Genomic DNA, 56,881 nt, shown 5'->3' with positions numbered 1-56,881 from the left:
CCCACCCCGGCGTCGGCGATGTCCACGTCACCGATCTGCTCCCCGAGCGGGCGGACGAACTGGCGGCCGCCGAAGGGCTGTCGGGCACCTTCCCCTCGTACGAGGCGATGCTGGAGTCGAAGGCGGTGGACGCCGTCGCGATCTTCACCCAGCGCTGGACCCATGGGCCGCTGGTGCTCCAGGGGCTCCGGGCGGGCAAGCATGTGTACTCCGCGGTGCCGATGGCCATCACCCGGGACGAGATCGCGGCGATCATCGACGCGGTACGGGCGACCGGACTGACGTACATGATGGGCGAGACCAGCCAGTACAACCCGGCGACGGTGCACGCCCGCAACCAGATCGCCGAGGGCGCCTTCGGGCGGCTGTTCTACGCCGAGGGCGACTACGTCCATGACATGGATCTCGGGTTCTACGAGGCCTACCGGTACAGCGGCGGCGAGAACTGGAAGGCGACCGCCAGCTATCCCCCGCTCCTGTACCCGACGCACTCGGTGGGCGGGGTGCTCGGCGCCTGGCGGACGCACGCGGTGAGCGTGTCGGCGATCGGGGTGCGCGACGAGCGCGGGGACGGGGTGTTCGACAAGGAGGTCAGCCAGTTCGGCAATGACTTCTCCAACGCGACCGCGCTGTTCGAGGTGGCGGGCGGCGGCTCGTTCCGTACGAACGAGTTCCGGCGGGTCGGCTATCCCTCGCACATCCGGGAGTCGCGTTTCCGGTTCTTCGGGACCGACGCCAGCATGGAACAGCTCGCGACGGTGAGCTTCTGGCAGGACAAGAAGGGGGTGCGGGACATCACGGAGCTCCTCGAGCCCAAGCCGACGCTGGCGCCGGACGATCCCTCGCTCCAGCACATCGCGCCGGCGCTGCGGGCCGCGTTCACGTCGGGGTCGGCGCCCGTGCACGACCGGGCGCGGCTCCCCCGGGAGTTCGAGCACCTGCACAACGGTCACGAGGGCAGCCACCACTTCCTGGTGGACGACTTCGTGACCGCGGTCAACACCCGGACGCTGCCGTCGGTGAACGCGTGGGTCGCGGCCCGCTACACCCTGCCGGGCATCGTCGCGCACGAGTCAGCGCGGCAGGGTGGGGTCAGGCTGGAGATCCCGGACTTCGGGGACGCGCCCGAGGCGTGATGACGTCCCCGGGCGCGGCCGGGTGCCGTCAGGTGCCCGGCTTGCGGCCGTAGACGAAGACGTCGTCGCCGTTCTTCAGCAGCGACCAGTACTTCTTGGCGGTGGTCGTGGTCATGTTGACACAACCGTGTGAGCCGGGCGGGTTCCACATGCTCAGGCCGACCGAGTGGAAGGCCTGGCCGCCGTCGAAGAACTGGCTGTAGGGCATGGGCACGTTGTAGATGGTCGAGACGTGGTCGATGTCCCGCCAGTAGATCTTCTTCAGACCGGTGCGGGTCTCATAGCCGTCGCGTCCCGTGCGGACCGGCACCGGACCGTAGACGAGCCTGCTGCCGTCCTGGATCCAGCTGAGCTGGAGGGTCAGGTTGACGCAGGCGATGCGGCCCTTGTTGACGGGGCACTTGCCGTCCTTGTTGGGCTTGTTGCCGACGGCCTTCTGCTTGTTCATCAGGTCCATCACGCCCCAGGTGACGGACCCGGCGTAGCCCGCGTTCGGGGTGATGCCGTGCTTGGTCTGGAAGGCCTGGATCGCCTTGCAGTCGGCGGTGGACTGCCGGCCGTCGACCGGTCGGCCAAGGAACTTCTCCACCTGCTTCTGGTACGGGCCGGTCTGTGTCGTACAGCTCGCGGCCTGCGCGGGCGCCGTGCCCAGCGCGAGCGTCAGCGGCGCGACCAGTCCGGCGATGCCCAGAGCGACGGCTCCCCGTCTGCGTATGTGCCCCATGTCAGGCCCTTCTGTCTGCGTGTTCACCGGTGTTTCCCTCGTTGTCCGCCTGCTAGACCCGCGTCGGGGCACAGGCGTTGTACGGCTGTCCGGTCTGCGACGAAACGGTGACATTGGGGGCAGTCCACTTACCCCGAATTGGACCAGGCTCCGGGTGCGCCGCCCGACCTAGGCTGCCGCCATGCATCGCACACTCGCCGACGATCTCTCCCGGCTTCCCGAGCTCCTGCAGTCCGCCCGTGACTTCGCCGCCGGGGAGGTGGGCGGACTCGACGGGCGTCCTGTCGCCGACCCCGGCAAGGTGCCCGACCCCGAGCCGCTGCCGGCCGAAGGGCGCGGCGCGCAGGGCGCGCTGAGCCGGTTCACCGAGCGCTGGGCGCCCGGGTTCTCCGGCTCCGCGGGCCCGCGCTACCTCGGTTTCGTCACCGGCGGCGCGACGCCCGCCTCGCTCACCGGGGACTGGCTGACCGGCGCGTACGACCAGAACGTGTCCGGCGGCGACGGGTCGTCGGCGAGCGCGCTGGAGCGGGAGACGGTGGGCTGGCTGCGCGAGCTGTTCGGACTGGGCGAGGCGCACAGCGGGGCGTTCGTGACCGGCGCGACCGTCTCGAACACGGTCGGTCTGGCGATCGCGCGGGAGTGGCTGGGCGAGCGGCTGGGCGTGTCCGTGTCACGAGAAGGTGCCGCCGCGCTCGGACCGGTCGACGTGCTGTCCGGCTCCCCGCACTCCAGCGTCACCAAGGCGCTGTCCGTGCTGGGCATCGGCCGGGACCGGCTGCGTACGGTGCCGGTGCTGTCCGGGAACCGCGAGGCCGTCGACGTCGAACGCCTGGCCGCCGCCCTCGACGGGCTCGACGGGCGTCCGGCGGTCGTCGTGGCGAACGCCGGAACCGTGAACACCGTCGACTTCGACGATCTGCGGGCCATCGCCGCGCTCAAGGAGCGGTATGACTTCTGGTTGCACGTGGACGCGGCGTTCGGCGGCTTCGCCGCGCTGTCACCGTCGTACGCGCATCTCGTCGACGGGCTCGACGCGGCCGACTCCGTCTGTGTCGACCTGCACAAGTGGCTCAACGTCCCCTACGACGCTGCCGTGCAGTTCACGCGCCGCCAGGACCTCCAGGTCCGGGTCTTCCACAACGAGTCCCCGTACCTGGGCCTGCCGGCCGGCGACCCCGACTTCCTGCACCTCACGCCGGAGAACTCGCGCCGGTTGCGGGCGCTCCCGGCGTGGTTCTCCCTGATGGCGTACGGACGCGAGGGGCATCGCGAGATCGTCGAGCGGAACATCGCGCTCGCCCGGTTGCTGGGCGAACACATCACGGACGTACCGGAGTTGCGGCTCCTGGCGCCCGTCCGGCTCAACGTCGTCTGCTTCACCCTCGCGGACGAGCCCACGCGGGAGCGGGTGCACGCGCTGGCGGCGGCGGTCGCGGCCTCGGGCGAGGCCTACGTGACGCCGACCGTGTACGCGGGGACTCAGGGGCTGCGGGCCGCCTTCAGCAACTGGCGTACGACCAAGGCCGACACCGAGAGGGTGTTCTCCGTCCTGCGGTCGGCCGCCCTCACGGCCTCACCGCGCTCCGGAAACCCGTGTTGACCGCGGTGAGGCCTCCGTCCACGCACAGCGTGGTCCCGGTGATCCACGCCGCGTCCCGGGAGGCGAGGAAGGCGACGGCGGCCGCGATGTCGTCCGGCTCACCGACCCGTCCGAGCGGATAGATCCCCGACGCCTGGGCGAGATCGTCGTCGCGGCCCTCCCACGCCGGGGTGCGGACCGTGCCCGGCGCGACCAGGTTGACCCGTACCCCACGGGGTGCCGCGTGCCCGGCAAGGGTGCGCGTGAGGGACATGAGGCCCGCCTTGGCCGCGCTGTAGGCATGGTTGCCGAAGTCCTGGAGGCCGTTCACCGAGCCGATGTTGACGATGGCGCCCCGGCCCGAGGCCACCAGGTGCGGGAGGGCCGCGCGGCAGCAGCGGTACGCGCCGGTCAGGGTGAGGTCGAGGTCGCGGTCCCACACCTCGTCCGGCTCGTCCTCGAAGAGCGGGGCGTCGGGAGAGCACCCGTACGCGTTGTTGACCAGGACGTCGAGCGAGCCGAAGGAGTCCACGGCGTGCGCGACGGCCGCCTCCACCATCGCCCTGTCCCCCACGTCACACACCAACTCCTCGGCGCGCGCCCCCAGTTCACGGATCGAGGCGGCCGTCTTCGCCGCCTCGGCCGGATCCACGTCCGTGACGAGCACCTGAGCGCCCTCCTCGGCCAGCCGACGGGCGGTGGCCGCGCCGATGCCGCGGGCCGCGCCCGTGATCAGAACTCCGTATCCCTCGAATCGCCTCATGACGGATACCGTGCGCTCATGTCCGCGTTCATACAACAACTTCCGGCGCTGATCGGCGTGGTCATCGGTGCCCTCGGCTCGTATCTGGCGATCGTGCGGGGCGATCGGGCCCGCTTCCAACGGGAGCGGACGGCCCGGTGGGAGGAACGGCGGCTCGCGGTGTACGCCGACTACGCGCGGTCGCTGAAGAAGAGCGTCACTCTGACTTACCGGGTGGCGTCATACCTGGGCAATGACCCGCACCCTCACCCCTTGTCCCCGGAGGAGGCCGTGCCGCTGCTGGCCGAGGCCACCGTCGCGCGGGATCCGTCCGGGGAGGCGCTGATCCTCCTGGGCAGTCCGCAGGTGGTCGAGCGGGCCCGGACGTGGGTGGTCGGGGTGATGGAGATGGAGCAGTTCCTGCGCGAGGGGACGCGTGACCCGCAGGCGTGGCAGGCCCTGTTGGAGCGGCAGCGCGCCGGACGCGAGGGCTACTACGCGGCCGTGCGGGACGATCTGGCGCTGCCCCCGGGCCACTCCGCGCGCTGGCCGCTGCAACCGGTGAGTCCCACCTGAGCTCACCGGTACCCCGTCACATCCGCCGGCCTGCCCGCGTCCTGGACCTCGACGAGATAGCGCCAGGCATCCGGCCTGCTGCCGTCGCGGTCGGTGAAGCCGTACTCCTGGGCGAGTTGCCCGCTGGAGAGGGACCGGCCGTTCCAGCGCGCGACGTCCGGGTCGGCGGCCAGCGCGGCCACGGCACGGCCGACGTAGGAGGGCGTCTCGGAGATGGCGAAGTGCGGGACGCGCTCGAGGGCGTCCCGCCAGTTCTCCTCGCTCACGTCGAAGGTGTCGAGCATCATCTCCGAGCGCAGCCAGCCGGGGGTGAGCGCGAGCGCGGTGGCGCCGCGCGGGCCGAGTTCGTGGCCCAGGGAGAACGCCATGCGCAGGACGGACGCCTTGGCGAGGTCGTAGAAGAAGGAGACGCGGTAGGTGTCGTGGTTGTACTCGGCGGTGCCGTCGGTCATCTCGACGACGAGGCCGCCGGGGGTGCGCAGCAGCAGGGGCAGTGCGTGATGGCTGGTGATCGCGTGCGTCTCGACGGCCCGGCGCAGCAGCGCGAGGCCCTGGTCGAGGTCGGTGTCCCAGAGCGGGGTGTCCCACTCGAAGTCCTTCTCGCCGCCCCAGATGTCATTGACGAGGAGGTCGAGGCGGCCCTGTTCGTCCGCGATGCGGGCGACCAGGGCCTCGACCTCGGCGGGGACCAGATGGTCGGTGCGCACCGCGATGCCGACGCCTCCGGCCGCGGTGACCAGGTCCGCCGTGTCCTCGATCGTCTCGGGGCGGTCGTACTCCGAACGTCGCTCGCGCGTGCTGCGTCCGGTGACGTACACGGTGGCACCGGCCGCGCCGAGTTCCACCGCGATGCCCCGGCCCGCTCCGCGGGTCGCGCCCGCGACCAGCGCGACCCTGCCGTCCAACGGCCCTGCCATGTCCGACCTCCGTGCTCGTGGCGTTCACGGGCCGCCTTCGCCCGTGTGTCCCCACGAGAGTCCCGCGGAAGCCGGACATCTCCTGTCGTGATTCGCCGGTGTGTCGCGGTGGTCCCGCTTCCCGCTCAGTGGCCGCGCGCGATCCACTCCTCCAGGTGCGGGGCCTCGGCACCGATCGTGGTCGAGTCCCCGTGCCCGGTGCGGACGACCGTGTCGGCCGGGAGGGTGAGCAGACGCTCGCGGATCGACTCGACGATCGTCGGGAAGTGGGAGAAGGAGCGCCCGGTCGCTCCGGGCCCGCCCTGGAAGAGCGTGTCGCCGGTGAAGACGGTGCCCAGCCCCGGGTCGTAGAGGCAGACCGCGCCCGGGGCGTGGCCGGGCGTGTGCAGGACGGTCAGGTCGGCGCCGGCCGCCTCGATCACCTGTCCGTCCTGCAGCCAGGCGTCGGGGAGCCGGTCGGGGTGGGTCTGCTTCCACAGCTGCAGATCGTCGGGGTGGAGCCAGATCGTGGCGCCGGTCCGCTCGGCGAGGGCGGGCGCGGCGTCGATGTGGTCGTTGTGCGCGTGGGTGCACACGATGGCCAGCAGCCGCCGGTCGCCCACCGCCTCGGCGATGGCGTCGGCGTCGTGCGCGGCGTCGATGACGATCGCCTCGTGATCGTCACCGACGATCCACACGTTGTTCTCGACGTCCCAGGTGCCGCCGTCGAGCGAGAACGTGCCCGAGGTGACGAGGTGTTCGACCCTGGCTCCCATCACAGCACCACCACCGAACGCAGCACGTCACCGTGGTGCATCCGCTCGAAGGCGGCCTCGATCCCGTCCAGGGCGATCGTCTCGGTCACGAACGCGCCCAGGTCCAGTCGCCCCTGGAGGTGCAGGTCGATGAGCATCGGGAAGTCGCGGGACGGCAGGCAGTCGCCGTACCAGGACGACTTGAGGGCGCCGCCGCGTCCGAAGACGTCGATCAGGGGCAGTTCGAGCTTCATCTCGGGGGTGGGTACGCCGACGAGGACGACCGTGCCGGCGAGGTCGCGGGCGTAGAAGGCCTGCTTGTACGTCTCCGGGCGGCCGACCGCGTCGATGACGACGTCGGCCCCGAAGCCGCCGGTGAGTTCCTGGATCGCCTCGACGGGGTCGGTCGAGCTGGAGTTGACGGTGTGGGTCGCGCCGAGCTTCGACGCGGTGGTGAGCTTCCGGTCGTCGATGTCGACGGCGATGATCTTCGCCGCTCCGGCCAGCCGGGCTCCGGCGATCGCCGCGTTGCCGACGCCACCGCAGCCGATGACGGCGACGGAGTCCCCGCGGCCGACGTTGCCTGTGTTGATGGCGGCACCGATGCCGGCCATCACGCCGCAGCCGAGCAGCCCGGCGACCGCCGGGGAGACCGCGGGGTCGACCTTGGTGCACTGTCCGGCGGCGACCAGGGTCTTCTCCGCGAAGGCTCCGATGCCCAGGGCCGGGGACAGTTCGGTGCCGTCCTTGAGCGTCATCTTCTGCTTGGCGTTGTGCGTGTTGAAGCAGTACCAGGGCCGCCCGCGCAGACAGGCGCGGCACTGCCCGCACACCGCACGCCAGTTGAGGATCACGAAGTCGCCGGGAGCCACGTCCGTGACACCGTCGCCGACCGACTCCACGATCCCGGACGCCTCGTGGCCGAGCAGGAAGGGGAAGTCGTCGTTGATGCCGCCCTGCTTGTAGTGCAGGTCGGTGTGGCAGACCCCGCACGCCTGGATCTTCACGACGGCCTCTCCAGGCCCCGGATCCGGCACGACGATGGTCTCGACGCGCACCGGTTCGTTCTTGCCCGGGGCGATCACGCCACGTACTTCCTGCGCCATGGTGGTGAACCCTTCCGTAGATCGACGTTCGTCAACCGACCCTACGGTGTGACCCGCCGGTAACCGACCGGTAGAACGCCAGGTGGCGTGCGGGCGCCTCGGTCCAGGTGCGCCTGAGGAAGTCGGATGGCAGGGCTCGGGCGGTCAGGACCAGGGTGAGAGGTCCGGAGGCGGGACGGAGACCGCGCACAGCGGGGAGACGCTCGGGGATGCCGTACCGAGCAGGCGGTCACGGGCCGGCCGCCGGCCCGCCTCTGCGGCCGGCGTCCGATCGTGGTCTCGAGGCCCGAATAATTGGCGTAGGGTAAAGGCATCCGACGCGGGGTGGAGCAGCTCGGTAGCTCGCTGGGCTCATAACCCAGAGGTCGCAGGTTCAAATCCTGTCCCCGCTACTGATGTGTGAGGGGTCGGCACCATGGTGCCGACCCCTCTTTTCGACCCGCTCGGCCGGAGTCAGCGGCGTGTCGGCGAGACGGGTGAGACACGCGCGCAGCGAGAGCCCCTCCGCGGCAACTACGGCGGCTAGTGCCGCGACAGACAACGTTCGCCCCGTCGCGACGCCCGGCACGCCCTCTCGCCGCACCGGCCGAAAGCCCAAGTACGTCCAGTACGAGGACTTCCGGCCGGCACGCCGAGAGCACGCACCGGACGCCGCTCCTTGCCGGGCAAACGTTGCCTGCCACGGCACTAGGACCTGTCGTCGTCGAATCCACCCGGGTCACGTGCGACGCGTAGGACCAGTCGGCTGGAGGTGTGCCGACGGAAGGCGCCTCCCAGTTGAAACCCCTGCTGCTGCACGGTGGCCGCCAGCCCTGGCGTGAATCCGAAGTCCTTGGTCGACTCCAGGACTGCCGAGGCCTGCGCCATCGTGTCGTCCACCAGCGTCCTCACCATGTCGCGAATCACCGGCTCGGTCGCCAGGAGGGGGTGCGCCAACGGATCGGCTTCCTCGTCCCGCTGCACCGGGCCGACACTCTGCCACCGATACGTGGCATGAGCATGCGTCTTCCAGGAAAGGGCGGTCTCCGCCGTTCCCTGACCAAGGGGAATGCCCGTATCCGTCACAAGGGGCAGTCCCAACGCCAGGCGTAGCTCATGCTCGCTGACAGCGTCCGCGGCTTCGATCTCGATGAAACCGGCACCGGCCGACCGAAGGAGGACCGTCAGCTCCTCCACCCGGGCGCGGAGCAGATGACTATGGACATCGTGCAGAGGGTAGTAGCTGTCGTGTTGGTGCGGATGGGCCGCGTAGACCGCTCCGCTCACCGGGTGTCCGACTGGGAACGTGAAGACCCTCGCCGCCTGCACCGTGACCAGGGTGATACCGAGAGCTCGTCTGCGACGCCATTGCCAGCCGGCGATGGTAAAGCCGACGACCGGCACCAGTGCCGAGACGCCGGCAACCGCCCAGTCCGTTCCGGTCATGTCCTTCAAGGAACTGCCCGCGTCAACGGCCAACAACGTGCGGCGCTCGTACGGGACTTCATCCAGGTTCATCTGATCCCCCTCGGGTGGGGGTCTCAGCGCGCCGGCTGGTGACGTCTCTCCCCGCCCTGTCCGAACATAGCGGGGTCGTCGGCCGATTGGCACGAGCGCATGAGAGAGGCTTCACGCCCTGGGCGCACGCCGTCGGAGCACGCCGGTGGCGGCCGCGGCGTACATGTGGACGGCGCAGCGGCTCCCTTGCCGCGATGCCGCCTGGTGGGCGAAAGACATGGTGCGCCCACGTATCCGCCCCTCCAGGGGCCGCATCCGGAGCGGATCGCGCCGCATGCGCCCGAGGTCCTGCCCACCTGGTGTGGCTCGACGGCCGACGCGTGCCCGGGAGGGCACACCGCGCGACGACGCCCGCCGGCACGACGTGCTCGCCTCCCGCTCCGGCGGACGCCAACCCGTTCGGATCTATGCCCCACCCGGCCATCGAGTTCATCACGACCGAGGGCCTCACCGAACAGTAGAGCCGCCGGATGACGGGGGCTCTACTCGTACCGTTCCGCCGGTGTCGTACGGCTACTTGAGCTCGGCGTCGGTGTAGTAGCCGGTCGCGACCAGAACGCTGTCGTAGTTGGTCTTGTCGACGCTGATGGGCTGCAGCAGGTAGGCGGGCACGACCTTGGCACCGTTGTCATAGGTCCTGGTGTCGTTGAGCTGCGGCTTCCTGCCGTTGAGCACGTCGTCGACCATGCTCGCGGCGACCTCGGCGAGCTGGCGGCTGTCCTTGTAGACGGTCTGCGACTGCTGACCCGCGATGATCGACTTCACCGAGGCCAGTTCGGCGTCCTGCCCCGTGATGACCGGAAGGGGCTTGCTGACGGACCCGTAGTTGTACGCCCTAAGCGCTGCCAGGACGCCGATGGAGATGCCGTCGTACGGCGACAGGACCGCGTCGACCGTCCTGCTCTTGTACGTCGTGGCGAGGATGGAGTTCATGCGCTTCTGCGCGGTGGCGCCGTCCCAGCGCAGGGTCGTGATCTGCTTGAGCGCGGTCTGACCGGACTGGACGACCAGCTGCTTGCTGTCCAGGAACGGCTGCAGGAGGTGCAACGCGCCGCTGAAGAAGTACTTGGTGTTGTTGTCGTCGGCGGAGCCGGCGAACAGCTCGATGTTGAACGGGCCCTTGCCCTTCTCCAGGCCGAGCTGGTCGATGATGTAGCGGGCCTGGAGCCGGCCGACCTGCTCGTTGTCGAAGGAGGCGTAGTAGGTCACGTTCTTGGTGCCGAGGATGAGCCGGTCGTAGGAGATCACCGGGATCTTGGCGTCGGCCGCCTGCTGGAGCACTTTGGTCAGCGACGTGTTGTCGATGGCCGCGATGATCAGTGCACTGACGCCCTGCGTGATCAGGTTCTCGATCTGGGAGACCTGGGTTGCCGGCTCGTTCTCGCCGTAGACCAGCTTGGCCTTGTACCCATTGCCCTGCAGGTTCTTCACGATGCTCTTGCCGTCGGTGATCCAGCGCTCGGAGGCCTGGGTCGGCATGGCGATGCCGATGGTGCCGCCCTTGGAGCTGCCCGTGCTGCTCTCGCCGCCGCAGGCGGACAGGGTGAGGGCGGAGGAGGCAGCTCCGACAATGGCGGCGAGGACGGTTCTGCGGTTGTGCATGGTGATCGTTCCTTGTTCTTCTCGTCGTCGAGAAAGGTGACGGCGTATCTGATGTCTGTGGGGAAGTGGCGGTGGAGCGGGCCGGGCAGCCGGCGAGCGGGGCGAGCGCGAGCCGGCCGTGCTGTGCCGTGTCCAGGCTCAGGTACCCGCGGATGGTGACGTACGGGTGGATCTCGGCCGCCCTGGACAGCGTGACCTTCAGGTGGAGCGGTGCGCCGCGGCGGATCAGCTCGGCGACCTTGTGGATCCGCACATGGCCGCCGAGGTCGTCAGGGTCTTGGGTGCGCATCTCCACGGGAGTGAACTGCCCATGCATCTAGATGATGTGACGGCTGGTCAAGCCGTCGATCGCATGGGCGAGGTCGGTGCTCAGGAGCCTTGGTGCCTCACAGATCGCCGATGGGTGCGCCGGCCCGCCCCAGGCTTCCGGGTTTTGCCGACGCTCATGATCACGATCCCGTCGCCGACGAGTGTCTGAAAGTACGTCAGGTTGAGCGGCGACGTTACGTCCACGTGTGTACCGACTCCGGTGATGCGCAAAGAAGTTGCCTTTCAACCGTTCGAAATGTCGTCACACGTTCGGAACGATGGTGTGACTCTAAGTAGGCAGGGCTCGAAGTGTCAACGGGTCGAACAAGTACGGTTCCGTAAAGGCACTGGAGATTGCTCCGAAAACGCGACGTACTGCGAACCGGGCCCGGGCGAAGTACCGGTCCGCGTGCTCGACGACCGTCTGCCGGAACGGGACGGGCCCCGCTGACGCTCGCCATGGTCCGCGACGCGGACGCCCTGCGCAGCGGGCGACCCGTTCCCGTCCGGGGGCCGCGCCGACGTAGCCTGAACGCCCCGCACCGAACTCCCGCTAGGAGCACCGTGAGCATCGCTGAGCCGCACGCCGGACCGCCCGCCTGGCGGCTGCTTCTCGGGTACGTACGACCGCATCGATGGGCACTGCTGGCAGGCGCGTTGCTGGCGCTGACGACCGGCGCCACCGGCCTGGTGCTGCCGCTGGTGGCGCGGGGGCTCATCACCGACCTGTCGCACGACCGGCCGATCGGGCGGGCGCTCATCGGCATGGCGGCACTGGTGGTCACCAACGCCGCGGTGGGGGCCCTGGGTTCGTACGTACTGCGGCGTACCGCCGAGTCGGTGGTGCTCGGCGCGCGGCGCGCTCTTTCCTCGTATCTGCTGCGGCTGCGGATACCGGCGGTGGACCGCAGTGAACCGGGCGACCTGATGGCCCGTATTACCTCCGACACGACGCTGCTGCGCGAGGTCACCACCGATTCGCTCGTGGGCATCGGCACCGGTGGTCTCACCCTGGTGGCGACGGTGGTGATGATGGGCCTGGTCGACGTGGTGCTGCTCGGCGTCACTCTGGGGGTGATTTTGTGTGCGGGGACGGTGCTCGGCGTGATCGTGCCGCGCATCAACCGCGCCACCAAGCAGGCGCAGGACGCCGTGGGCGTGATGGGCGCCTCGCTGGAGCGGATCCTCGGCGCGCTGCGCACGGTCAAGGCGTCGGGTGCCGAGCACCGGGAGGAGCAGACCATCCACGCGGCGGCCGAGGAGTCATGGCGGCAGAGCGTACGGGCCGCCAAGTGGTCGGCGGCCGCGGGCAACACGGCCGGACTGGCGATGCAGATCGCCTTCATCACGGTCCTGGCGGTGGGCGGCGCGCGGGTCGCGACCGGCGCGATCGACGTCGGCACGCTGGTCGCCTTCCTCCTCTACGTCTTCTATCTCATGTCGCCGATCCAGCAGGTCGTCGGCGCGATCACCCAGTACCAGACCGGCGCCGCCGCGCTCGCCCGCATCCAGGAGGCGCTGCGGCTGCCCGCCGAACCGGACGCCCTGCCCGCGCCGCTGCCGGCCCCCGGCTCCACACCGGCCGCACTCGCCTTCGACGACGTCCGCTTCCGGTACGCCGACGACCTGCCGTACGTCCACCACGGCGTGACCTTCGCCGTCCCGGCCCGCGGCATGACCGCGTTCGTCGGCCCCTCCGGCGCGGGCAAGACCACCGTGTTCTCGTTGATCGAGCGGTTCTACGACCCCGAGGCGGGCGTCATCACGGTCGACGGCCGCCCGCTGGAGGAATGGGACCTGCCCCGGCTCCGGTCGGCCATCGGGTACGTGGAGCAGGACGCCCCGGTCCTGTCCGGCTCCCTGCGCGAGAACCTGCTCCTCGGCAATCCGGAGGCCGACGACGCCGACGTCACCCGTGTGCTGAAGACGACCCGGCTCGACGGGCTGGTCGCCCGGCTGCCGCGCGGCCTGGACACGCTCGTCGGGCACCGTGGCACGAGGCTGTCCGGCGGTGAACGCCAGCGCGTCGCGATCGCCCGCGCGCTGCTGCGCCACCCCCGCCTGCTGCTCCTGGACGAGGCGACCTCACAGCTCGACGCGGTGAACGAGGCCGCGCTGCGCGACACGGTCGCCGATGTGGCCCGTACGACCACGGTCCTGGTGGTCGCGCACCGGCTGTCCACCGTGACGATGGCCGACCGTATCGTCGTCATGGACGCGGGCCGCGTACGCGCCGTGGGCACCCATCGGGAACTGGTGGCCGGGGACCCCCTCTACGCGGAGCTGGCCGCGACCCAGTTCCTCGCGACGGCCGGCTGAGGCGGGCGGACCGTCGCGCGTTCTCCATACGAAGTTTCCTTCACTCGACCCCCGCCATGCACGCATGCCCCCGGCACGGGATGCCGGGGGCGGACACGGGCTGGGACACGCCCAGGCCTGATCCAGAAGACAGGCCTTAGGCCAGTGCTAGGCCTGGAGGCCCGGGAGGAGTCCGGTGACAGGGGCGACCAGGTCGGTGACCTGGTGCAACTGGTTGAGGTCGTTCAGGCGGTTGAGTCCGGCCAGCTGGTCGGCGACCCGCGGGATGTCGGCCTGGTGCTCCGCGGGGATGCCACTGGCGGCGAGCGCGTCGAGCTGGGTCATCGGGTTCAGCTTCCCCGCGGCCGGAGCCTCGGTGGCGGCCGCGGACGCCATCGGCGCGGCAAGGCCCGTGACGCCGACGGCGAGACCAACGGCGGCGACCATACGTCGTGTTGAGATCATGCTTGCAGCAACAGTCCCGGACGGCGCACGGTCACGGCTGTCCCCCGCTCCTCACCCGAGAGGCGCATCGCACCGGCTGGGCTTGCCGTGAACGGTGGGGCAGAGCACTCTCGGTAGAGAGGCCCTTCGCGGTCCCCTCGGTGGCGGACCGCGGCCTTCCAAGGAGGTCGACATGGGCACCATGGCAGGCCCCGCCTTCGACACCGAAGCGCTACGCCGGGGCATAGAAGGACACAATGCGGCGGATCTCCTGTCGCTCTACGCGGACGACGCGGAAATGACCATCGTCGACCGCAATACCCAGCCAAGTCACCCGATGGTCAAACACGGTCGACGCGAGATCGCCGAGATGCTCAACGACGTGTACAGCCGCGACATGACACACAAGTTGGAAGAGTGTGTCGTCCAGGGCGACCACGTCGCGTTCACCGAGTCCTGCCAGTACCCGGACGGCGTGCGGGTACTGGCCAGCTCGATGGTCTCGCTGCGCGACGGCAAGATCGTCGAACACACGCTGCTGCAGGCATGGGACGAGTAGGAAGGAACTGGCCGAAGGTCCAGATCAACTCTCGCCTGACCTGGACCTTCTCGGCGAAGGCCGCGATGGGCCGCTCGCGCCCGCAGCGGCGTCGGCTGCCACGACCAGTTTCCGCAGCAGGTCTGCGAGCGTCCGCTTCTCTGCTGGGGTCAGCACTGAGAGCAGTGCGTTCTCACCCCGGTCCTCCGACACCGCCTGCTGTTCGAATGCGGCGTATCCGGCATCGGTGAGCCGCACCTCCACGCGACGCCGGTCGGCCGTGTGGTGCGTACGCGCGATCAGCCCCACCCCTTCCAGCGGACCGAGCCGCGCCGACAGGGCGCCGCGGGTCAGCCCGAGCATGTCGGCGAGCTGCGAGGGGCTCGCCGCGTAGGGCGGCCCGAGTCTGCGCAGCATCAGCAGCACCTTGAACTGCCAGTGCTGCAGCCCGTCGGAGTCGAGCATGTCCCGGCGGGCCTGAGCCGCCCGCCGAGCCAGGATCGCGAGCCTGACGAAGATCTCCTCCTTGACCGGGTCCATCCAGTCGAGTTCCTTCGCCCAGACCGCGACGTGGCGGTCGACCGAGTCCGTCGCCGAGGCCTGCCCGTGCACGGCCTTCACCTCTCCCGCCTTCACGTCTTCCATGCGCCTCTCCGTAAACGGTTTTCTTGTGGATGGTTTTCCTGATGACTGATTTCGCTGCCCTGACGAACACCGCAGTTACCCTTGGCACGGCCGTATCGCGCGACGAACTCAGCGCCACAGCAAGGGAGTTGAGGATCTGCGGTCGCTGGGAACGTGCGGCGCTCCCACTCGACGCGGCCGCTGCCGCCGAGTCGGGCCGCTGATCGGACGGGCTACCCTGGTCGCGGGCCGTGACTGGCGCTGAGGTGGAATACCACCGGGGAGCGGCCTGACGAACGGGTCTTTGCCGCGCGCCTGGGCGATTGTGTCGGCGACGCTCAGGAGTAGCTCATGTCCCAGGCCCAGCTCATGGACGGCGCGGGTCTCGCGCGCCGCATCGTCGAGGAGACCGCCAAGCGCGCGGCCGAACTCACCGGGCGCACGGGGACGGCACCGTGTCTCGCGACGGTGCTGGTCGGCGAGGATCCCGCCTCGGTCACCTACGTCCGGATGAAGCAGAACCGCAGCCGCAAGGCCGGCATCGAGTCCCGGCACGTCGCCCTGCCCGCCGACACCACCACGGCCGAGCTGGTCGACACGCTCAAGGCTCTGTCGGGCGACCCGGCCGTGCACGGCATCCTGCTCCAGCACCCCGTCGGGCCGCACATCGACGAGCGCGCGGCGTTCGAGGCCATCGCGCCGGAGAAGGACGTCGACGGGGTGACGCTGAGCTCGTACTCGGCGATGAGCTTCGGGCTGCCGGGCTTCGTGTCCTGCACCCCGGGCGGCATCATGCGACTCCTCGACGAGTACGACGTCGACCCGGCCGGCAGGCGCGCCGTCGTGGTGGGGCGCAGCGCGATCCTCGGCAAGCCGGTCGGGATGCTGCTGCTCGGCCGCGACGCGACGGTGACCTACTGCCACTCGCGGACGACCGGTCTCTCCTCGGTCGTGCGCGAGGCGGACATCGTGGTGGCCGCCGTGGGCCGGCCCCGGCTGATCCGCGGCGAGGACATCAAGCCGGGAGCCGTCGTGATCGACGCGGGCTACAACCCCGGGAACGTCGGCGACGTCGACTTCGACACCGCCCGCGAGCGGGCCCGGTTGATCACGCCGGTGCCGGGCGGTGTCGGCCCGATGACGATCGCGGTCCTGCTGGAGCAGACCGTGACCGGGGCCGAGCGCCAACTCGGCCTCCGGTAGGGCGTTTCGACTTCGCTTGCGGCGTTTCGGGTCCGCTCACCGGGCTTCGGGGCCGCTCAGCGCATCCACGCGCTGTACGACATCACGTCCCCGGCCTTGACGCCAAACTCGGGATCGTCCTTGGTGACGGTGTCCTCGATCCCGAGTACGGCGCCGCTCCCCGGGTCGAGGATCAGCATCCGTCGCACGAAGTGCGTGGCGTCGTCGTACACGTACGCCTGCCCCTGCCTGCCCAGCCGGTCGGTGACCGCTCCGGCCGGGCGCAGCCCCTTCGCGTCGGCGAGGACGCGGAGGAGCGCGGCGTCCTCGCGGGTGCCGAGCGTCCAGTTGCCCAGCAGCTCGCCGACGGCGTCGAGGAGTCCGGAGGTGTCCATCGCCCCCCTGCGGTCGATCTCCTCGAGGTAGGAGCGCAGCCGCTCGGCGTCGTGCGGCGGCCGCGCCATCGGCGGGGCGTCGCTCCAACTGGGCGGGAAGGTCCGCCTGCTGAGGACGTGCCCGTCCTCGACCGTGCGGACGGGGTCGTCGTCGGTGAGGACCGGCCTGCCCGGGTGGCGGGGGTCGGTCGCCACGACGAGTTCGCTGCTGCTGCCGTCGGCCTTCCAGCGGACCACGCGCTCCACGGGGACGGTGATCGGCGGCCGCGCCCCGGGCCCCAGGCCCATGCTCCAGGTCTGTACGTGGGTGCCCTGGACGAGCCGCAGCGAGCTGCCGGACGCCGCCACCGCGTCGGCGAGCCGGTCGAGGGGTACGGGGGTGGAACCCGCGTCGACCATCAGCGGGCGGGGTGCGGCCACGGCCGGGGTCGTGGTCGATCCCGACAGCGTGAGCGTCAGGACGACGACACCGACGGCGGCCGTGGCAGCAACGCTCCAGACCCAGCGGCGCAGCGGGCGGGGGCGCCCGCTGTCCCGTTCGCCGTGCAGCAGTCGGTTGAGGCGGCGCTCCGCGTGCTGGTCCAGGGGGCGGTCGTGGAAGCGGGGGTCGGCGGCGGTCACCGGGTTGGCGCGGCGCAGGATGTCGAGTTCGTCAGCCATGGCCGTGCTCCTTCGAGGTGTCGCGGCCGGGAGGGGCGGTGCCGGCGGCCACGGTGACGTGCATACGGTCGATCTCGGCTCTGAGCCGGCGGCGGGCGCGGTGCAGGCGCATGGTCGCGGCGCGGGTGCCACAGCCGAGGGCGACGGCGACCTCGTCGACGCCGAGTTCCTCCCAGGCCGTCAGGCGCAGTACCTCCTGGTCGGCCGGAGAGAGCCGGGCCAGGGCCTCGTGCACCCAGTCGCCCGGCGACGTGGAGTCGGGGCTGTCGACGATCTGTCTGCCGTGCGCGCTCTCGTCGTTGCCGAGCCGGTCGAGGAGCCTGCGGCGGCGCCCGTAGCCGCGTACGGCGTTGGCCAGGCAGTGGCGTGCCACCCCGTACAACCAGGGAAGCGGGGACGGCGGAAGGTCGGACCGGCGCCGCCAGGCGACGGTGAAGACCTCCGCCACCACCTCCTCGACATCACTGCTCCGGCCGTCCAGTCGCCTCGCCACATAGCGGCTGACCGCCCAGTAGTGCTCGCGATAGGCAGCGGCGAAGGTCTCGTCGTTGCTCATAGTCCCTATGTGTCCGGCAGGTGCGCGATCGTCACAGGTGTCGGTGTGACGCTCGTCGCTTCACTCAAGTGTGACAGCGGGCCCGGCGCCGGACACAGGCGGGGCATGGAAAGCACCACAGTCACGACGCCGCCCGCAGCCCTTCCCACGCGTGCGCGGCGTCCTGGATTCGCCGCGGTGAAGTGGCTGACCACCACGGATCACAAGACGATCGGCACGCTGTATCTGGTCACGGCGTTCGGCTTCTTCTGCGTCGGCGGGGTGATGGCGCTGCTGATGCGCGCCGAGCTCGCCCGGCCTGGGCTGCAGATCATGTCGAACGAGCAGTTCAACCAGGCGTTCACGATGCACGGCACGATCATGCTGCTGATGTTCGCGACGCCGCTGTTCGCCGGTTTCGCGAACTGGATCATGCCGCTGCAGATCGGCGCGCCCGACGTGGCGTTCCCGCGGCTGAACATGCTGGCGTACTGGCTCTATCTCCTCGGCTCGCTGATCGCCGTGGGCGGTTTTCTGACGCCTCAGGGCGCGGCCGACTTCGGCTGGTTCGCGTACGCGCCGCTGTCGGACGCGGTCCGCTCACCGGGTGTCGGCGCCGACATGTGGATCATGGGGCTGGCTCTCTCCGGTTTCGGCACGATCCTCGGCTCGGTCAACTTCATCACCACCATCATCTGTATGCGCGCCCCCGGCATGACGATGTTCCGCATGCCGATCTTCGTGTGGAACGTGCTGCTCACGGGTGTGCTGGTGCTGCTGGCCTTCCCCGTGCTGGCGGCGGCGCTGTTCGCGCTGGAGGCGGACCGAAAATTCGGTGCCCACGTATTTGACGCCGCCAATGGCGGGGCCCTGCTCTGGCAGCACCTCTTCTGGTTCTTCGGCCATCCGGAGGTCTACATCATCGCGCTGCCGTTCTTCGGCATCATTTCCGAAGTCATCCCGGTGTTCTCCCGCAAGCCGATGTTCGGCTACATGGGCCTGATCGCCGCGACGATCTCGATCGCCGGTCTGTCCGTGACCGTGTGGGCGCACCACATGTACGTCACCGGTGGCGTACTGCTCCCGTTCTTCTCCTTCATGACGTTCCTGATCGCGGTACCGACGGGTGTGAAGTTCTTCAACTGGATCGGAACGATGTGGAAGGGGTCGCTGAGTTTCGAGACCCCGATGCTGTGGGCCACCGGCTTCCTGATCACCTTCGTCTTCGGTGGTCTGACCGGTGTGATGCTCGCCTCGCCGCCGATGGACTTTCCCGTCTCGGACTCGTACTTCGTGGTGGCGCACTTCCACTACGTGATCTTCGGTACGGTCGTGTTCGCGATGTTCTCCGGATTCCACTTCTGGTGGCCGAAGTTCACCGGCAAGATGCTCGACGAGCGCCTCGGAAAGATCACCTTCTGGACGCTGTTCGTCGGATTCCACGGCACCTTCCTGGTGCAGCACTGGCTGGGTGCGAACGGTATGCAGCGCCGTATTCCCGACTACCTGGCGGTGGAGGGCCTGACCACCCTCAACACCCTCTCGACCATCTTCTCCTTCCTCCTCGGCAGTTCCCTGCTGCCGTTCTTCTACAACATCTGGAAGACCGCCAAGTACGGCGAGAAGGTCGAGGCCGACGACCCGTGGGGCTACGGCCGCTCACTGGAGTGGGCGACCTCCTGCCCGCCGCCGCGCCACAACTTCCTCACCCTGCCGCGCATCCGCAGCGAGTCCCCCGCCTTCGACCTGCACCACCCGGAGATCACGGCCGCGGCCGCACAGCTGGAGACGCCCCAGAAGGAACTGCGGTGACGACCATGGACGACCGCCCGCCGGCCCCGCGGGCACTCATCAACGAACTGGAGGGCCATCTGCTCATCGAGGCCACCAAGGCCGAGGGCCGGACGGAAGCGGCTCGTCTCAGCCGTTCCCTGGCGTGGCTGACGGACACCCAACGCGAGGAGCTCGAGGAACGCTTCACGGACACCTACCTGGCCCTCACCCGCCGCTCCTGGGAACGGACGGCACGACGCGGCCGGGAACTGCGCGCCGAATACGAGGCGACGTACCACGCCCTGCGTCGACGCCTGTGTGCCGGGTTCCTCCTCGGTACCGCTCTCGCCCTGATGACCGTCGTCTCGTTCAGCCGCCAGTGACCTCGGGAGCGAGGCCGGCGCGCAGAAGCATCCTCGACGAGTCGTCCACCAGATTCCGCATCACCGACAAGTAGGGCTATTCACAGCTCAGTTCATCCAGAATGCGGTGCGCTTCGCCGCGGAACTTGTTGATGCCGTCCTCGTACCGACCAAGAACGACAGGTGCCAGAAGGGCGTCGACGAGTTCCGCTCGGGCGTCATAAGAATCCCTCGCGTCGGCGTGCAACCTCAGGACACGCTCGGCGGAGCGGGGGGAAGACACCTCGAGGGCACCGGACTTCCCTCGGTAGGCGTGACCACCGAGTCGCGCGCGCCGATTCCGGGACCGCCTGCGACTGGACGACGAGAAGAGGGAGTGGACTTCCACTGACAACCGCGGCGAGCAGCGCCTCGGCTCGGCCGAGGCCACCGGCGAGGTGGGCGCTCTGCCCGTCGGCCAGGTCGTCGAGATGACACGCCGAGGTCCACCACAGCTCATGCACGACAGCCAGCGGCACGGCCGGTTCGGGCGCGCCCGTCTCCACCGCGTGCACGATCAGCGGCAACACCGAGAGCGGGTACTTGAACTCGCGGTTCCGTACGAGTTCCATGACCGCGGCCCGCACCGCGCCGGCCTGAGGGGCGAGTCTTTCCAGCGTGGTCGCCATCTCCGCGTCGATATCCCAGCCAAGGCCGGTTCCTTGCCCGCCGACCCGCGGGATGCCGACCGTGAGTCCCACCGCACCGGCGGGCCGGCGGCCGCGAGGGGAGTCTCCCCGTGTCCGTCGTCCTACCTCCGCAGGACGGACGGTGCCCAGGGAGCAACCGTGTTCACATCTCCCCACCACCCCTGGGCCCTCGGACCGCGCAAGCCCACGGCGGTCGCGAGCCGCCGGCAGGGCCGGCCTCGCGCGAAGGCGGCCTCACCACGCCGTGGGAACGAGAACGGCGCGCGGTCCCGAGCCCGGCGGCGGATCTCCAGGGACTCACCGCCGGGTTCGAGGACACCTCGACCCTCGGCCGGCACCCACGGCGAGGTCACGTCACGGAGGCTCCGGGCACCACCCCGCGGGTCGCAGGATCCCCAGCAGTTGACGGACCAGTTCCTCGACCACCTCGTCGAGCGTCGCGTCCACCCAGCCGGCGCGCCAGTCGTGCAGCAGGCCGTTGACGCTGCCGATGAAGGCGGCGGCCGCGATCCGGTAGTCGCGCGGCACCGCCTCACCGCGGGCGGCGGCCGCGTTCGCCTCGGCGCAGATGAAGTCGACCCAGCGGGCCCGGCGGGCGAGCCGCTGCTCCTCCATGCGCGGGCTGACGCCGATGATTTCGACGAAGGTGATACGAATGCGGCGCGGGTCCGCCGTCACGTTCGCGGCATAGGCGCGGAAGATCGCGGTGGCGCGCTCGGCGAGCGGCAGGTCCTGTGCGTCGGCGAGGGCGGCGAGGGCGGCCTCCTCGGCCCAGTCGTTGACCTGGAGGTGGAGGGCGGCCAGCACGTCCTCGAGGGTGCGGAACTCCTCGTAGAACTGACGCGTCGACAGTCCCGCCGCCTCGCTCAGCGCCGCGATGGTCGTGGATCTGAACCCCGGGCTGTCGCCGAAGAGTTGGAGCGCGGCGGTCAGAAAGCGCGAGCGCCGCTCGGCCTGTCGTTCCGCGGCGGTCCTGCCTCCGTAACGGCCGGTCGGCTGTTTGAGCCTGCCCGCCACGTGTTCCCCCCTCGCCACTGGGACGAACCGTTCGCCCCTCGGACGATTTTGTCGTGCACGGACCCTTGTGGAGAGGGGCGCCCCCTCCTTACTTTCCAGTAAGTCAACTCTGAACTCAGTCGTGTTCAGAGTCTTCGGAGCCTCGCACCCCCCGCCTACGACAAGGGACTCACCATGTCTGTCCTCAGACCCAGACACCTCTGTACGCTCGCCGCCGCCGTCGCTCTCACCTTCACGCTCGGCGGTACGGCGACCGCGGCCTCCGCGCAGAGCGCCGCGCAGGCCGCCACAGCCGACCTGCGCGAAGTGATGTTCGTGGGCAACAACTGGGACGGCACCGCGGACGTGATCAAGTCCACCGGTGACTTCGCGAAGATCGGCCGGATCAACGTCGTCCCGGACAAGGACGCACGGATGGCGGAGATCAACGCCGATCCGATCAAGTGGATCTACTTCCTGGCCATCCGCAACGGCGTCGGCGAGGGCCACGACCAGCTCGTGGACGACATGTACTCCACGCCCGACGGCAAGTCGGTGGTCGTCTCCCGCCCCAGCTTCGCCGATGTCGTCTCGATCGACCTCGCCACCGACAAGATCAACTGGCGTTTCCCCGTGTCGGGTTACCGATCCGACCACATGGCCGTCTCCCCCGACGGCACCCGCGTCGCGGTCTCCGCGTCGACCGCGAACACCGTGCACGTGCTCGACATCAACACCGGTAAGCAGCTGGGCTCCTTCGGCACCGGCGACAAGCCGCACGAGAACATCTTCACGCGGGACGGCAAGTACATCTGGAACATGGCCATCGGCGATGTGAACACCGCACTCGACGACCCGTGGCTGGACTGGACGAAGGGCGACCGGCACATCACCGTCGTCGACGCGACCACCTACAAGCAGGTCAAGGTGATCGACATGCGCCAGCGGCTGGACGCCATCGGCCTCAGCGACTTCTCCGACGCGGTCCGGCCCGCCGTCTTCAGCCCCGACGAGTCCAAGCTGTACTTCCAGGTGTCGTTCTTCAACGGCTTCCTGGAGTACGACGTGGCCTCCGACCGGATCACCCGGGTGAAGACCCTGCCGATGAACCCGGCGACCAGCACGGACCGCACCACCTGGGTCAACGACTCGCGCCACCACGGCATTTCGATGAACCCCTCCGGCACCAAGCTGTGTGTCGCGGGAACGATGGACGACTACGCGACCGTCGTCGACCGCGCCACCCTCCAGGAGGGTCCGCTCGTCACCGCCTCGAAGCCGTACTGGGCGACCGTCAGCGGTGACGGCAAGGACTGCATCGTCTCCGAGAGCGGCGCCGACCAGGTCACCGCCATCGACTTCGCCACGGGGCAGAAGACGGTGTCGGTGCCGGTCGGCGACCACCCCCAGCGTGTTCGCCTCGGCCATGTGGAGGCGAACTGGACCAGTCCTTCGACTAGTTGACCGCCGTCGCGGCCCACGAGGTCAGTTCTGAGCGGGCCGCGCTCAGCAGGTCGGCGGACGGAGCCGTCGCCCCGTTCGTGACCAGCGCGTAGTGCAGGGTCCCCGAGTCCGGTGCCGTGAGCAGCAGTCGGCGGCTTCCGGTACCGCCCGGCTCGGGGGCCACGGCGATCGGGGTGGTCGTGGTGTACGCGGGTGGGGAGATCGTCGCCCCGAGGTCGGAGACCACCGTCGTGGACGCGGTCGGGAAGGACGCCGGGAGATGGAGTTCGGTGGGAGCGCCGCCGCCGCCCGAGCGCCACAGGAGCAGCCCGTACTGGCCCGATCCCACCAGCTGGGAGACGTGCGGCAGGGACGACGGAACCGGGTTCCAGGTCAGGGTGGTGGAGCCGTCCCGGGAGCGGTCCTCGTAGGTGAAGGCGACCGCGCTGCCCGAGGTCGCGCTCGGATAGAGCCGGTCGAGGAGGCGGGCGTCCTGGCGCAGGACGGCCGTGCCGGAGTCGTCGAGGCGTACGGCGGAGAGGTCCTCGTCGTTCCAGGCGTCGCCTGAGGTGAGAACCTTGCTCGCGTTGCCGTTCATCAGCTCGTGATGGCGGCCGTTGTAGATGTCCCACTGCCACTGGGTGCCGGAGAGCACCGGTCCGGAGGACGCCGGCTTGGTCCACCAGGTGGCGCCCGTGAGGCGGGAGTCGAGGGCCTGGTACATCGCCTTGTCGACGGTCGGGGCCTTGCCTGCGACCGTTCCCGACAGCGGATGGCCGAACTCGCTGACGATCGCCGTCGTCCCCGCGGCCGAGGCACGGTCGCGGACCGTCCCGAAGTCGGTGGCGTACTGGCCGTCCTCGGCGTTGCCCCACATGAGGATGCCCGAGATGGCCTTCTGGTCGTAGAAGTGGGTGTTGAAGACATAGCGCGGGCCGAGGGTGCCCGCGTCGAGCAGGCCGCCCTCCTGCTTCTGGGAGTCGATGTTGGAGTTCCAGAAGAGGTTGGCTTCGACGAAGGCGGGCTTGTCCTGCCAGCCGGCCGCGTCCATCCGGGCCCGGAACTTCACATAGAACGGCCAGAGCAGGTCCCGCTCCCAGGTGCGGCTGGTCTGCCCGGAGTCGTAGGTGCCCGCGTACGGCTCGTTGAACGGGTCGAAGCCGACGAGGCCCGCGAACTGGGCGGTGGTGAGGTGCTGTCTGACATAGGCCATGGTGGCCTGGGCCGTGGTGAGGAAGGCGTCCTGGACGCCGTACGCGTTGTGCCAGAAGTCGTACTGTGCCTGCTTCACGGCCCCGTTCTGGGTGATGTTCTGGCCCCAGAAGATGCAGATCCCGCAGGACTCGGCGGCGTAGTTCCCGGCGTCCACGGCCCACTTGGGCGCTCCGTCGCCGGTGTACCAGCTGCCCGAGTTGAAGAGGTAACGGGAGTAGAGGTCCTGGTGGAAGTCGGGATACACGCGGATTCCGGCGTCGAGGAAGGCGCGTATCTGGTCGGTGGCGGCGGCGAGGTAGGTGGAGTCGACCTGGCCTCGTACGGGTTCGGCGTGGGCCCAGGAGAGCAGGAAGCGCACGGAGTTGCCGCCGCCGAGGGCCCGCAGGGCCGTCGCGGACTTCTTGGCGTCGGCGACCGAGGCGAAGGGCAGGCCGCTGTTCTCTTCGAGTTTCGTCTCGCCGGAGACGTTGTAGCCGCGCAGGACGACCTCGCGACCGAGTCCGTCGAGGAATCGGCCCTTGTCGACCGTGAGGGTGGCCGCCGCCGGGGCGTCGAACCACAGGGAGTCGGGGAATCCGTCCGCGGCGGCGGGCTGGGCGCCCGCCGCCGAGAGGAAGCCGGTGAGGAGCACGAGGACGCCGAGCAGACGCGCACGTAACTTCGACATGTTCACAACAGTCGCCGGTGCGCAAGAAGGCGTCAATACTTCTGACTCCAGAGTAAGTTTCAGCTTTTGGGGATCATTTGGGAGACGTGTCGCCGGGTGCGGGCTCAGGCCCCGACCCTCCGCGTCACGTTCAGCAGATACTCCTTCCGGTCCAGCGGGTTGAGGTCCGTGCGCGGCCGGTCCGGGACCGTGCCCCGCAGGACCGGCGCGTAGTGGTCGAAGGCGCATTCCAGCTCGCCCTCACCGCGGGTCAGCCCCGGGAGCTGCCGCTCCAGCCCATGGACCCGGGCGACCGGGATCCGGCCCTCCAGCACACACGAAGCACCCCGCAGCTCGGTGCTCGCCGCGACGGCCCCCTGCCTCGCCAGCACCGGCAGGACCGTGCCCAGCGTGTCCGCCGGGGCTTCCAGCCTGAAGCGGTGCATCGGCTCGTACACCTGGGTGCCCGCCGCCCGCAACGCGTCCATCACCACCAGCGGGGTCAGGCCCCGGAAGTCGGCGCCCGTGCTGGACATGCTCTTGTCGAAACCCTGGTGGGCGTGGCTCTGCCGGGGCCAATAGCCGGAGTGGGTCATGGTGACCGTGCAGTCCGTCACCTGCCAGCCGTGGATTCCCTGCGCGAGCGTCTCCTTCACGGTGTCCTCGACCGCCTTGAAGAACGCGTACGGCATCGCTCCGAGCTCGACCTCCAGCCGGAACCGCACCCCGGAGCCGACCGGGGCCGGATCGATGCGCAGGCCGACGGTCGCGAGGAAGGGATTGGGGTCCTTCTTGATGAACTCGGCCGCCGCGCCGCTGCCGAGGGGCCGCTCGATGCACAGCAGTGTCGTCTCGCGGAACAGGACGTCGATGCCGAACTCATCGGCCAGAGTCGCCTGGATGACCTCTTTCTGCACCTCTCCGTAGAGCGACACGGAGATCTCCTTGCGCGTCTCGTCCTGGCGCAGATCGATCAGCGGGTCCTGCTCGGCCAATTGAGTGAGGGCGCCGTGCAGTGCGCCCTTGTCGGTCGGACGGCGGGGTTCGACGACGGTTTCGAGGGTCGGGGGCGAGAAGTGGTGCTCGCCGGCCGACGACTTCCGGGGTACGCCGATGGTGTCGCCGATGCGGATGTCCGCGAGGCCCCAGAGCTTGCCGATCCGCCCCGCGGCCACGGACTGCTCGCGCACCGCCGCACCCCGGTCAAAGACGCTGATCGCCGTGACCCTGCCCTCCACACCGTCGCCCAGCGGCAGCCGGTCGCGGGTCCGCAGCGTCCCGGAGAACATCCGGGCGTACGCGACCTTCTCCCCGGCGGGCCCGCGCTCGACCTTGAAGACGCTGGCCGAGACCGGGCCGTCGACATCCGCCTCGGCGCGGGGCAGCAACTCCTTGATCCCCGCGATCAGTTCGTCGACCCCGGCGCCCGTCACGGCTGAGCCGAAGAACACGGGATGCACCAGGGTCTGCCCCGTCTGCCGCACCAGAGCGCTGCGGATCAGGTCGTACGACACCCGGCCCTCGACATACGCGGCGAGCAGCCCGTCGTCGTGCTCGGCGAGCAGGTCGAGCAGCGGCGCGCCGAGCCGCGCCTCGTCGAACAGGCTGAAGCGGGCGTCCCGTGTGCCCTGCGCCCGGACCTCGCCCATGGGGACGACCGCCGGCGTGAGCCGCGCCGCGACGGCGTCCAGCACGCGCTCGGGCCACGCCCCGCCACGGTCGATCTTGTTGACGAAGACGAGCGTCGGAATGCGCAGCCGCCTGAGCGTCCTCATCAGCACCCGGGTCTGCGCCTGTACACCCTCCACGGCGGAGATCACCAGCACCGCGCCGTCGAGCACGCTCAGCACCCGCTCCACCTCCGCGATGAAGTCCGGGTGTCCCGGGGTGTCGATCAGATTGACCGTTACGTCGTCGACGGCGAAGGAGACCACGGCGGACTTGATGGTGATACCGCGCTGCCGCTCCAGCGCGAGCGAATCGGTCTGGGTGCTTCCGTCGTCGACGCTGCCGATCTCGTCGATGACTCCGACCGAGTGCAGCAGCCGCTCGGTCAGACTCGTCTTACCGGCGTCTACGTGCGCCAGGATTCCCAGGTTGAGCATATGCACCGGGTGTCATGTCCTTTGAAGTGGGAGTGATTCCTTCCTGGGTGGACATGAACGGTGTGCGCATTGCTGCTCCCTGATCTTGGTGGACGCGTCCCCCTCAGTGCAGCAGGCGGCCCGGCCCGGCAGCAACGGATTAACGCTCAACAAATCCCTGCCGCAGCACTCGCCGCCCTCCCCAAGTGGACCTAGAGTGACGCACATCACGTAAAATGGCTGATAACCCTCACCTGGCTCTCCGGGAGGGCACATGACCCGCATATCGGTGAAGGTGGACGGCACCACGTACGAGGACGAGGTCGAACCCCGTCTCCTCCTGGTCCACTACCTGCGCGACCACCTGGGTCTGACCGGCACCCCGATCGGCTGCGACACGTCGAACTGCGGGGCCTGCACGGTCGACCTGGACGGGGAAACCGTCAAGAGTTGCTCGGTCCTCGCCGTCCAGGCGGACGGGAGCGAAGTGACCACCATCCAGGGGCTGGCGCAGGACGGTGAGTGGCACGCGCTCCAGAAGGCGTTCCACGAGCGGCACGCGCTCCAGTGCGGCTACTGCACCCCCGGGATGATCATGGCGGCCCGGGATCTGCTCCGCGAGAACCCGGCCCCGGCCGCGCGGGAGGTGCGGGAGGCCCTGGAGGGCAACCTGTGCCGGTGCACCGGCTACCAGAACATCGTGCGCGCGGTCCTCGCCGCCTCGGGACAGGAGGTCTCGCCGTGACGGACCGGATCGCCGAACGCGAGGTCGGCCGTTCCCGGCCGCGCAAGGAGGACGCCCGTCTGGTCACCGGGCAGACCAACTGGACCGACAACATCGACGTCAACGGACTGCTCCACCTGGCGATCCTACGCAGCCCCATGGCACACGCGCGGATCGACCGGGTCGACGTCACGGCCGCCCGCGAGCGCCCCGGCGTGGTCGCCGCGTTCACCGGCCGGGACCTCGCCGAGGGCCTCGGCTCACTCCCCTGCGCCTGGCCGGTCACCGAGGACATCGTCCTGCCCGACCACCCGCCGATCGCGGTCGACGAGGTCCGGTACGCGGGCGACCCGGTGGCCGTCGTCGTGGCCCGCGACCGGTACGCGGCCGCCGACGCCCTGGAGGCCATCGAGGTCGACTACACACCGTTGCCCCCGGTGCTCGACCTGGAGGCCGCCCTCGCCGACAACGCCCCGCTGGTCCACTCCGACAAGGGCACCAACCGCTGCTACGTCTGGCCGCTGGCCACCGGCGAGAACTACGCGGCCGTGCGGGAGCGCGCGGACGTCGTCCTGAAGCGCCGCTACCTCCAGCAGCGGCTCATCCCCAACGCCATGGAGCCGCGCGCCGTCGTGGTCACCCCGCTCGCGGCCTCCGGCGAGTACACCGTCTACTCGGCCACCCAGATCCCGCACATCCTGCGGATCATGCTCGCCGTCGTCACCGGCATCCCCGAGCAGAAGCTGCGCGTGATCGCTCCCGACGTCGGCGGCGGCTTCGGCTCCAAGCTCCAGGTATACGGCGAGGAGGCCCTCGCCCTGGCCGTCGCGCGGCGGCTCGGGCGGCCCGTGAAGTGGACCGAGTCGCGCTCCGAGGGCTATCTCGCGACCCACCACGGCCGCGGCATGATCCAGGACATCGAGATCGCCGCCACCCGCGAGGGCAGGCTGCTCGGCCTCAAGGTCGACCTCCTCGCCGACATGGGCGCCTATCTGATGCTCGTCACCCCGGGCATCCCGATCCTGGGCGCCTTCATGTACCCGGCGATCTACAAGATGGACGCGTACGACTTCACCTGCACCGGCGTCTTCACGACCAGGACGCCGACCGACGCCTACCGCGGCGCGGGGCGCCCCGAGGCGACGTACGCCATCGAACGGATCATGGACGAGCTGGCCGTCGAACTCGGTATGGATCCCATCGAGTTGAGGCGCCTGAACTGGATCCGGCACGAGGAGTTCCCCTACACGTCGGTCGCGGGTCTGACCTACGACAGCGGCAACTACGAGGCCGCCACGGACAAGGCGCTCGCGCTCTTCGGGTACGACGAGCTGCGCGCCGAGCAGGCGGACCGCAACCGGCGCGGCGACCTGGTACGCCTGGGCATCGGCGTGTCCACGTACACCGAGATGTGCGGGCTCGCGCCCAGCCGGGTGCTGCGGGACCTGCGGTACGCGGCCGGGGGCTGGGAGGCGGCGAGCATCCGCATGCTGCCCACCGGAAAGGTCGAGGTGGTCACCGGCACCAGCCCGCACGGGCAGGGCCATGTGACCTGCTGGAGCCAGATCGCCGCCGATGTGCTGGGGGTGCCCTTCGAGGACATCGAGGTGGTGCACGGCGACACCAGGGCGGCGCCCCAGGGCATGGACACCTACGGCTCACGCTCGCTCGTCGTGGGCGGGGCCGCGGTGCACCACGCCGCGCGGAAGGTGGTGGAGAAGGCGCGGAAGGTGGCCGCGCATCTGCTCGAGGCGAGCGAACACGACCTGGAGTTCACGCACGGCGTGTTCTCCGTGAAGGGCTCGCCCGAGGCGCGCAGGACCATCCAGGAGGTCGCCTTCGAGACGTTCTCCTCGCACGACCTGCCCGACGGCATGGAGCCCACCATCAACGCCGAGCACCTGGTCGACCCGGACAACTTCTCCTACCCGCACGGCACCCACCTGTGCGCGGTCGAGGTCGACACCGAGACCGGACGGACCACTATCCGCTCGTACGTCTGTGTCGACGACGTCGGCAGTGTCATCAACCCGATGATCGTCGAGGGGCAGGTGCACGGCGGGGTCGCGCAGGGCATCGCGCAGGCGCTGTACGAGGAGGCCGTGTACGACGACGAGGGCAACCTCGTCTCGGGCACGATGGCCGACTACCTCGTGCCCTCGGCGGTCGACCTGCCCGAGTTCGTGACGGCCCGTACGGAGACACCGGCGACCTCGAATCCCCTGGGTTCCAAGGGAGTCGGCGAGTCGGGGACCATCGCCTCCACGCCCGCCGTCGTCAACGCGATCGTGGACGCGCTGCGCCCGCTCGGAGTGACCGAGGTGCGGATGCCCTGCACGCCGCAGCGGGTCTGGGAAGCCCTTCGATCCGCCCAGGCCCCGGCTCGGTCCGCCCGCTCCGGTGAGGAGGCGTCGGCATGATTCCCCCCGCATTCGACTACGTGAGGCCCGCGAGCGTCGACGAGGCCGTACGCACCCTCGCGGACGCGGGCGAGGACGCGAAGGTGCTGGCCGGCGGGCAGAGCCTGCTGCCCCTGCTCCGGCTGCGGCTCGCCTTCCCCGAACTGGTCGTCGACATCGGCCGGATCCCGGAGCTGCGCGGGATCCGCGAGGAGGCCGGCACGCTGGTCATCGGCGCGATGACCTCGCACCACGACGTCATCCGCGACCCGCTGGTGCGCCGGCACGCCGGGCTGCTGGCGGCGGCCACCGCCACGGTCGCCGATCCCGCCGTACGCCATCGCGGCACCCTCGGCGGTTCGCTCGCGCACGCCGATCCGGCCGCCGACCTGCCCGCCGTGATCCTCGCCCTCGACGCGAACCTGATCGCGGTGGGACCGGACGGGCGGCGCGCGATCCCGGCCAGGGAGTTCTTCCTCGACTATCTGCAGACCGCGCTGCGCCCGGACGAACTGCTGGTGGGGGTGGAGATCCCGTCGACCGAGGGCTGGGGTTTCCACTACGAGAAGTTCCAGCGGGTCGCGCAGGCCTGGGCGGTGGTCGGCGTGGCGGCGCTCGTCCGGCGGCACGAGGGGCACCTCGCCGAGTCCCGGATCGGGCTGAGCAACATGGGCTCCACGCCGCTGCGGGCCACGGCCGCCGAGGAGGCGCTCGCCGGCGCGGACGCCGAGCCGGGCGCGGTGGCCCGTGCCGCCGAGGCGGCGGCGGAGGGCACGCACCCCTCGTCCGATCCGTCGGCCTCTCCCGAGTACCGCGCGCACCTGGCCCGGGTGCTCACGCGGCGCTCGGTGCTGGCCGCCCTGGAGTAGCGCGCATGCACGAGGTGAGCGGTCCGGCGGAGGTGCGGGCCCGCTTGGAGAAGACGGGGTATCTCGTCGACGACGGGCTGGCCGTGGCCTGCTTCCTGGCGCTGCGGCTGCACCGGCCGCTGTTCTGCGAGGGCGACGCGGGCGTGGGCAAGACCGCGCTCGCGTCCGCCCTGGCCGAGGCGATGGACGCCCCGCTGATCCGGCTCCAGTGCTACGAGGGCATCGACGCCTCCCAGGCCCTGTACGACTGGGACTTCCCGCGTCAGCTGCTGCATCTGCGGGCGGCCGAGGCGGCGGGTGTGACGGATGCCGACCGGCTCGAAGGGGAGCTGTACGACCGGCGGTTCCTCGTCACCCGGCCCTTGCTGCGGGCGCTGGAGACCCAGCCGTCGGTGCTGCTGGTCGACGAGATCGACCGCGCGGACGACGAGTTCGAGGCGTTCCTGCTGGAGCTGCTGTCCGAGTACACCATCACCATTCCCGAACTGGGCACCCTGCGGGCACAGGTGCCGCCCGTCGTGGTGCTCACCTCGAACCGGACACGGGAGGTGCACGACGCGCTGAAGCGACGGTGCCTCTACCACTGGTTCGACCACCCCGGGTTCACCCGTGAACTCGCCATCGTGCGCAGGACGTTGCCGCGGGTCACCGAGCGGCTGGCCGAGCAGGTGACCGCCCTCGCGCAGGCCCTGCGCGCCGAGGACCTGGTCAAGCCGCCAGGGGTCGCCGAGACCATCGACTGGGCGGAGGCCCTGGACGCGCTGGGAGCGACCGAGGTGGACGCGGAGCTGGCGGTGGCGACGCTGGGCTCGGTGCTGAAGTACCGGGAGGACACCGAGCGGGCGCGAGGACTGGATCTGGCGGCGATCCTCACGGCGCGAAAGACGTGAACAGCGTGAACAGCAGCGACGGGAGGGACGACAGGGGTGGCCGGAACCGCAAGCCCGGCGGGGGCGAGGGGGGACGACCGAGCGCCGTCGACGCGTCCGCCGTGGTCGTCGGGTTCGCCCGGGCATTGCGCGCCGCGGGCGTCGATGCCGCGCCCGACCGTGTGCAGGCCTTCCTGGGCGCGCTCGACGTGCTCGATCCCGGTGCGCGCTCGGACGTGTACTGGGCGGGCCGGCTCACCCTGTGCGGGAGCCAGGACGACCTGGAGCGCTACGAGCGTGTCTTCGCCGCGTACTTCGGCGGGCGGCCCGGCCCCGGCCCGGCCCGGGCCGCTCCCCCGCCGCGGACCCGGACGGTCCTGCGGAGCGCCGGTACGGTGCCCCGCCCGGCGGCGCGGGCCGAGGACGCCGTACCCGTGGCCGTGCTGGCCGACTCCACCGACGTACTGCGCCACCGGGACTTCGCCGAGCTGACCGCCGCCGAGCGCGACCAACTGCGGCGCCTGCGGGCCGCGTTCACTCTGAGGGGCGAGGCCCGGCGCACCGCTCGGCGGTATCCGGCCCGGCGGGGCGCCGTCGATCCGCGGCGCACGGTACGGGAGTTGCTGCGCGGCGGCGGGGAGCCGGCGCGGCTGCGGCACCGCGCGCGAGCGGACCGGCCGCGCCGGGTAGTGCTGCTCGTGGACGTGAGCGGCTCGATGGGGCCGTACGCGGACGCGCTGCTGCGGTTCGCGCACGCGGCCCTCCACGGCCCCCGTACCGGCGGGGCCGCGCGGGGCACCCGCACGGAGGTCTTCACGATCGGTACCCGGCTGACCCGGGTGACCCGGGAGCTGGCGCACCCCGATCCCGACACGGCGATGGCCGCGCTCGCGGCGGCGGTTCCGGACTGGCGTGGTGGCACCCGGCTGGGTGAGATGCTGCGCGGCTTCCTGGACCGGTGGGGGCGGCGGGGCATGGCGCGCGGCGCGGTGGTCGTGGTGCTGTCCGACGGGTGGGAGCGTGGCGATCCGGCCCTGCTCGCGGACCAGATGCGCCGCCTGCACCGGCTCGCGCACCGGGTGATCTGGGCGAATCCGCGCAAAGCCCGACCCGGTTACGCGCCGCTGGCCGGCGGGATGGCCGCGGCCCTGCCGAGCGTGGACGCGTTCGTCGAGGGACACAGCCCGGCCGCGCTGGAGCGGCTGGCGGCGGTGGTGAGAGGAGCGGACTCTTGAGTGGGACACACCCTGTGGTGAGCGGAGCGAGCGATGCGTGAGATCCTCCCGGCGCTGGACCGGTGGTACGCGGCGGGCTCCCCCTTCGGGCTCGCCACGGTGGTCGCGGTCAGCCGCAGCGCGCCCAGGGACCCGGGAGCCGCCATGGCCGTGGGGCCCGGCGACGAGGTCGTGGGGAGCGTGTCCGGCGGCTGCGTCGAGGGGGCGGTCTTCGAGCTGGCCCAGGAGGTGGTGACCTCCGGCGAGGCCCGCCTGGAGACCTTCGGGTACAGCGACGAGGACGCGTTCGCCGTGGGGCTCACCTGCGGCGGCGAGATCACCCTCCTCATCCGCCGGGTGACGCCCACCGAGGATCCCTCCTTCGCCGCGGTGGCCGACTCGGTGGCCACCGGCCGGCCCGTGACCGTGGCGACGGTGATCGAGGGACCGGCGCCGCTCGGGGCCACACTCGCGGTGTGGCCGGACGAGGTGGCCGGTTCGCTGGGCTCCACCGGCCTGGATGTGGCCGTCACCGCCGACGCCCGCGGTGAACTGGCCCAGGGGGCCACGATCCGGCGGCACTACGGTCCGCACGGCGAGCGCCGCGAGGACGCCGTCACCGTCTTCCTGCACTCCTTCGCGCCGCCGCCGCGCATGCTGGTCTTCGGCGCGATCGACTACGCGGCCGCGGTGGCCCGTATCGGGGACTTCCTCGGCTACCGGGTCACGGTGTGCGACGCCCGCCCGGTCTTCGCCACCGCGAAACGGTTCCCCGCGGGTGTGGAGGTCGTCGTGGACTGGCCGCACCGCTATCTGCGGGGTACGACGACCGACGCGCGCACGGTGATCTGCGTCCTGACCCACGACCCGAAGTTCGACGTACCCCTGCTGGAGGAGGCACTGCGCCGCCCGGCCGCGTACATCGGGGCGATGGGCAGCCGTCGTACCCACGACGACCGCAGGAAACGGCTCATCGACGCCGGTCTGTCGGAGGGCGAGCTGTCCCGGCTGCGCTCGCCGGTCGGGCTCGACCTCGGAGCCCGTACGCCGGAGGAGGTGGCCGTGTCCGTCGCCGCGGAGATCGTCGCGCTGCGGTGGGGCGGCAGCGGTGCGCCGCTGACGGCGACGGGCGGGGCGATCCATTCCGGGCACGTCGATCCGACCGGAGGAGAGCAGCATGGAACTGCACCATGAGTTCACCGTCCCCGTTCCCGTCGAGGATGTCTGGCGGGTGCTTCTCGATGTCGAACGGATCGCCCCGTGCATGCCCGGCGCGACGGTGGACGACTACGACGGCAAGACCGTGACCGGTTCGGTGAAGGTGAAGGTGGGGCCCATCACGGTGACATACCGGGGCACCGCCGTCTTCGAGGAGCAGGACGAGTCCACGCACCGGATGGTGCTGATCGCGAGCGGCAAGGAGACCCGCGGCCAGGGCACCGCACGGGCCACCGTCACGGGCACGCTCGCCGGACGCGACGGCGGCACGGAGGTGTCCGTGCGGACCGATCTGACCGTCACGGGGCGTCCGGCGCAGTTCGGTCGCGGTGTCATGGCGGAGGTGGGTGACAAGCTGGTCGGGCAGTTCGCGGAGTGTCTGGCGCGGCGCCTGAACGAACCGGCGCCGCCGGAGCCGGTACAAGCAGTCCAACCCGTCCAACCCGTCCAGCCAGTTGAAACAGTCCATCCAGTTGAAACAGTCCGGCCAGTCGAACCGGTCGAACCGATCGACCTGTTGCGGACCGCCGGGCTCCCGGTCGCCAAGCGCGTGGCGGTCGCGGCGGCCACCGCCGTACTGGCACTGGTCTTCCTGCGCATACGGCGGCACCGGCACGCCTGAGTCCCTCAGCCGGACTCGATACGGTGCAGAGTCACCTCGGTCAGCCGTCCGTCGGTCATGGTCGCTGTCATGTACGTGTGGTGCGGCTGGCGGCGGCGGTCGGTCGGGGAGCCCGGGTTGAGCAGGCGCAGGCCCGTTTCGGTGGTGGTGTCCCAGGGGATGTGGCTGTGTCCGAAGACCAGGACGTCGAGGTCGGGGTAGCGCTCGGCGCAGCGCCGCTCACGGCCCTGGGCGGCACCGGTCTCGTGGACGACACCGAGGTGCAGGCCGTCCAGTTCGACGCGGGCGACCTCGGGTAGGCGGGCGCGCAGGGCCGGGCCGTCGTTGTTGCCGTACACCCCGATGAGCGTGCGTGCCCGCTCCTCCAGCAGATCGAGGGTGGCGGTGTCCACCCAGTCGCCCGCGTGGACGACGACGTCGGCGTGCGGGAGTTCGGCCATCAGCTGCGACGGCAGCGCCTTGGCCCGCTTGGGCAGATGGGTGTCGGACATCAGGAGCAGACGCACGGCACCCACCCTAGGAGTGCGGTCGGGTCAGCGCGAGGAGTGCGGTCGGGTCACCGCGCGGCCTGCCGAGAACATGGACTTCCATGATCGGTTCCGCTTGAAAGGCAGCTCGAACACCTTGGCGAACAGCCAGGCTCCCAGCACCGAGGCGGGAAGTGCCAGTGTCAGCGTGAACCAGAACGCGGGCAGGCCGGGCGATACGAACCGTGGGGCGATCTTTCGGCAGACGATCATGACGATCGGCAGGTGAACCAGGTAGAGGCTGTACGAGAAGTCGCCGAGGCCGCGCATGGGGCGCGTGGCCAGGAGCCGCATGAGGGGGGCGGGCCTGCCGGTGGCGACCGCCGCGATGATCATCGTCATGGCGGGCGCAGCGACGAGATCGACCCAGAAATAGTGGTCCACCGTCCACACCGACCCCTTGATGACGACAAGGGCCAGTACCGGCAAGGCGGCCAGGGCGGCGAACCAGTGCCACGGCAGGCGCCGGACCTTCTCCGGTGCGACGGTGATCCCCGCACCCACCAGGCCCGCGACAAATACGGGGGCGAGATTCGGAGTCAGCCAGTTCACGCCTTCCACCGGGGACGCGTTCGGCGCCAGCAGGCCACGTGCGACCACCAGGAGCGTCACGCCCACGACCAGGACGACCGCGCCCAGCCGCCGTCGGACGAGAAGGAGGAGCGGAAAGACGAGATAGAGCTCCGCCTCGACGCCGATCGACCAGAACGCCCCGTTCGGTGTGGGGGCCGTGAACATGTCCTGGACCACGAAGCCGTACACCAGAATCGAGGTGCCGGTCGGCGGTCCGAAATGCGAGGCGGGCACGACGAACCAGGCAACCACCAGGCTCAACGCGAGTGCCGCCCAGTAGGGAGGCAGGATGCGCCACGCGCGGCGCCGCAGGAACCGGGAAGCGCCGCCCAGCTGCCAGCCGTTGCGGGCCGGCGAGATGGCCAGGGAGAAACCGGACAGCACCAGAAAGAAGACCACGGCGAGACGCCCGTACATCAGCCAGCCCAGCCAGGCGGGACCCGAGTTCGCGGGAAAGCCCGGCATGGTCAGAAGCCAGCAGTGAAAAAGCAACACGTACAGCGCGGCAAGACCGCGGAGCCCGTCAAGGCCCAGCACCTGGCCGCGGTCGCGCGTTTCGGGCCGCTCCAGCGGTGGAGAGACGGTGAGTGGGGTTCCCATACTCCTTCTCACGTGTCGTCCCCGGCCGATGTTCACCTACCGTCCGATCATCGGCCTGTACGCCTCGGAGTCGATGAACTGGAGCAGCCGAGCGGGCCGGACCGCTCATGTCGGCGTATCGACGGAGGACCCGGCCGGGTCCTCGAGCGTTCGCGACAGCCACCGTATCGTCGCCACCTCCAACGCCGGGTTCGCCGCGGCCGGATGGGCCAGCTCCTCGTCGTCGAGGAGTTCCGTCAGCCGGGCCCGCGGGAGGTTCGGGTGGCGGGCCGCCGCGGCCCGGACGGCGGGGTCCGGGTCCCTGGTGAGGCGTTCCACGACGGCCGGCGCGGTCTCGGGGTCACGCACGGCCACGGCCCTGACCTCGGGGTCCTCGTGGTCGGCGAAGTCGGCCACTCGGACGGTCGGGAAGTTCGGCCGGGTGGCGAGGTGCTCGCGGTCGGAACCGGTGTACTCAAGGAAACTGCGCAGCAGCAGGGCCGCGGGGGCGTCGGGATGGTTCTGGGCGAGCGTGACGCGTACACCGAGGTCCTCGTCGTCGGCCAGGCGTGCCACGAGGTCCGGCGGGAGCGAGTGGACCCCGGCCGCCCTCCTGCGCAGCACCGGGTGGGCGGACAGGGCATCCCGGCGGACGCTCTCGGGGTCCCGTGGCACCGACGGTGCGGGCCGGTGGCGGAAACCGCGGTCCATGGGCACCTCGTAGTCGATCGCGGCCCGCTCCTCCTCGCTCAACGCCGGGTGCACGGACACCGCGAGCCGCACCTTGGGGTCGGGGTCCACGGCGAGCGCACGGCGTTCGGCGCGGCCGAGGTCGGCGCGGTACGCGATGCGCTCCCGTACGTCCGGATCCGGATCGGCGGCCAGGAGGGCCACCACATCGGCGGGGAGGCTGGGGTTGTAGGCGATCATCGCCCGCTCGTTCTCCCCGGCCGGAGCGGTCAGGACGCGGTCCACGACGGCTCTGGTGAGGGGTCGGTTGCACAGTATGCCGGTGCGTGCGTGGCAGGGCTGGGCGGGCAGCGCGCTCTCCACCCAGGCCGGATCCTTCTCGCGCGTAAGGCGCATCGCCCTGTCCCGGACGCCCGCGTCGGGGTCCGCCAGCAGCGCGGACCGCGCGTCGGCGGACAGCTGGTCCCACGCGCCGAATCCCCAGTGGCGGACCTTCGCATCCGGGTGCCTGTGCATGGTCCGCAGCAGCTCGGTGGAGATCTGCTGGTAGAAGGAACCGGCGAGTTCGTCGTTCCCGTACGTCCTGATCATGTGGACGACGGCCTCGTCGGGCAGTGGCTCGGGCCGGACCCCAAAAGGCATCCGGGGCCCGTCGGTGAGGTGGGCGCGGACGAACCACTCCGGATCGTCGATCAGTCGTACGCGCTGGGCGGGACCGACGTGGGGATTGCGGGCGAGGAAGCTGCGGGTGTAGGTGTCGGGGTGCTCGATCACCGCGTCCACGACGGCGTCGGGCAGGTCCCGGTCCCGGCACAGCACCATCCGTACCGCCGCCGGACCGTCGGCGAGCAGCCGCAGCAGGACGTCCTCGGGGGTGGAGGGGTTGAGCGCCAGCCCGGCCAGCCGCCGCGCGGCCAGGTCGGCTTCCTCCCATATCCGCTCAGGCGTCTTCACCATGCGCAGTGCCCCCGTGTGTGGACCGGCCCCCACCCCCAGGAGCACCAGGCGCCCGACCCTATCCCCCTCAGTCCAGCGAGATTTCGCTCCACACCTGCTTGCCGCCGCTGACCGGCACGGTGCCCCAGACCGCCGACATCGCCTCGACCAGGAGGATGCCGCGGCCGCCGGTGGCCTCCCAGCCGATGCTGGTGGGCTTGATGGGTGTACGGGGTGAGGTGTCGGCGACGGAGATCCGCAGGCGGTGGTTGATGAGGGTGATGTCGAGTCTGACCTGTCCGTCGGTGTGCACGAGGGCGTTGGTGACGAGTTCGGAGACGGCGAGGAGTACGCCGTCCATCTTGTCGTCGGGCACACCCCAGGAGCGCAGCGTACGGCGGGTGAAGCGGCGCGCGTGCCGGACCGCCTCCGGGACGCGCCACACCGTCCAGCTCTCCCGCAGCGGGCGCGTCGCCATACCGTCGTAGCGCATCAGGAGGAGGGCGACGTCGTCGCTGCGGTTGGCGCCCGTGAGTAGTCCGTCGGCCACCACTCCGAGGTGGGCGGGGTCGGACGCGGCCAGCTCACCGGCCAGTCTGTCCAGTCCGTCCTCGATGTCGACCTCGGCGGACTCGACGAGACCGTCCGTGGTCAGGGCGAGGATCGTGCCGAGCTGGAGTCGCAGCGGGCTCATCGGGAAGTCGGCCTGGGTGACGACGCCCAGCGGCGGTCCGCCCTCGGACTCGGCGACCTCCGTTGTACCGTCCGGGTGGCGCAGCACGGGCGGGTGGTGTCCGGCGCGTACGCACCAGGCGGTGCCCTCCTCCAGGTCCACGTCGACGTAGCAGCAGGTGACGAAGAGGTCGGTCTCCAGGTCCATGAGGAGCCGGTTGGCGTGCTGCACGACCACGTCCGGCGGGTGGCCCTCGACGGCGTACGCGCGCAGGGCCGTACGCATCTGGCCCATCAGGGTGGCCGCCTGGGCGTTGTGGCCCTGGACGTCGCCGATGACGAGGGCGACGTGGTTGTCGGGCAGCGGAATCACGTCGTACCAGTCGCCCCCGACCTCCAGACCCGCCGTGGTGGGCAGATAGCGGGCGACGGCGACCGCGCCCGGGAGCCGGGGCAGGCGGCGCGGCAGCAGGGAACGCTGGAGCATGCCGACCAGCTCGTGTTCGGCGTCGAAGGCGCGGGCGCGCGTCAGGGCCTGGCCCGCGAGGCCCGCGGACGCGGTGAGCAGCGCCCGCTCGTCGGGGCCGAACTCGTGCGGGTCGTCCCAGCCGATCAGACAGGCACCCGCCATCCGGCCGCCGGCGGGCAGCGGCAGGATGGCGAGACCGCCGGGGCCGACGTCGGCGAGCGCCGGTTCCAGGGGGGCTCCGGCGGGCCAGACGACGGCGCGCCCCTCGTTGAGGGCCGCCTCCAGTGTGGGCATGGCGCGTACGGGCGCGTCGGGCCACTCCGAGCGCCACTCGGAGCGCCACAGCTCCGGCCAGGCGTCCGGTTCGGGCGGGTCGAGGAGGGTGACGACGAGACGGTCGCCCTCCAGCTCGGCGAGGGCGATCCGGTCGGCCCGCAGCGGGCGCCGCAGCGCGGCCACCACGGCCCGGCCGACGTCCCGGACGGTGCCCGCGGTGGCGAGGGCCGCGGCGAGCTGCTGGACGCGGGCCACGTCGCTGGCACCGGAACGCAGCTTGGACGCGTCGGCGACGGTGCCCACGAGGTGCGCCGAGCGCCCCTCTCCGCCGGGCAGGAGGCGGCCGCGCAGCCGGAGCCACTTCGGCTCCCCGGAGGGCCGGAGGATACGGAACTCCAGCTCGCGGTCGCCGATGGACATGTGGTCCGCCTCCACCACGGACATCAGCGTCGGCAGGTCCTCGGGGACGGTCATCGACAGCAGCCTCTCGACCTTGCCGTCGAACTCGGCCGGGTCGAGGCCGAACAGCTCCAGCAACTCGTTGTCGACCTCCAGGTGTCCGGTGTCCATGGCGAGGTCGAACGAGCTGGTGGGCCGGGCGGTGAGGGTACCCGGCGGACCGGGCGAGGGGCAGACGGCGGCCTCGGCGACCAGACCCAGGCACTCCCGGTCCTCCTCGTCGAAGCCGCCCGGGCGCTCGCCGGCCGCGACGAGGCAGCCGCCGTCCGGCAGCGGCAGGACCGCCAGCCAGAAGTCCTGGGACGGCAGCCCGCGGGCGTCGGCGCAGCCGGCGATCTCCGCCGGACCGAGCCACAGCGGCCGGCCCGCGCGGTAGGCGTCCATCGCCGGGGAGCCGCCGGTGAGGACATAGCTGTCGCGCAGGCCGTAGAGCGTCCTGGGCACGCCCGCCGACTCGGACAGGTACAACACGTCGCCGCTGTCGGTGGGCGAGTACACCGCGACGACGCTCGCGCCCGCGAAGACGAGTGCCTGTTCGAGAACGCGGCGCAGTCGCTCGCGCGGGTCCAGGCCGGGGGTGGACGTCTTGAGGGCAAGTTCGGCACGCAGCGTTCTCTTTCCGCGTTCCGCAGCGCCCTCACTGACCACGTCCGCAATTACAGCGCTTCCGGGACCGTCGCGCAGCCCCTGTGACCGTTCCGGGAGCGTCGGGCCTGCGGCGGAGCCCGGCAGCGGCACCCTGTGCCGCGTGTGGCGCTCGCCGTGCGGGAAGGGCCGTCACGAGGGAGCCTTGATCCCTGAGGCCCGTCGCACGGCCCTGCGAGGAGGTGGTCGGCGTGTCCGGCTGGCAGGGGTCCGAGCAGGCGCCGGCGGGTCGGCCGACGCCGGTCGGAAGACCACTGCTGTCGCTGACACTTGCGTCGATGATGGACGAGGTCCACGCCCACTCCGGGGCGGTGTACCTGCTGACGCGTGGCGAACCCGTGCTGGAGATGGCGGTCATGGCGGGCATGCCCAGGGCGTTCGCGGCGCCGTGGGAGCGGGTGGGCCTCAACGCGCCGATCCCGGTCGCCGTGGCGGTGCGTGAGCGGCGGCTGATCTGGGTCGGCGGCGAGGAGGAGATGGCCCGCCGCTTCCCGCGGATCGCCATGGTCCTGCCGTACCCCTTCGCACTCGCCGCCCTCCCGGTGGCGACCGCGGGCACCGTGTACGGCGCTGTCTTCGTGACCTGGCCGGGCTCGCATCCCCTGGAGCTCTCCGACCGGGAACGCGACCATCTCACCGCGTCCTGCGCCCGGCTCGCACTGCGTCTGGAGCGGGCGGCGGCCAAGCAGCGTCCGCTCCTCCCCGAGCCCGATCTGCTGGCGCCGTCCACGGCACCGGCCACCGGCACGCTCGGCACACTCGCCACGGTGGAGGCGGTGCGGATGGTGGCGCGACTGCCGTACGGGATGTGTGCGCTGGATCTGAACGGCCGGATCAGCTTCGCCAACGCCGCGACGGCGGACATGCTCGGCGTCCCGGTCAGCGGGCTGCTGGGCACCCACCTGTGGGCATCGGTGCCCTGGCTCAACGACCCCGTCTACGAGGACCGCTACCGGGCCGCGCTGATCAGCCAGCACGTGACGTCGTTCGTGGCGCTGCGGCCGCCCGGCGACTGGCTGTCGTTCCGGCTCTATCCGAGTACGACGGGACTGAGCGTGCGCATCTCCCGGGCCCGCGCGGTGGCCGAGATGGCGCGCGCCGGGCCTCGGCACGAGGATGACGACACCCCGCGCCTGGTGACCATCTCCCAGGTGCTGGGCCTGGCCGGGGCGCTCACGCAGGCCGTGGGCGTGGAGGACGTGGTGCAGCTGGTGGCGGACGAGATCGCGCCCGCCGTGGGAAGCAAGGCACTGGTCCTCCTCGGCTCGCGATCCGGCCGACTGCGTGTGCTCGGCCACCGGGGGTACGCGGACCCGCACATCGTGGAGCGCTGGCACGGGGTGCCGCTGAACGCGCAGACCCCGGGTGCCCAGGCGCTGAAGACCGGGCTGCCGGCCTTCTTCGACTCCCGTCAGCAGCTGGAGCGGCTCTACCCGTCCCTGAGCGCGACACCCGACGGTATGGCGGCGTGGGCGTATCTGCCGCTGATCGCCTCCGGGCGTCCGGTGGGCACCTGCGTCCTCGCCTACGCGAGGCCGCACACCTTCCCGGCGGAGGAGCGGGCGGTGCTGACGAGCCTGAGCGGTCTGATCGCGCAGGCCCTGGGGCGGGCCCTGCTCTACGACGCCAAGCTCCAGCTGGCGCACGGTCTGCAGGCCGCGCTGTTGCCGCACTCGTTGCCGTCGCTGCCCTCGATCGAGGCGGCCGCGCGCTATCTCCCGGCCACCCAGGGGATGGAGATCGGCGGGGACTTCTACGACCTGATGCCCTCGCACGGTCTGGCCGCGGCGGTCATCGGTGATGTGCAGGGTCACAACGTGACGGCGGCGGGCCTGATGGGGCAGATCCGCACAGCCGTACGGGCGTACACAACCGTCGGTCAGCCGCCGGAGGAGGTCATGCGCAGCACCAACCGGCTGCTGATCGACCTGGGGGCCGAGCTGTTCGCGAGCTGTCTCTATCTGCGTCTCGACCCGGCGCGCGAGGTGGCCGTCATGTCGCGCGCGGGTCATCCGCCTCCGCTGCTGCTGCGGCCGGACGGGCGGGTCCGGGTGCTCGACCTGGCCGGTGGGCCACTGCTGGGGATCGACGCGGCCGCCACCTATCCGACGACCGAGGTCCCGTTCGCCCCCGGTTCGGTCCTCGCCCTCTACACCGACGGTCTGATCGAGTCCCCCGGTGTGGACATCGAGGACGCCCTGGCCGACTTCGGGCGGAAACTCACCGAGGCCGGTGGCCTGTCGCTGAACGCGCTGGCCGACGCTCTCGTCGAACAGGGCGGGGCGGTGACGCAGGAGCGGCTCGACGACGTGGCGCTGCTTCTGCTGCGGGCGCTTCCGCACGACTGAGAGGTATCACTGAGCGGTAATCGGGACCCCGCGGGGTCCGGCGCTCTCGCGAGCAGTGCCGGAACGCGGTGGGGTCCGGCCCTCCCGCCGGAGGGCCGGACCCTTCCACTGCCGACCGGGCCGTGTCGGCACGGCCGGGTCAGTGGCTCGTGGTCACCGGTGTCACGGGGTGCTGGTCACCAGGCCGGAGCCGGCGTCCATACCGGTGCTGGGCTGCTCGTCGCCGGTCCCGGACTGGTCGCCCGCGGCCGGGTCGTCGGTCGCCGCCGGGTCCGTGGCCGCGGGGTCGGTCGCCGCCGGGTCGGTGGCCGCGGGGTCGGTGGCCGCGGGGTCGGTCGCGGCCGGGTCGGTCGCCGCGGCGCTCGCGTCACCGGCACCCGCATCGCCGGCGCCGAGCGTCGCGCCGGTCGCCTGGAGCGCGGCGGTCACGGGCTGGAAGAAGGTCTCGCCGCCGACGGTGCAGTCACCGCTGCCGCCGGAGGTCAGGCCGATCGCGCTGCCGTCCTGCGTGAACAGGGAGCCGCCGCTGTCACCCGCCTCGGCGCACACATCGGTCTGTATGAGACCGGTGACGGTGTCCACGCCGTTGGGGTCGGTCTCGCTCTGGAAGTTGACCGTGGCGTCGAGACCGGTGACCGAGCCGTCGTGCAGACCGGTGGTGCTTCCCATCCGGAGGACCTGCTGACCGACCGTGGCGTCCGCCGCCTGCGTGATCTGGACGGTCTTCCCGTTGCCGACGTTCACCTCGCTCGCCGTCTGCGTGTTGGGGTCGTCGTACTTCACGAGGGAGAAGTCGCCGGCACCGGGGAAGGTGGCCTGGTCGACGGTCGCGATCGGCTGGCCGTCCTGCGAGTCCGACCACTGCTTGGCCGCGACACCGCAGTGCCCGGCGGTCAGGAAGGCGGGGGCACCATCACTCGCTGTGACATTGAAGCCGAGGGAGCAGCGGACGCCGCCGGCATCCGTCTGGGCGAAGATGGCGTCACCGCCCGACACGAACGTCTTGAACGTACCGGCGGACTTCTTGACCGTGGCGACACCTGAACCGAGAGAGTCGACGGTCGACGTCAGCTTGGCCCACTTCGCACCCGTGACGGTGCTGTCGGCGGTGACCTGGACCTGGTTCGTCTTGGGGTCGATGGACCAGGCGGTGCCGGGGATGGTCGCGTCGGTCTTGAGCGTCTTGGCCGCGGTCGTCAGCTTGGACATGCTGTTGTCGACGCTGCGGGGAACGGCGCCAGCCTTCTTGATCTCGTTGACCACATTACTGTTGTTGCCGACGATATTGATGATGACCTGCTGCTTCGAGGCGTCGTAGTACGCGCCTCCGAAGGCCTCACCGATCTGGGAGGCGATGAGCGAAGCCAGGTCCGAGGCGTCCGCGGACTTCAGCACCTTGGGAGCGGCGTCCTTCGCGTCGGTCTGCGAGGCGTTGGCGTTGGGCAGCAGCAGAGCCGCCGCTCCGAGCGCCGCAACGCCTCCAACAGCGATCGCGGCCTTGCGCTTGGGAATCCTTTTGTGACTCAACTCTTTGACCTCCTGGGGACGGGGTCGAGGCCACCGTCCGGCGGCTGACTGGGGGGCGCCTGGATGCCTGTTGATACGCGTGAGCCCCGAGGGTTGTTCAACTGCGTTTAAAAAAGAGAAGAGTTGGTTCGGCCAAAGACATGGATTACGAGGCAATCGGGCCTTTACGCCGAGTGAGCGGGGAACAATGCCCCGTATGACTCTGAACCTCGCCGAAGCCGACAAGATCCTCTCCTCGCACTTCGCTCCCTGGGTGCTCGATCTGGGCCTGTCGGTGGCGGAGTTGGGTGAGGGCCGTGCGGTGCTGCGGCTGCCCTGGTCCGCGCGGCTCTCGCGGGAGGGTGGCTCCCTGTCGGGGCAGGCGCTGATGGCGGCGGCCGACACGGCGACCGTGATCGCGGTGTCGGCCGCGCGCGGCGCCTTCGTCCCCATGACGACGGTTCAGCAGTCCACCAGCTTCCAGCGCGCGGTGACGGAGGCGGACGTGTTCATCGAGGCGGTCCTCACCAAGTTGGGCCGCCGGATGGCCTTCGCCGACATCACGATGACCGCCGACGGCTCCGGGGAGATCGCGGCGCGCGCGAGCACCGTGTACGCGCTCCTGGGCTGAGTCCGGGGCGACAACGGACCCGGACGACACGTTCCGCCACCGAACGGTGACGGTCCGTCCCTCGACTGGAACGGAATCGCGGCTTCAGGGAATCTGCACATCGAATACGCAGGCGCGTCACGGTGGACAGCGGATCTACACAGTCGCGCGCCCCCCTCCGCGCCATTGCGGTGGGAGTGTCCCTTTCGGCCGCGGGGCGGCAAGCGCGGGGACGGAACAATGCCGTGCAGCATGTGAAGAACTGGCTCCCGAGGCGTGCGCACACCTGCACGGTTGAGCCCCCGCCGTGCTCAAGTTCGCAGGTGAGAGCCCTGGTTGATTGGATGCGTGTGCCGCGAGCGTGCTTTGATCCGTTGCACCGCGGAGGTCGCAGCAAGGCTCCCGGCAACGGGCGCCGCACGGCTCCCGGAATCGGGTGCCGCGCCCCGCGGTGGCGGCCGTCATCTGTCCCCAGAGGGGGGCCGCTCTCCCCCTTATGAATATCCATACGAAGGGAAGTTCCATCATGAACTCCACCCCCCGTGTTGAGACCGCCGAGATCTCGGACGCCGACCTCGACAACGTCTCCGGCGGCCTGTCGCTGAACGCCGTTGGCACCGTCTCCGGCCTGGTCGACGGCGTTGCCCCGGTCTCCGGCCTGGTGAACACGGCCGTCGGCACCGTCGAGGGTGTCACCGGTCTGAACACCGCCCCGGTCACGGGCCTGGTCGCCGGTCTCTGATCGCGTTTCAGTGCCGTTGAGTCCCGGAACCACCCCCCGGTTCCGGGACCTCTCGGATGCCGTAAACCTCTCGAACAGGTGAGGGAAGTCCCGTGCAGTTCCGCCAACAGGCCCTCGCCAAGCTGCAGTCGCCCGAAGAGCTCGACCTTCCGGTCCGTTTCGCACGCCCCCAGGGCTGGCTCGCCCTGTCGGTGACGGTGGCCGTCATGGCGGCGGCGTCCGTCTGGGCTGTCACGGGCACGGTGGCGTCCACCGTGAGCGCGCCCGCCGTCCTCACTCACGGCGAGGGCAGTTACGTCCTGCAGAGCCCCGTCGCCGGGCAGGTCACCGAGGTCGTCGCCCAGGAGGGTGAGCGACTGCCCGCGAACGCGCCTGTGCTCAAGGTCCGTACAGCGCAGGGCGGCACGACCGTCGTCCGCACGGTCGCCGCGGGCCGCGTCACCGCGCTCGCCGCCACCATCGGCGCGATCATCTCGACCGGTGCGAACGTCGCCGCCGTGGAGAAGGTCGCCCACGCCGATGACCCGCTCTACGCGACGGTGTACGTGCCCGCCGAGAGCGCCGCCACCATCCCCGCGAACGCCGCGGTCGACCTCACCGTCCAGTCGGTGCCGACCCAGCAGTACGGAGTGCTGCGCGGGCATGTGAAGGCGGTCGGCAGGAGCGTAGAGACCTCCCAGCAGATCTCCTCCTTCCTCGGTGACAGCCAACTGGGCGAGCAGTTCACCAAGAAGGGCCGGCCGGTGGCCGTCCTGGTCCGTCTGGACCGCTCCGCCGCGACGAAGAGCGGTCTGAAGTGGTCCTCGGCGGACGGGCCGCCGTTCGCGCTCACCTCCATGACTCTGGCCACGGGTTCGATCCGCCTGGCCGATCAGCGCCCCGTCGATTGGCTCCTGCCGTGACCACCGCACCAGACACCCGGAGCAGACGCCGCGCCGCGCCGCCCAAGCGCACCGTCCCCAAGGCGACGGGAAAGACGGTCCGCACCCCCACCGTCCTCCAGATGGAGGCCGTGGAGTGCGGCGCCGCCTCCCTCGCCATGGTGCTCGGCCACTACGGCCGGCACATCCCCCTCGAAGAGCTGCGCATCGCGTGCGGTGTCTCCCGGGACGGCTCCCGGGCCAGCAACCTCCTGAAGGCGGCGCGCAGTTACGGCCTCACGGCCAAGGGCATGCAGATGGACACGGCCGCGCTCGCCGAGGTGCAGGCGCCCGCGATCCTGTTCTGGGAGTTCAACCACTACGTCGTCTACGACGGCATGGGCCGCCGCTTCGGACGGCGCGGCGTGCACATCAACGACCCCGGCAAGGGCCGCCGTTTCGTGCCGATGGAGGACTTCGACACCAGCTTCACGGGCGTGGTGCTGGTCATGGAGCCCGGGCCCGACTTCCGCAAGGGCGGCCGCAAACCGGGCGTCCTGGGCGCCATGCCGGCCCGGCTGCGCGGCACCTCGGGCACGATGCCCGCCGCCGTGCTGGCGAGCCTACTGCTGGTCGCGGTCGGCGCGGCGGTGCCCGCGCTGAGCCGGACGTACATCGACACGTACCTGATCGGCGGCCGGACCTCGCTGCTGGGCGTGCTGTTCGCGTCGATGGGCGCCTGTGTGGCGCTGACCGTCGTGCTGACCTGGCTTCAGCAGGCGAACCTGCTGCACGGCCGGATCATCTCCTCCACCCTCTCCAGCGCCCGCTTCCTGCGCCATCTGCTGCGGCTGCCCGTCACCTTCTTCTCCCAGCGCAGCCCGGCCGACCTGGTGCAGCGGCTCCAGTCGAACGACGCGGTGGCCGAGACCCTGGCTCGCGACCTCGCGGCGGCGGGTGTGGACGCGGTCGTGGTCGTCCTGTACGCGGTACTCCTCTACACGTACGACCCGCAGCTCACGGCCGTGGGCATCGGTGTGGCGCTGCTCAACGTGGTCGCGATGCGCGTGGTGATCCGGCTGCGCGCGACCCGTACGGCGAAGCTGCGCGCCGACAACGCGCGCCTCACCAACACCGCCTACACCGGCCTCCAGTTGATCGAGACGATGAAGGCGACCGGCGGGGAGGACGGCTACTTCCGCAAGTGGGCGGGCCAGCACGCGACCACCCTGGAGGAGCAGCAGCGCCTCGGGGTGCCCAGCGCCTGGCTGGGCGTGGTCGCACCGACCCTGGCCACGCTCAACTCCGCGCTGATTCTCTGGATCGGCGGTATGCGGGCGGTCGAGGGCCATATCTCGGTCGGTCTGCTGGTCGCCTTCCAGGCCCTGGTGACCCGCTTCACCGCGCCGCTCACCCGGCTCAACGGTGTGGCGGGCCGCATCCAGGACTTCGCCGCCGACGTGGCCCGTCTCAAGGACGTCGAGAACTTCCAGACCGACCCGCTCTACGCCCGCTCGGGCAGTGGCGAGTCCACCCGCCGGCTGCAGGGCCATGTCGAGCTGGAGAACATCACGTTCGGCTACAGCCCGCTCGACAAGCCCCTGCTGACCGGTTTCTCGCTGACGGTCGGCCCGGGCCAGCAGGTCGCGCTGGTCGGCGGCTCGGGCAGCGGGAAGTCCACGGTCTCCAGGCTGATCTCGGGCCTGTACGCCCCGTGGGAGGGCACCATCCGCATCGACGGTCAGCGGCTGGAGGACATCCCGCGCGGCGCGCTCGCCGCCTCCGTCTCCTTCGTCGACCAGGACGTGTTCCTCTTCGAGGGGACGGTTCGCGACAACGTGGCGCTGTGGGATCCGTCGATCCCGGACGACGCCGTCGTCGCGGCGCTGGAGGACGCGGCGCTGTACGACGTGATCACGCGTCGCCCCGGTGGCATCCACAGCCGGGTCGAGCAGGACGGCCGCAACTTCTCCGGTGGCCAGCGTCAACGCCTGGAGATCGCACGGGCGTTGGTGCGCAGGCCCAGCATCCTGGTCCTCGACGAGGTGACCAGCGCGCTGGACGCCGAAACCGAGCAGACCGTCATCGACAACCTGCGCAAGCGCGGCTGCGCCTGTGTGGTGATCGCGCACCGGCTCAGCACCGTGCGCGACAGTGACGAGATCGTCGTGCTCCAGCACGGCACGATCGTGGAACGCGGGCGGCACGACGCCCTGGTGGCGGCCGGCGGTCCCTACGCCGAGCTGGTCAAGGAGCGATGAGATGACCACGGTTCACGAGGGCGCACGCGAAGGAGACCTCGTTCTCGGCGCGCTCGGCGGCATGGGTACGCCGGTCGACTGCTCCGGCCTCGGCCGCCTCGATCTGGAAGGACCGCAGGTCCTGTGGCTGGTGGCGGCGGGCGCCATGGACCTGTTCGCGGTCGACGCCATCCAGCAGGGCCACTGGCACCACCTCGGCCGCCTCGAAGCCGGCTCCCTGCTGCTCGGCCCGGTCGTCGGGCCCCAGCACACGCTCGTGGGGCGGCCGTTGCGGGACTGTGTGGTGCGCCGGATCGTGCTGCGCGAGCTGTACCAGCCCGTCGACACCCAGACCTGGTCCTACGACGAGTACGGCAACGCCCAGTACGTACCGCCGACGTCGAGCCCACTGGAGTACGCCCTCGCCCTCGGCGTCGGTCGCAGCCTCTCCATCCTCTTCCAGGCCCCGATGGCCACGGAGAACGCCGCCGCGCTCACCGACGACGACGTCTTCTGGATGCAGGTGCCGCCCGGGAGCGTCCAGTACGGCTCCCTGTACGGCGCGGAAGCGGCGGCCGACCTGCTGATGGACTCCGGTGTCTGGCAGGGCATGGTCAGCCAGCAGCACCGGCTGCTGTCCACGCTCGACCGCTGGATCGAGCAGTTGGAGGCCAGCCACGAGGACCGTACGGCGGCGGGCATCAAGGCGGGCGAGGCGGTCCGCGCCCAGGCCGACCGGACCCTGCTGGCGTCGATCGGCAAGTCGTCGAAGCGCCCGACGGCGGCCGACGCGGATGCCACGTACGCGGCCTGCAAGCTGGTCGCCCGCGCCTGCGGGATCACCCTCGCGGAGTCGGCGCAGAGCGGCACGGAGAGCGACCGGCTGGACCCGGTGGAGCGGATCGCGCTCGCCTCGCGTGTCCGCACCCGTGCCGTACGCCTCGACGGGCGCTGGTGGCGCGACAACATCGGCCCGCTGGTGGGCCACCGTGCCGTGTCGGGCTCCCCGGTCGCGCTGCTGTGGCGGCGCGGCGGATACGTGGCCGTACAGCCGTCGTCGGGGCGGGAGACCCCGGTCGAGAAGGCCAACGCGCCGGAGTTCGAGCCTCGGGCCGTGATGTTCTACCGTCCGCTGCCCGAGCGGAAGATGAGCCCGCTGCGGCTGCTGCGGTTCTGCCTCCAGGGCACGGGCGGCGATCTGCGCAACCTCGCGATCAGCGGTCTCGTCACCGTCGCGATCGGCGCGCTGGTGCCGATCGCCACCGGCAAGGTGCTCGGCGAATACGTGCCCAAGGCGCAGCACGGCCTGATCGTGCAGGTCTGTCTGGCCATCATGGTCACCAGCATCGTGTCGGCGGCGTTCATGCTGCTGCAGAACCTCACGCTGCTGCGGATGGAGGGGCGGATCGAGGCGACCCTCCAACCGGCCGTGTGGGACCGGCTGCTGAGGCTGCCCACGAAGTTCTTCACGTCCCGCTCGACCGGTGAGCTGGCCAGCGCCGCCATGGGTATCAGCGCGATCCGCCGCCTCCTCGCGGGCGTCGGACCGACGCTCGCACAGGCGGCCACGGTCGGCGCGATGAACCTGGGGCTGCTCCTTTGGTACAGCGTGCCCCTGGCGCTCGCCGCGATCGGCATGCTGGTCGTCATCGCGGCCGCGTTCCTCGGGCTCGGCCTGTGGCAGGTGCGGTGGCAGCGCCGCCTGGTCGTGCTCAGCAACAAGCTGAACAACCAGGCGTTCCAGACCCTGCGCGGCCTGCCCAAGCTGCGGGTGGCGGCGGCCGAGAACTACGCGTACGCCGCCTGGGCGGGCGAGTTCGCGCGCAGCCGTGAGCTCCAGCAGAAGGTCGGCCGCATCAAGAACCTCACGACGGTGATGGGCGCGGTGTATCTGCCGCTGTGCTCGCTGCTGATGTTCATGCTGCTCGCGGGTCCGGCCCGCGGCTCGCTGTCGGCCGCCGACTTCCTGACCTTCAGCACGTCGATGACGATGCTGCTGACCTCGGTCACCCAGGTGACCGGCGCGTTCGTGTCGGCGGCGGCCGCGCTGCCGATGTTCGAGGAGATCAAGCCGGTGCTCGACGCCACGCCGGAGGTGCGGGTCGCGAGCACCCGCCCCGGGGTGCTGTCCGGCGCGATCGAGGCCCGGCGGCTGTCCTTCCGGTACACCGACGACGGCCCGCTGGTCCTGGACGACGTGTCGTTCGACATCAAGCCCGGCGAGTTCGTGGCGATCGTCGGCCCCAGCGGCTGCGGAAAGTCCACGCTGTTGCGGCTGCTCATCGGCTTCGACAAGCCGGTCTCGGGCAGTGTGCTCTACGACGGCCAGGATCTGGGGGCGCTCGACCAGTCCGCCGTACGCCGTCAGTGCGGTGTGGTGCTCCAGCACGCGCAGCCGTTCACCGGCTCGATCCTGGACTGCATCTGCGGCACCGAGCCGTACACGCCCGAGGAGGCGATGGCGGCGGCGGAGATGGCGGGCCTGGCCGAGGACATCAAGCGGATGCCGATGGGGCTGCACACCATCGTCTCCGGCAGCGGGGCGATCTCCGGCGGCCAGCGCCAGCGCCTGATGATCGCCCAGGCGCTGATCCGCCGCCCGCGCATCCTCTTCTTCGACGAGGCGACCAGCGCGCTCGACAACGAGACCCAGCGCACGGTCATCGAGAGCACCCGGGCGCTCAACGCCACCCGGATCGTGATCGCGCACCGGCTGTCCACGGTGATGGACGCGGACCGCGTCATCGTGATGGAGGACGGCCGGGTCGCCCAGCAGGGCCCGCCCGCGCACCTGCTCGCGGACACGGGCGGCCGGCTGCACGAGCTGGTGCGGCGGCAGCTGGCCTGAAGGCCGCCCATCGGGGCGGTCGTCAGTCCATTCCCGGCACCGGGGCGCCGGACGGAACTCCGGCCTCGACGTAGCGGGCGTAGATCTCCTTCCAGGGCGCGGTGGCCCCTGCGTGGGGGCCCTCGAAGCGCTCGCCCCGGGCCTTGGTGTCGAGGGCGGCGAGGCACACCTCCCAGCCGGCGCCGTTGCGGGCGGCGGTGTTCTCGGCCGCGAGGACATGGGTGAGGGTGAAGCGGGTGCGCTTCTCCTCCAGGGCCTCGAGATCGAAGCGGAGTTCGTCGCCGCCCCAGTCGAAGGAGAGGTGCCGGGGCGGGGCGACGGCGAGGACCCGGCCCGTGGACTCGGGCATGTTCGGGTCGCCGCTGAACGTGATGGCGCCGCCGGGGCGCAGCTCGATCTCCGCCCGGGAGGGGAACCACTCGGCCAGTTCGTCCGGGTCGGTCGCAAAGCGCCAGACGCGGTCGATGGGGTGGTCGTAGGTGCGGCTGAAGCGAACGGCGGGGCGGCCGTCGTCGAGGGTGAGGTAGGTGCCGGTGAGGGCGGTGGGTTCGGCGGACATGTGGCTCAGTCCTTAGGGGTGGGATCTTCCGGGGGGTCCGACGGCTCCCCCGCCGTCTCGTCCAGGCGGCGGCCGAGGGCATCCAGGCTCTCGTTCCACAGCTTCCGGTACGGGGTCAGCCAGGCGTCGAGTGTGGCGATCGGGGCCGGGTCGAGGGCGTAGACACGGCGTTGCGCGTCCTGTCGTACGCGCACCAGGCCCGCGTCCCGGAGTACCCGCAGATGCTTCGACGTGCTCGGCTGACTCAGACCGCACGCCTCCACGATCTCTCCGACCGGCCGCGGACGCTCAAGGAGTAGCGCGACGATCTCGCGACGGTGGGGGTCTGCGAGGGCGGTCCAGAGGGCGGCGTCGGACACGGCTTCAATATGCCTCGCTGGTTATATTCCTGTCAAGGCATACATGCCGAAGCCGGCCGGTCCGGCCGCCGCTGTGACGCCCACCTCACCCCCTCAGCGAAACGTTGCCGTTTCGCTGAGGGTGGTCTACTGTCGATGTGTACGAAACGGTTTCGTTTACAACTTCGTCATCCCGTAACCCCTGAGCGACTTCCCTGGAGTGGTTCTCGCATGTCCCAGACCCTGACCGAAGGTGCCCGCAAGGACACCGTGGACGGCTCGTCCACTCCATCGTCGAAGCGATGGTGGATCCTCGCGATCATCGGCATCGCGCAGCTGATGGTGGTCCTCGACGCCACCATCGTGAACATCGCCCTCCCCTCCGCCCAGGCGGACCTCGGCTTCTCCGACGGCAACCGGCAGTGGATCGTCACGGCGTACTCACTGGCCTTCGCCTCCCTGCTGCTGCTCGGCGGACGCATCGCCGACCTCTTCGGGCGCAAGCCCGCCTTCCTCATCGGTATCGCGGGATTCGCCGGAGCCTCGGTGCTCGGCGGCGCCTCCACCAGTTTCGGGATGCTGGTCACCGCGCGCGCCCTGCAGGGCGTCTTCGGCGCGCTGCTCGCGCCCGCCGCGCTCTCACTGCTGAACACGACGTTCACCGACGCCAAGGAGCGCGCCAAGGCGTTCAGCGTCTACGGCGCGATCGCCGGCGCCGGTGGCGCGGTGGGCCTCCTGCTCGGCGGTGTACTGACCGACGCACTCGACTGGCGCTGGACGCTGTTCGTCAACCTCGTCTTCGCGGTCGTCGCCTTCGCCGGCGGCTGGGTACTGCTGAGCAATCACCATGACGCGGCGAACTCCAAGCTCGACCTGCCGGGCACACTGCTCGTCTCCTCCGGTCTCTTCGCCCTCGTCTACGGCTTCTCCAACGCCGAGACGCACGACTGGAGTTCGCCCCAGACCTGGGGCTTCCTCATCGCTGGTGGCGTCCTGCTGAGCGCGTTCGCCTGGTGGCAGACCCGAGCCGAGCACCCGCTGCTGCCGATGCGCGTGCTGCTCGACCGCAACCGTGCCGCGTCCTTCGTCACCGTTCTGATCACCGGCGCGGGCATGTTCGGCGTCTTCCTCTTCCTCACCTACTACCTGCAGCTGAACCTGGGCTTCAGCCCCACCAAGACGGGTGTGGCGTTCCTGCCGATGATGGCGGCCCTGATGATCATGGCTCAGGTCTCCACCACCGTCCTGGTGCCGCGGATCGGGCCGAAGGTCGTCATCCCGGCGGGCTTCGCGATCGCGGTGGGCGGCATGGCCTGGCTGACCGGCATAGGTGTGGCCTCGGACTTCTCGACCGCCGTACTGCCGCAGCTGCTGCTGATCGGCGCGGGCCTCGGCATCGTGATGCCGCCCGCCATGTCGCTGGCCACCAGCGGGATCGCCGCGGAGGACGCGGGTGTGGCCTCCGCGACGGTCAACACCATGCAGCAGGTGGGCGGTTCGATCGGTACGGCGCTGCTGAACACGCTGGCCGCGAGCGCCGCGACGAGCTATCTGGCCGGCAAGGACGCGACCAGCAAGCTGGTCCAGGCACAGGCGACGATCGAGAGCTACACCACCGCCTTCTGGTGGTCGGCGGGCTTCTTCGCCGCCGGCGCGGTGATCACCTTCCTGCTCTACCGCCGCGGAACCCTGGACGCGGACCCGGACGCCGCGCGGGTCGTCCACATGTAAGCCCCGTGTGATCACCCACCGGCCGAGGGGTCGCCGTCTGCAGGGAGTCGGCGGCCCCTGTCGCGTCTGCGGCGGCGGGCGGTCGCGGCGGCCGGCCGGGCCCTGCGCGCCAGCTCGTCGCGCGGTGCGCGGGGCCGGTACACGACGAGCGCCCGCCGCTCCTTCTCCAGCCGCAACACCTGTGGCGCGGAGCCGACTTCACCGTCGTATGCGAGTGTGTCCGCACCCCTGATCCCCGCCAGCTCGACCCATGGCACCACCTCCGTGCCATAGACCCGGGACCGGCCGAGCGTACCGGCGAGCGTGGAGACGATCACCCGGGTGCGAGCGAGCCGGCGTTCGCCGTCGATCAGGCGCAGGTCGATCAGTCCGTCGTCCAGGCGGGGCCGACAGGTGGGGGCGAAGCCCTGGGGCTCGTAGCGGCCGTTGCCGGCGAAGAGCAGCCACAGACGGCGGCGGTGTCCGTTGAGGCTCAGCTCGACGGGGGTCGCGGTGCGCAGCACTCGCACGAGAGCGCCGGCCGCCGCCGGCCACTTGCCCCAGCGTTCCTCCAAGTGCTCACGAACCCGCACGAGTTCGGGGTACAGGCCGATGCTGAAGGTGTTGAGGAACCGCACCGCTTGTCCGGCCCCCGACCACGCTACGCCGAAGTCCACGGCCACCGCTTCGCCCCGCGCGAGCGCTACGGCGGTGTCCTCGAAATCCCGCACGCCGACGTCCTGGGCGAAGTGGTCGAGGGTGCCGCCGGGGAACACCGCGAGCGCGAGCCCCCGCCCGGCCGCCGCACGAGCGGCCGCGTTGACACTGCCGTCGCCCCCGCACACACCGAGGACACCGCCCGCTTCCCCCGCCCGCTCCAGGGCCCTCTCCGCCGCCCGCTCCAGCAGCGTGGCGAAGTCGTCGTCCGGGCCGCACTCGACCAGCTCGGCCCGGGGCAGCAGTGCGCGCAGCCGTTCGGCGGGCGGCACCGATGTACCGGGCGACCCCGTCCCGGCCCGGGCGTTGACGAGAGCGACGAGTCCCTCACCGTCGGGCAGCGCGGGCGCGGACACCGAGGGCCGCTCGCACGCCGGGAGCGCGGGGCGCGGCGGCCACCAGCGGCAGGTGAGCGCGGCGGCTCCGACGCCGATCGCCACCCCGGCCAGCACGTCCCCGGGGTAGTGCACCCCGACGTACACCCGCGAGAAGGCGACGGCGGCCGCGAAGGGCCCGACCAGGGCTCCGAGTCCGGCCGACTCCAGCGCGACCCCGGTGACGAACGCCGCGGCCGAGGCGGAGTGGCCGGAGGGGAAGGAGGTGGTGTGCGGCTGACGCTTGAGGTGCCGGATCGACGGCACATGCTCCAGCAGCGGACGGGATCGCCGGGTGCTCCACTTCACGGCGGTGTTGACGGTCAGCGAGGCGATCGCGAGCGAACCCACGCCCCGCAGAGCCGCCCGGCGGGACGCCCGGCGCCCGACGAGCGCGAGGCCGGCCGCCGTGGCCAGCCACAGCCGTCCGTGATCGGCGGAGCGGCTGAGCCGCCGCAGCGCCGGATCCGCGCCCGGCACCCGCGCCGCGGCCACCCGCGTGAACAGTCGTCGGTCCCACTCGGCGAGAACACTCATGCCCCACGGCTACGGCACCCCGGCCACCTCGGCACCCCCAGTCAATACACCGCACCCAATATTCACCCGTTCGAGTGAGGAAATTTCGTGTCCACGGCTACCTGAGGATGTTTCCGTCCAGGCCGGGGTAGCTAGCGAGATCAAATGACCCTCGCAGATTCCGGGCTTGCTTCGACCAACCCCTACGCCCACAGCTATCCGCGCGGTCCGTTCACCGTGGTCGAGGTGACGGGAGAGATCGACATCGCGACGGCGGCCGCGCTGGCCGAGCATCTGTCGGCCGCGACGGACCGGGACGAACCGGACGTGCTGGTCGATCTGCGCCGGGTCGCCTTCTTCGACTGCTCGGCCCTGCGCGTACTGTGCCGCGCCGAGACGAGGGCGCGGGAGCGCGGCGGACGGCTCCGCGTCGTCTCCGACGGGCCCCGCGTCCACCGCCTCCTGCGCGCCGCGTGCCTGCTCAGCCGGTTTCCGCCGCTGGCGGACCTGCCGGAGCCACCGGAAACGCCGCACCGGCAAGGCCCCCCGTCAGTTCCTCCTCCCACCCGTCCGGAAAGCGGATCAGAACCCCGCCCCCGCTCGTGACCCGGGCGCTCGCACCGGCGAGTTCGGGATCCTGGCCGAGGACCACCAAGGTGACGAGGAGATGGACCCCACCGGGGTGAACGGGCAGCGCGAGATGGGGAGTCGCCGAATGGACCCCATAGGCGTTGGCGCCCCGGGCCCGCGCGACCAGGCCGTCCCCCGACGCGTCCCAGCCGAGCAGCCCGACCACCGCGCTCGTCAGCCCGTCCGGGCGTCGCGCCCGCGCCCATCCGGGCCCGGTGCCCTCCTCCAACGGCCCGGCGTCGTCGGCCAGCGCCCACCCCCCTTCGCGTACGACCGCGCCCCGCGGCCCCGCCACCCGGTGCACCCGGGCCTCCCACGGACCGTGCACCACACTGG

General features: G+C 70.7%; 47 protein-coding genes, 1 tRNA gene, 1 pseudogene and 1 riboswitch (2 of these 50 cut by a window edge). Of the genes and pseudogenes, 25 read left to right on the top strand and 24 right to left on the bottom strand.

The window, feature by feature from the left end:
* On the top strand, positions 1-1,136 hold the 3' portion of the coding sequence (locus OG819_RS31980) for a Gfo/Idh/MocA family protein (RefSeq protein ID WP_266621890.1). The gene continues 67 nt to the left of window position 1, outside the view; only the last 1,136 of its 1,203 coding nucleotides appear in the window; the start codon falls outside the window, past its left edge; it ends in the stop codon at positions 1,134-1,136.
* A 28-nt stretch (positions 1,137-1,164) separates the two neighbouring features.
* Here the strand turns inward: OG819_RS31980 and OG819_RS31975 are convergent, their stop codons facing one another.
* Positions 1,165-1,860, bottom strand: a complete 696-nt coding sequence (locus tag OG819_RS31975; RefSeq protein WP_266422125.1) for a L,D-transpeptidase — start codon at positions 1,858-1,860, stop codon at positions 1,165-1,167.
* Between the two features lie 181 nt (positions 1,861-2,041).
* On the opposite strand from OG819_RS31975, the gene OG819_RS31970 reads away from it, so the two are divergent.
* The gene (locus tag OG819_RS31970) at positions 2,042-3,460 is read left to right on the top strand and encodes a pyridoxal-dependent decarboxylase (protein WP_266652032.1); all 1,419 of its coding nucleotides are present in this window, start codon (positions 2,042-2,044) and stop codon (positions 3,458-3,460) included.
* On the opposite strand, the gene OG819_RS31965 is transcribed toward OG819_RS31970, so the two are convergent.
* Positions 3,426-4,202, bottom strand: coding sequence for an SDR family NAD(P)-dependent oxidoreductase (locus OG819_RS31965; protein WP_266652030.1), 777 nt, complete (start codon positions 4,200-4,202; stop codon positions 3,426-3,428). The two genes, OG819_RS31970 and OG819_RS31965, sit on opposite strands and share 35 nt — an antisense overlap.
* Positions 4,203-4,220: 18 nt before the next feature.
* On the opposite strand from OG819_RS31965, the gene OG819_RS31960 reads away from it, so the two are divergent.
* Positions 4,221-4,757, top strand: a complete 537-nt coding sequence (locus OG819_RS31960) for a hypothetical protein (protein ID WP_266652028.1) — start codon at positions 4,221-4,223, stop codon at positions 4,755-4,757.
* Between the two features lie 2 nt (positions 4,758-4,759).
* On the opposite strand, the gene OG819_RS31955 is transcribed toward OG819_RS31960, so the two are convergent.
* From OG819_RS31955 to OG819_RS31945, 3 genes are all read right to left on the bottom strand, one after another.
* Complete coding sequence (locus OG819_RS31955; protein WP_266652026.1) at positions 4,760-5,674, bottom strand: SDR family oxidoreductase; 915 nt, start codon at positions 5,672-5,674, stop codon at positions 4,760-4,762.
* A gap of 125 nt (positions 5,675-5,799) precedes the next feature.
* On the bottom strand, positions 5,800-6,429 hold the full coding sequence (locus OG819_RS31950; protein ID WP_266418172.1) for an MBL fold metallo-hydrolase: 630 nt from the start codon (positions 6,427-6,429) through the stop codon (positions 5,800-5,802).
* Positions 6,429-7,514 (bottom strand): S-(hydroxymethyl)mycothiol dehydrogenase, encoded by a 1,086-nt coding sequence (locus OG819_RS31945; RefSeq protein WP_266418170.1) that lies wholly within the window; start codon positions 7,512-7,514, stop codon positions 6,429-6,431. The genes OG819_RS31950 and OG819_RS31945 overlap by 1 nt, the downstream gene beginning before the upstream one ends.
* A gap of 318 nt (positions 7,515-7,832) precedes the next feature.
* On the opposite strand from OG819_RS31945, the gene OG819_RS31940 reads away from it, so the two are divergent.
* A tRNA-Met gene (locus tag OG819_RS31940) sits at positions 7,833-7,906 on the top strand.
* Between the two features lie 295 nt (positions 7,907-8,201).
* Here OG819_RS31940 and OG819_RS31935 read toward each other — a convergent pair.
* Positions 8,202-9,011: a hypothetical protein gene (locus OG819_RS31935; RefSeq protein ID WP_266621896.1), complete on the bottom strand. Its 810-nt coding sequence runs from the start codon at positions 9,009-9,011 to the stop codon at positions 8,202-8,204.
* Positions 9,012-9,524: 513 nt separating this feature from the next.
* Positions 9,525-10,613: a multiple monosaccharide ABC transporter substrate-binding protein gene (gene chvE / locus OG819_RS31930; RefSeq protein ID WP_266621899.1), complete on the bottom strand. Its 1,089-nt coding sequence runs from the start codon at positions 10,611-10,613 to the stop codon at positions 9,525-9,527.
* An 873-nt stretch (positions 10,614-11,486) separates the two neighbouring features.
* Here chvE and OG819_RS31925 point away from each other — a divergent pair.
* Positions 11,487-13,241, top strand: coding sequence for an ABC transporter ATP-binding protein (locus OG819_RS31925; protein WP_266621901.1), 1,755 nt, complete (start codon positions 11,487-11,489; stop codon positions 13,239-13,241).
* A gap of 147 nt (positions 13,242-13,388) precedes the next feature.
* Here the strand turns inward: OG819_RS31925 and OG819_RS31920 are convergent, their stop codons facing one another.
* On the bottom strand, positions 13,389-13,685 hold the full coding sequence (locus OG819_RS31920; RefSeq protein ID WP_266652024.1) for a hypothetical protein: 297 nt from the start codon (positions 13,683-13,685) through the stop codon (positions 13,389-13,391).
* Between the two features lie 172 nt (positions 13,686-13,857).
* On the opposite strand from OG819_RS31920, the gene OG819_RS31915 reads away from it, so the two are divergent.
* On the top strand, positions 13,858-14,223 hold the full coding sequence (locus tag OG819_RS31915) for a nuclear transport factor 2 family protein (RefSeq protein ID WP_266418162.1): 366 nt from the start codon (positions 13,858-13,860) through the stop codon (positions 14,221-14,223).
* A gap of 24 nt (positions 14,224-14,247) precedes the next feature.
* Here OG819_RS31915 and OG819_RS31910 read toward each other — a convergent pair whose 3' ends face one another.
* On the bottom strand, positions 14,248-14,847 hold the full coding sequence (locus OG819_RS31910) for a MarR family transcriptional regulator (protein ID WP_266652022.1): 600 nt from the start codon (positions 14,845-14,847) through the stop codon (positions 14,248-14,250).
* A 220-nt stretch (positions 14,848-15,067) separates the two neighbouring features.
* A riboswitch (ZMP/ZTP riboswitch) is annotated at positions 15,068-15,154 on the top strand.
* A 23-nt stretch (positions 15,155-15,177) separates the two neighbouring features.
* On the opposite strand from OG819_RS31910, the gene OG819_RS31905 reads away from it, so the two are divergent.
* Entirely contained in the window at positions 15,178-16,029 is an 852-nt protein-coding gene (locus OG819_RS31905; RefSeq protein WP_266621908.1) for a bifunctional 5,10-methylenetetrahydrofolate dehydrogenase/5,10-methenyltetrahydrofolate cyclohydrolase, read from the top strand.
* Between the two features lie 56 nt (positions 16,030-16,085).
* Here the strand turns inward: OG819_RS31905 and OG819_RS31900 are convergent, their stop codons facing one another.
* Positions 16,086-17,063 carry a CU044_5270 family protein gene (locus OG819_RS31900; protein WP_266621909.1) on the bottom strand — a complete coding sequence of 326 codons (978 nt, stop codon included), beginning with the start codon at positions 17,061-17,063 and terminating at the stop codon, positions 16,086-16,088.
* Positions 17,056-17,619, bottom strand: coding sequence for an RNA polymerase sigma factor (locus OG819_RS31895; protein ID WP_266621911.1), 564 nt, complete (start codon positions 17,617-17,619; stop codon positions 17,056-17,058). Before OG819_RS31895 ends, OG819_RS31900 begins: the two co-directional genes overlap by 8 nt.
* A 105-nt stretch (positions 17,620-17,724) precedes the next feature.
* On the opposite strand from OG819_RS31895, the gene ctaD reads away from it, so the two are divergent.
* Both ctaD and OG819_RS31885 read left to right on the top strand, forming a co-directional pair.
* Positions 17,725-19,410, top strand: coding sequence for a cytochrome c oxidase subunit I (gene ctaD / locus OG819_RS31890; protein WP_266652020.1), 1,686 nt, complete (start codon positions 17,725-17,727; stop codon positions 19,408-19,410).
* 5 nt (positions 19,411-19,415) lie between these two features.
* Entirely contained in the window at positions 19,416-19,754 is a 339-nt protein-coding gene (locus OG819_RS31885; protein WP_266652896.1) for a hypothetical protein, read from the top strand.
* A gap of 197 nt (positions 19,755-19,951) precedes the next feature.
* Here the strand turns inward: OG819_RS31885 and OG819_RS31880 are convergent, their stop codons facing one another.
* On the bottom strand, positions 19,952-20,401 hold the full coding sequence (locus tag OG819_RS31880; protein WP_266652018.1) for a hypothetical protein: 450 nt from the start codon (positions 20,399-20,401) through the stop codon (positions 19,952-19,954).
* Between the two features lie 375 nt (positions 20,402-20,776).
* On the bottom strand, positions 20,777-21,439 hold the full coding sequence (locus OG819_RS31875; protein WP_266418144.1) for a TetR/AcrR family transcriptional regulator: 663 nt from the start codon (positions 21,437-21,439) through the stop codon (positions 20,777-20,779).
* Positions 21,440-21,613: 174 nt separating this feature from the next.
* Here OG819_RS31875 and OG819_RS31870 point away from each other — a divergent pair, with 174 nt between their 5' ends.
* The gene (locus OG819_RS31870) at positions 21,614-22,882 is read left to right on the top strand and encodes a YncE family protein (RefSeq protein WP_266652016.1); all 1,269 of its coding nucleotides are present in this window, start codon (positions 21,614-21,616) and stop codon (positions 22,880-22,882) included.
* Here the strand turns inward: OG819_RS31870 and OG819_RS31865 are convergent.
* Complete coding sequence (locus OG819_RS31865; RefSeq protein WP_266652014.1) at positions 22,875-24,743, bottom strand: cellulase family glycosylhydrolase; 1,869 nt, start codon at positions 24,741-24,743, stop codon at positions 22,875-22,877. The genes OG819_RS31870 and OG819_RS31865 overlap by 8 nt on opposite strands.
* A 104-nt stretch (positions 24,744-24,847) precedes the next feature.
* Positions 24,848-26,833 (bottom strand): translation factor GTPase family protein, encoded by a 1,986-nt coding sequence (locus OG819_RS31860; protein ID WP_266652013.1) that lies wholly within the window; start codon positions 26,831-26,833, stop codon positions 24,848-24,850.
* A gap of 247 nt (positions 26,834-27,080) precedes the next feature.
* Between OG819_RS31860 and OG819_RS31855 the strand changes: the two genes are divergently transcribed.
* The 7 genes from OG819_RS31855 to OG819_RS31825 all read left to right on the top strand — a co-directional run bounded on the left by OG819_RS31855 (position 27,081) and on the right by OG819_RS31825 (position 34,721).
* A complete protein-coding gene (locus OG819_RS31855) occupies positions 27,081-27,551 on the top strand; it encodes a (2Fe-2S)-binding protein (RefSeq protein WP_266579779.1) in 471 nt (156 codons plus the stop codon).
* Positions 27,548-29,950 (top strand): xanthine dehydrogenase family protein molybdopterin-binding subunit, encoded by a 2,403-nt coding sequence (locus tag OG819_RS31850; protein WP_266652011.1) that lies wholly within the window; start codon positions 27,548-27,550, stop codon positions 29,948-29,950. Before OG819_RS31855 ends, OG819_RS31850 begins: the two co-directional genes overlap by 4 nt.
* Positions 29,947-30,798, top strand: coding sequence for a xanthine dehydrogenase family protein subunit M (locus OG819_RS31845; protein WP_266621928.1), 852 nt, complete (start codon positions 29,947-29,949; stop codon positions 30,796-30,798). The genes OG819_RS31850 and OG819_RS31845 overlap by 4 nt, the downstream gene beginning before the upstream one ends.
* Positions 30,799-30,803: 5 nt before the next feature.
* Complete coding sequence (locus tag OG819_RS31840; protein ID WP_266652009.1) at positions 30,804-31,688, top strand: MoxR family ATPase; 885 nt, start codon at positions 30,804-30,806, stop codon at positions 31,686-31,688.
* Positions 31,689-31,789: 101 nt separating this feature from the next.
* The gene (locus tag OG819_RS31835; RefSeq protein ID WP_266652895.1) at positions 31,790-32,902 is read left to right on the top strand and encodes a VWA domain-containing protein; all 1,113 of its coding nucleotides are present in this window, start codon (positions 31,790-31,792) and stop codon (positions 32,900-32,902) included.
* Positions 32,903-32,935: 33 nt separating this feature from the next.
* The gene (locus OG819_RS31830; protein ID WP_266621932.1) at positions 32,936-34,075 is read left to right on the top strand and encodes an XdhC family protein; all 1,140 of its coding nucleotides are present in this window, start codon (positions 32,936-32,938) and stop codon (positions 34,073-34,075) included.
* A complete protein-coding gene (locus tag OG819_RS31825) occupies positions 34,059-34,721 on the top strand; it encodes an SRPBCC family protein (protein ID WP_266652007.1) in 663 nt (220 codons plus the stop codon). The genes OG819_RS31830 and OG819_RS31825 overlap by 17 nt, the downstream gene beginning before the upstream one ends.
* 5 nt (positions 34,722-34,726) lie before the next feature.
* Here OG819_RS31825 and OG819_RS31820 read toward each other — a convergent pair whose 3' ends face one another.
* The 4 genes from OG819_RS31820 to OG819_RS31805 all read right to left on the bottom strand — a co-directional run bounded on the left by OG819_RS31820 (position 34,727) and on the right by OG819_RS31805 (position 40,550).
* Positions 34,727-35,227 (bottom strand): metallophosphoesterase, encoded by a 501-nt coding sequence (locus tag OG819_RS31820; RefSeq protein ID WP_266652005.1) that lies wholly within the window; start codon positions 35,225-35,227, stop codon positions 34,727-34,729.
* A 27-nt stretch (positions 35,228-35,254) separates the two neighbouring features.
* Positions 35,255-36,421, bottom strand: a complete 1,167-nt coding sequence (locus OG819_RS31815) for an acyltransferase (RefSeq protein WP_266652004.1) — start codon at positions 36,419-36,421, stop codon at positions 35,255-35,257.
* A 105-nt stretch (positions 36,422-36,526) separates the two neighbouring features.
* Positions 36,527-38,047 carry a hypothetical protein gene (locus OG819_RS31810; protein WP_266652002.1) on the bottom strand — a complete coding sequence of 507 codons (1,521 nt, stop codon included), beginning with the start codon at positions 38,045-38,047 and terminating at the stop codon, positions 36,527-36,529.
* A 67-nt stretch (positions 38,048-38,114) separates the two neighbouring features.
* Entirely contained in the window at positions 38,115-40,550 is a 2,436-nt protein-coding gene (locus OG819_RS31805) for a SpoIIE family protein phosphatase (RefSeq protein WP_266621944.1), read from the bottom strand.
* Between the two features lie 179 nt (positions 40,551-40,729).
* Between OG819_RS31805 and OG819_RS31800 the strand changes: the two genes are divergently transcribed.
* On the top strand, positions 40,730-42,895 hold the full coding sequence (locus OG819_RS31800) for a SpoIIE family protein phosphatase (protein ID WP_266652000.1): 2,166 nt from the start codon (positions 40,730-40,732) through the stop codon (positions 42,893-42,895).
* Between the two features lie 162 nt (positions 42,896-43,057).
* Here OG819_RS31800 and OG819_RS31795 read toward each other — a convergent pair whose 3' ends face one another.
* Positions 43,058-44,422, bottom strand: a complete 1,365-nt coding sequence (locus OG819_RS31795) for a S1 family peptidase (protein ID WP_266651998.1) — start codon at positions 44,420-44,422, stop codon at positions 43,058-43,060.
* Positions 44,423-44,618: 196 nt separating this feature from the next.
* On the opposite strand from OG819_RS31795, the gene OG819_RS31790 reads away from it, so the two are divergent.
* The 5 genes from OG819_RS31790 to OG819_RS31770 all read left to right on the top strand — a co-directional run bounded on the left by OG819_RS31790 (position 44,619) and on the right by OG819_RS31770 (position 51,701).
* Complete coding sequence (locus OG819_RS31790; RefSeq protein ID WP_266651996.1) at positions 44,619-45,032, top strand: PaaI family thioesterase; 414 nt, start codon at positions 44,619-44,621, stop codon at positions 45,030-45,032.
* A 505-nt stretch (positions 45,033-45,537) separates the two neighbouring features.
* Positions 45,538-45,753 carry a type A2 lantipeptide gene (locus OG819_RS31785; protein WP_266621952.1) on the top strand — a complete coding sequence of 72 codons (216 nt, stop codon included), beginning with the start codon at positions 45,538-45,540 and terminating at the stop codon, positions 45,751-45,753.
* A 92-nt stretch (positions 45,754-45,845) separates the two neighbouring features.
* Positions 45,846-46,655, top strand: a complete 810-nt coding sequence (locus OG819_RS31780; RefSeq protein WP_266651994.1) for an HlyD family efflux transporter periplasmic adaptor subunit — start codon at positions 45,846-45,848, stop codon at positions 46,653-46,655.
* A complete protein-coding gene (locus OG819_RS31775; protein WP_266651992.1) occupies positions 46,652-48,874 on the top strand; it encodes an NHLP family bacteriocin export ABC transporter peptidase/permease/ATPase subunit in 2,223 nt (740 codons plus the stop codon). Before OG819_RS31780 ends, OG819_RS31775 begins: the two co-directional genes overlap by 4 nt.
* A 1-nt stretch (position 48,875) precedes the next feature.
* A complete protein-coding gene (locus tag OG819_RS31770; protein WP_266621958.1) occupies positions 48,876-51,701 on the top strand; it encodes an NHLP bacteriocin export ABC transporter permease/ATPase subunit in 2,826 nt (941 codons plus the stop codon).
* Positions 51,702-51,723: 22 nt separating this feature from the next.
* Here the strand turns inward: OG819_RS31770 and OG819_RS31765 are convergent, their stop codons facing one another.
* Positions 51,724-52,260: an SRPBCC family protein gene (locus tag OG819_RS31765; protein ID WP_266651990.1), complete on the bottom strand. Its 537-nt coding sequence runs from the start codon at positions 52,258-52,260 to the stop codon at positions 51,724-51,726.
* 5 nt (positions 52,261-52,265) lie between these two features.
* Complete coding sequence (locus OG819_RS31760) at positions 52,266-52,619, bottom strand: helix-turn-helix transcriptional regulator (protein WP_266418101.1); 354 nt, start codon at positions 52,617-52,619, stop codon at positions 52,266-52,268.
* Between the two features lie 210 nt (positions 52,620-52,829).
* Here OG819_RS31760 and OG819_RS31755 point away from each other — a divergent pair, with 210 nt between their 5' ends.
* Positions 52,830-54,329 (top strand): MFS transporter, encoded by a 1,500-nt coding sequence (locus OG819_RS31755; protein WP_266651988.1) that lies wholly within the window; start codon positions 52,830-52,832, stop codon positions 54,327-54,329.
* A gap of 11 nt (positions 54,330-54,340) precedes the next feature.
* Here the strand turns inward: OG819_RS31755 and OG819_RS31750 are convergent, their stop codons facing one another.
* Complete coding sequence (locus OG819_RS31750; RefSeq protein ID WP_266651986.1) at positions 54,341-55,936, bottom strand: bifunctional phosphatase PAP2/diacylglycerol kinase family protein; 1,596 nt, start codon at positions 55,934-55,936, stop codon at positions 54,341-54,343.
* A gap of 144 nt (positions 55,937-56,080) precedes the next feature.
* On the opposite strand from OG819_RS31750, the pseudogene OG819_RS31745 reads away from it, so the two are divergent.
* Positions 56,081-56,353, top strand: a pseudogene (locus OG819_RS31745) (STAS domain-containing protein); the annotation flags it as partial.
* Positions 56,354-56,396: 43 nt separating this feature from the next.
* Here OG819_RS31745 and OG819_RS31740 read toward each other — a convergent pair.
* Positions 56,397-56,881: the final stretch of a DUF2264 domain-containing protein gene (locus OG819_RS31740; RefSeq protein WP_266651984.1), read on the bottom strand. Its footprint extends 1,465 nt past the window's final position; the window shows 485 of its 1,950 coding nt (coding positions 1,466-1,950); its start codon lies off the right edge, out of view; its stop codon occupies positions 56,397-56,399.

This window comes from Streptomyces sp. NBC_01549 (assembly GCF_026339955.1).
Lineage (GTDB): Bacteria > Actinomycetota > Actinomycetes > Streptomycetales > Streptomycetaceae > Streptomyces.
The sequence above is the reverse complement of the archived record's forward strand: the minus strand, read 5'-3'. Positions and strand labels throughout refer to the sequence as shown.

Bases quoted from the DNA above. Each gene is read 5' to 3' on its own strand.
- OG819_RS31880 (WP_266652018.1), bottom strand. From the start codon at position 20,401: ATGGCGACCACGCTGGAAAGACTCGCCCCTCAGGCCGGCGCGGTGCGG.
- OG819_RS31855 (WP_266579779.1), top strand. From the start codon at position 27,081: ATGACCCGCATATCGGTGAAGGTGGACGGCACCACGTACGAGGACGAG.
- OG819_RS31970 (WP_266652032.1), top strand. From the start codon at position 2,042: ATGCATCGCACACTCGCCGACGATCTCTCCCGGCTTCCCGAGCTCCTG.
- OG819_RS31790 (WP_266651996.1), top strand. From the start codon at position 44,619: ATGACTCTGAACCTCGCCGAAGCCGACAAGATCCTCTCCTCGCACTTC.
- OG819_RS31785 (WP_266621952.1), top strand. From the start codon at position 45,538: ATGAACTCCACCCCCCGTGTTGAGACCGCCGAGATCTCGGACGCCGAC.
- OG819_RS31945 (WP_266418170.1), bottom strand. From the start codon at position 7,514: ATGGCGCAGGAAGTACGTGGCGTGATCGCCCCGGGCAAGAACGAACCG.
- OG819_RS31765 (WP_266651990.1), bottom strand. From the start codon at position 52,260: ATGTCCGCCGAACCCACCGCCCTCACCGGCACCTACCTCACCCTCGAC.
- OG819_RS31895 (WP_266621911.1), bottom strand. From the start codon at position 17,619: ATGAGCAACGACGAGACCTTCGCCGCTGCCTATCGCGAGCACTACTGG.
- OG819_RS31865 (WP_266652014.1), bottom strand. From the start codon at position 24,743: ATGTCGAAGTTACGTGCGCGTCTGCTCGGCGTCCTCGTGCTCCTCACC.
- OG819_RS31830 (WP_266621932.1), top strand. From the start codon at position 32,936: ATGCGTGAGATCCTCCCGGCGCTGGACCGGTGGTACGCGGCGGGCTCC.
- chvE (WP_266621899.1), bottom strand. From the start codon at position 10,613: ATGCACAACCGCAGAACCGTCCTCGCCGCCATTGTCGGAGCTGCCTCC.
- OG819_RS31915 (WP_266418162.1), top strand. From the start codon at position 13,858: ATGGGCACCATGGCAGGCCCCGCCTTCGACACCGAAGCGCTACGCCGG.
- OG819_RS31935 (WP_266621896.1), bottom strand. From the start codon at position 9,011: ATGAACCTGGATGAAGTCCCGTACGAGCGCCGCACGTTGTTGGCCGTT.
- OG819_RS31885 (WP_266652896.1), top strand. From the start codon at position 19,416: ATGGACGACCGCCCGCCGGCCCCGCGGGCACTCATCAACGAACTGGAG.
- OG819_RS31840 (WP_266652009.1), top strand. From the start codon at position 30,804: ATGCACGAGGTGAGCGGTCCGGCGGAGGTGCGGGCCCGCTTGGAGAAG.
- OG819_RS31905 (WP_266621908.1), top strand. From the start codon at position 15,178: ATGTCCCAGGCCCAGCTCATGGACGGCGCGGGTCTCGCGCGCCGCATC.
- OG819_RS31815 (WP_266652004.1), bottom strand. From the start codon at position 36,421: ATGGGAACCCCACTCACCGTCTCTCCACCGCTGGAGCGGCCCGAAACG.
- OG819_RS31825 (WP_266652007.1), top strand. From the start codon at position 34,059: ATGGAACTGCACCATGAGTTCACCGTCCCCGTTCCCGTCGAGGATGTC.
- OG819_RS31965 (WP_266652030.1), bottom strand. From the start codon at position 4,202: ATGAGGCGATTCGAGGGATACGGAGTTCTGATCACGGGCGCGGCCCGC.
- OG819_RS31920 (WP_266652024.1), bottom strand. From the start codon at position 13,685: ATGATCTCAACACGACGTATGGTCGCCGCCGTTGGTCTCGCCGTCGGC.
- OG819_RS31955 (WP_266652026.1), bottom strand. From the start codon at position 5,674: ATGGCAGGGCCGTTGGACGGCAGGGTCGCGCTGGTCGCGGGCGCGACC.
- OG819_RS31975 (WP_266422125.1), bottom strand. From the start codon at position 1,860: ATGGGGCACATACGCAGACGGGGAGCCGTCGCTCTGGGCATCGCCGGA.
- OG819_RS31810 (WP_266652002.1), bottom strand. From the start codon at position 38,047: ATGGTGAAGACGCCTGAGCGGATATGGGAGGAAGCCGACCTGGCCGCG.
- OG819_RS31950 (WP_266418172.1), bottom strand. From the start codon at position 6,429: ATGGGAGCCAGGGTCGAACACCTCGTCACCTCGGGCACGTTCTCGCTC.
- OG819_RS31770 (WP_266621958.1), top strand. From the start codon at position 48,876: ATGACCACGGTTCACGAGGGCGCACGCGAAGGAGACCTCGTTCTCGGC.
- OG819_RS31900 (WP_266621909.1), bottom strand. From the start codon at position 17,063: ATGGCTGACGAACTCGACATCCTGCGCCGCGCCAACCCGGTGACCGCC.
- OG819_RS31845 (WP_266621928.1), top strand. From the start codon at position 29,947: ATGATTCCCCCCGCATTCGACTACGTGAGGCCCGCGAGCGTCGACGAG.
- ctaD (WP_266652020.1), top strand. From the start codon at position 17,725: ATGGAAAGCACCACAGTCACGACGCCGCCCGCAGCCCTTCCCACGCGT.
- OG819_RS31960 (WP_266652028.1), top strand. From the start codon at position 4,221: ATGTCCGCGTTCATACAACAACTTCCGGCGCTGATCGGCGTGGTCATC.
- OG819_RS31910 (WP_266652022.1), bottom strand. From the start codon at position 14,847: ATGGAAGACGTGAAGGCGGGAGAGGTGAAGGCCGTGCACGGGCAGGCC.
- OG819_RS31750 (WP_266651986.1), bottom strand. From the start codon at position 55,936: ATGAGTGTTCTCGCCGAGTGGGACCGACGACTGTTCACGCGGGTGGCC.
- OG819_RS31870 (WP_266652016.1), top strand. From the start codon at position 21,614: ATGTCTGTCCTCAGACCCAGACACCTCTGTACGCTCGCCGCCGCCGTC.
- OG819_RS31755 (WP_266651988.1), top strand. From the start codon at position 52,830: ATGTCCCAGACCCTGACCGAAGGTGCCCGCAAGGACACCGTGGACGGC.